Origin of the sequence: Collinsella sp. AF37-9 (genome assembly GCF_003475115.1) — a bacterium.
Lineage (GTDB): Bacteria > Actinomycetota > Coriobacteriia > Coriobacteriales > Coriobacteriaceae > Collinsella.
In genome coordinates this window covers 1-57,671 of record NZ_QROQ01000007.1, presented here as the reverse complement: position 1 = coordinate 57,671, position 57,671 = coordinate 1, and the positions used below count along the sequence as shown (strand labels likewise).

The following is a 57,671-nucleotide window of genomic DNA, read 5'->3' as shown; positions in this document are numbered from 1 at the left end:
GAGATGGTCTTCTTGAGCTCCTTTGCCTTGACCGAGAACGTGGAGTCGTAGTCGGACTTAGCGCCCGAGATGCCCGCCTTGGCATCGGCGATGGCCTGGTCGACCTCGGCACGCGTGCTGTTGACCTCTGCCATGCTGTCGGAAAGGGACTTTGCGGTTGCCCTCAGGTCGTTGGCATTGTTACGATACTCCGTCGCGATCCTGCCCAGCGATGTAGCCACAGACTTGAGGCTGTCCTGGAGCTTTTCGTCACTCACCTGATCGGCAAAGCTGCGGAGCTGGTCGGCCGTGTCGTCGATTTCCTTGGCGCGCGATTCGAGTTCCGACGCGGCTTCGTTGAGCTGGGTCACCGTAACGTTGACATGCTGGTTTGCGGCGTCGAAAGCCTTCGCGAGCTCGGCGGACACGTTGTCAAACGAGCCCGCACTTCCGTCAATCGCGGCGTTGATGGCGTCGTTGGCGGCCTTGAGTGCTTCCTTGGAATCACTAATGCCGCTCTCGGCGTGCTCCATCAACTGCTTGGTAGATTCATCGACCTTACCCGTCTGCTGGAGCATACCGCTCGCCGACGTCAACGAATCGGAGGTCGAGCTCAAAATGCCCGCCAGCGAAGTCGCGTTGGCTTGAACGTCCTGCAGGTCCTCGACCGAATCGCCCAGTGTCGAGGACAGGTTGGCGATAAAGCTGCTGACCTGATCGGTGCTCATGTAATCGAGCAGGCTGGACACGGTCTTAAGGCCGATGGTCGTGATGGTCTTGGTAAAGGTCTCATTCACCTGGCTCTGGACGGCGCTCGAACCCTTTTCGGTCACGATCTGGGCGATGGCGTTAGCCTTCTGGTTTTCGTAGAACTCGATGTCGGCGTGCTTCACGTTGGTCGAGAAAAGCGTCATCATGTCGGCGCTAAACGTCTTGGGGATAACGACGGCGGCATAGTATGTGCCCGACTTAACGCCCTCAATCGCCTTATCGCGGTCGTTGAGGACAACCCAGTCAAAGTTCTCGTTACCGCGCAGGGTCGCCGTCACGTTTTCGCCCACGTTGATCTCGACGGGAATCAGGTCGCTCTCGTAGCCCTCATCGGTGTTGACCACTGCAATCTTAAGGTTGCCGGTATTGCCGTACGGATCCCAGCTGCCGGCGATGTTAAACCACGCGTACAGGCACGGCACGATAATGAGGCCCATCACGACGACCATGCCGATCACGGAGCGAGACACGTTTTGGACATCACGCTTAAACAGGTGCAGGATGTTCTTCATTTATGCCTCACCTCCTTTAGAGTGCTTGCCAAGCAGGGTGGTATCTCCATCATTTGTAGCTGTGCTGTCGCTGCCCTGAGATTTACGATGCGCACCAATATGCGGCAGACGGCTCGTGGGCTGTTCGCTGTCCTTGGTGCCCCGCTCGCTGGCGTTGAGACCAAACATGCGACGGGCGGCAGGGATGGCAGCCGTGTGCTCGCGCATCTCGCGGCGCAAGTCCTCGTCCGAAAGCGCCGAGATGCGCATCTGGGTGTTGAGGCTTGCACGGATGTACTCGATGTTGATGAGCCAGCCGCAGATGGCAATGACCGAGATAATCCAGATAACGAGCAGGATGATCTTGCCGTTATTGTCGATATCGAGCACCGTCGAAAGCACAAAGAGCAGAACCTGCACGCCTACCACGGCGGCAAAACCGCCCTTGATGTAGTACGGGTAGCGATGCTCAAACGCCACGGCATGATCGAGCAGCTCGCGACGGTACGAATCCGAATCGAGCATGACGCGCATGGCCGTGCGCAGCGAATAGCGCTGGCGCGGTAGGTCGTTGGACTCGCAGATCATGAGGCCCGTCGTGGAAAGCTGCTTATCAAAGAGCAGATTGAGGTTGAGCAGCAACGGGCGCAGCTGCAGACCGATAAAGAGCGCGATGGCAAGGAACACGCCCAGGATGCACAGGTTGAACAGGTAGTTGAACGAATACATGCCACCGACGGTCTCGCGCAGCAGGTTGATGCCATAAGTGAAGGGCAGCAGCGGATGCAGCCATTGGAAGAAGCCGGGCATCATCTCGATGGGATACATGCCCGACGAGCCGGGGATCTGCACAATGACGAGGATGACGCCAATGGCTTTACCGATATGCTTAAACGTGGTGGACAGCGCATAGATGATGTTGACGTAGGTGAACGAAATAGCGATGCCGCCCAGTACAAAGAGCAGCGGATTGACGCACTGAACGCCAATGACCAGGTCGCCCACCGTAACGATAATGGCCTGGAACGCGCCCAGGATCACCAGCAGCAGCCAGCGGCCAAAGTAGCCCTGACGCGCCGTAAAGCTACCGATGCCCTCGCGGTCGACCTCGAGTTTATAGATAGCGATGAGCACATAGCCGCCTACCCACAGCGCCAGATTGGTGTAGAAGGGCGCGATGCCCGAGCCAAAGCTCTTGACCGGATAGATTGACTTGGACGTCAGCTCAACCGGAGATGCCATGAAATCTGCCACGTCATTGACGTCGACGTCCATGAGGTCGGCTAACTCGCCCATAGACTCAGAGGTCTGCAGCGCCGCAATGTCATTGGCGGCGGTCGCGAGCTTGTCCTGAACCTTGGCAAGGGAGGCGTCGGTTTGGGATAGCGTGGTCTTTGCCTGCTTGAGCGTGGCGTCGAGCTGCGCCAGCGTGCCGCGCGCGCTCGCTATCGTGGGGGTCATACCCGACACAATGCCGGTCAAATCGCCCGAAACGGCGGCAAAGGAATCAAGCGCGCTCGAAGCCTTCGGAAGTGCGTTCTGACCCAGATCGGTCTGAGCCTGACCGAGGTTAGCCGTACCGGTCTGAATTGCCGCGTTGAGTGCGTTGCTCGCGTTCGAGATTGCCGTAGCGTCGTTTGCCATGGCGCTCGACTGTGCAGAAAGGCCATCCTTGATGCTCTGCAGCTTCTGGTTTTGCTCGCGAAGCGAATCGATGGTCGATACAATGCGCGCGTCAATTTCCTCGGAACCTGTCGACGCGTCATTAACGAGAATCTCCAAGTGTCCGATAACGACCTTATTGTGATCGATCGTCGCCTGGAGAGACTCGAGCGAGTTGTCGATGCGGGTGGTCGTAGATGTGACCGTACCCGTTAGCTTGCCAATCGCAGCGTTCGCGGAGGCTGACGTCTTGGTGAGTGCAAGGCTACCTTCCGAGAGTGCCTTGGAGAGCGAGGTGATAGAGTTGCCCGCCGTGGCGCGAGCCTCGCCCAGCAGGTCGTTGCCCTGGGAGATCGCCTGCGTTAGAGAGGGCGCCTGCCCCTGCAGGCCCGCCAGCGCAGCATCGGCCGAAGCAATCGAGCTGCTCGTCTTGTCGATGGCGGTGTTCATGTCGCCGATGGAATCGCGTACTTCGCCCAGGGTATCAGACGCCTCGGACACCGAGCCCGCCAGCGAATCCCGGGTCTGGGTCGCCTTGTCTTTAAGGTCGATGCCAGCATCTTTAGCAATGCCCGCGACGGTCTCGCCCACCGTGGAGACAAACTCCGAGTTGATCTGCTCCTCGATGGTATTGGCGCCAGTGTCGGTGACCTTGGGCGCAATAGCGCTCTTCTTCTCGTTGACGTAGTACGTGAGCTTGGGCTGATGGTAATTGCCGTCGAGCATCGAGACCAGGTTATCTGAGAAGTTCTTGGGGATTACGATGGCCGCATAGTACTCACCACTCTCGACGCCCTCTTTGGCATCGGCGGCCGAATCGACGAAGGTCCAGCCCAGCTGATCGTTTTCCTTGAGCTGATCGACGACCTTGTCGCCCGCATTGAGCTCGCCCACCAGGTCGTTTTGGGTTCCCTGGTCGTTGTTGGCGATAGCAATCTTGATGCCCCGGGTGTTTCCGTACGGATCCCAGTTTGCCACGATGTTGTACCAGGCATACAGCGAGGGAATAACACACACGCCGAGGGTAACCACCAAGGCGACGGGGTTCACGAGCAATCGCTTGATGTCACGCTTAAAGATCGCAAAGGATACCTTTGCGTTGGATAGTTTGCTGCCGAGACTCACGCTTAGACCATCCATCCTGTCGTTGAATCAAATCGTACTATCAAAAACCATTGTACGTAGGCGCTTTAGCGTCTCGAAGCACAATGGTATTGAGTTTTGCGGGTAGCAATATACTACGAAGATTAGTTAACGTACAGTTGTACAGTATCTTTAATTTCAGCAGGTCACAAAACCACAACCCGCACAAATTAGCAATCCGAATAGTCATCGGGGGCGTTCTTAAACTACCAGTCAAACAAGAACGTCCCCAATGACTACCCTACTCATTTAAGTCTGTCCCCAATGAGTAGGTAGCAGCAATGGCAACGTCGATGTTTTGGTAGCGACAGCGAAAGCCCGCCAGAGCGAGCAAGGTGCCTTGAAACAAGGCGGCATTGACCTTCTGGTCATGCCGCCGAAGTTGAAAGGCAGATTGCCGCTCTGGCGGGCTTGCAGCGTCGGCCGGTCCGCCGTTCGCTAGAACGGCGGAACTAATAGGTTCGTAGAACCGCGTAACTACCAAACTACATAAGTTCGCAAACAGCCGCCGCGAAGGCAACGGGGTCCTCGGGGAGGATGCCCTCGACCAGCAGGGCCTGATCGTAGAGCAAGCCGGAGTACTGCTTGATCTTATCGGCGTCGCCTGCCTTCTGGGCAGCGACAAGCTTGTCAAAGACCGGGTGCTTGGCGTTGAGCTCGAGCACGCGCTGGCTCTTGGGCATGCCGTTGGGCGCGCCCTCGGGCCCCTTCTGGAGCACCTTCTCCATCTCGAGCGAAAGCGGACCCTCGGTGGTGATGCAAGCGGGGGCATCGGTCAGGCGCGCGGAGACGGCAACTTTCTCGACCTTGTCACCGAGCGCCTCCTTCATAGCGCTAAAGAGGTCCTCGTTTTCCTTGGTGGCGTCCTCGGCCTCCTTCTTCTCGTCCTCGGTCGCCAGATCAAGATCGCCAGTCGCGACGTTCTTGAGCTCCAGGTGACGATCCTCGACCTCGGGCTCGGCACCGTCGGCAACGGCCTTCTCGGCAGCCTCGCGGGCGGCGTCGTCTTCGTAGATCTTAGGCATATCGGCGGCAACGTACTCACGCATAGCCTGGAACGTAAACTCATCCACATCCTGCGTCAGCAACAGCACGTCATAGCCGCGCTCGAGCACGCCCTTTACCACGGGCATCTTGGCCAAGCGCTCACGCGAGTCGCCGGCGGCGTAGTAGATGGCCTTCTGATCCTCGGGCATGCCCTTGGCATACTCGGCCAGGGTAATCATCTTCTGCTCCTTGGCAGACCAGAACAGTAGCAGGTCGGCGAGCTCATCGGCCTTCATGCCATAGCTCGAGTAGATGCCGTACTTAAGGCCGCGGCCAAAGTTCTCAAAGAACTTCTCGTAGGCCTCGCGGTCGTTGTCGCGCATGTCCTCAAGATCGGCAGTGATCTTCTTCTCGACACGCTTGGCAATGGCCTTGAGCTGACGGTTCTGTTGCAGCGTCTCACGCGAAATATTGAGCGTCACGTCGGCAGAGTCCACGACACCGCGCACAAAGTTGTAGTAGTCGGGCAGCAAGTCGTCGCACTTCTCCATAATCAGCACGTTGGAACTGTAGAGCGCCAGGCCCTTCTCGTAGTCCTTGCTGTACAGATCGAACGGGGCGCGACCCGGCACAAACAGCAGCGCATCGTACTCAAGCGTACCCTCGGCATGGAAGCTGATAGTGCGCGCGGGATCGTCAAAGTCGTGGAACGTGGACTTGTAGAACTCGTTGTAATCCTTCTGCTCAACGTCGGAGCTGCGCTTTTTCCAAATCGGCGTCATGGAGTTGATGGTCTCGAGCTCCTGGTAGTCCTCGTACTCGGGCTTGTAGTCGTCGCCGGCGTCCTCGGGCTTGGGTTTCTGGCGGCTCTTGCTCACCATCATCTGAATCGGGTAGCGCACATAGTTGCTGTACTGCTGAATCAGGCTCTTGAGGCCCCACTCGGTCAGGAAGCGATCGTAGGTCTCGGCCTCGCCGTCGGCGTCGAGCTTCTCGTTCTCGCGCAGCGTCAGGATGACATCGGTGCCGTGCTCGGCGCGCTCGCCGTCTTCGATGGTGTAACCCTCAAGACCATCAGACTCCCACACGTGAGCGGTGTCCTCGCCATAGGCGCGGCTGACAACCTTTACGTGGCTGGCAACCATAAAGGCAGAGTAGAAGCCCACGCCAAACTGACCGATGATGTCGACATCGGAACCCTGCTGCTCGGCGTTCTCAGTCTTAAACTCCTCGGAGCCGGAATGGGCGATGGTGCCCAGATTGCGCTCGAGCTCCTCGGCGGTCATGCCGATACCGTTATCCGAAATGGTGATGGTACGGGCATCTTTATCAAAGGAAACACGGATGGCCAGGTCGCCCTGGTCGAGCTTGACACTCGGATCCTGCAGGCTCTTAAAGTTGAGCTTGTCGACGGCATCGCTCGCGTTGGAGATAAGCTCGCGCAGGAAGATTTCCTTATTGGTGTAGATGGAGTTGATCATGAGGTCGAGCAGTTTTTTGCTCTCGGTCTTAAATTGACGCATGTGCAGTCCTTTCGCGCTACCCCCGTCCGCAAAAACGGCCCGGTTGCCCGAGCCGCATTGCAGACCTGCTATGTTCAGACTTAGATTTTATAACCCATTAGCGCGCATATATACATACGGAATCGAAAAACTGTATGTCCAAACGCTCTGATGCGCCAATTGCCAAGGAGTGTCCCCGACTGCCGGCAGGAAAGGAACGTCCCTATCTGCCATCTACGCGCTTGGCCATCCAAGCATGGGGCTGGCCCTCGTCTTCGTAGTCCACCGGGGCAATCTGCGTGTAACCCGCCTTGGCATAGAGCGGCAGCACGTATTCCTGCGCATGCAGCTTAATGAGCTTGGCGCCGGCATCACGCGCGCACGTATCACTGGCCTCGACAATCTTGCTCGCCAAACCGCGACGGCGCATGCTCGGCAGCACGGCCACGCGCCCCATAATGTAGGTCTCCCCCGCCGCGACGCCTTCGTCCAAGTCGCACGCCGGCGACACCGGAGCCTCTGCGTCAGCTGCGCGCTCGAGTTCTTCGGGAAACACGCGCGAGCAACCGGCAAGCTCACCGTCTACATAGAGCGTCACATGAATGCAGTTCGGATCCTCGTCGATAGCGTCAAACTCATTCTCGTAGCCCTGCTCGTCCATAAAAACGACGCGGCGCACCAACGCCGCGTCATCAAAGCATCCCGTCTTAAGTTGGATATCCATGGCTGCCCTTTCATTCAATGCGAACGTTAGGGACAGATTTTAGCGAAAGTGAGCTCCGCGCACGCTAAACTTCGCGCGAGCCTTCGCCAGGCAGTCGTAATGACCCACGTTATGGGCATCGCTCGCGATGAAGCTGTACAGGTTCTGATCGAACAGGCGCTGTGCCGGCTTTTTCTCGCGACCAAAGCGACCGCCGGCAATAAAGTCCGCCGAAGCCTGCAGCTTGCAGCCCATATCGACCAGGCGCTCCGCCACGCTTACATCCTTTTGAACCGCACGATAGCGCTCAGGATGAGCGATGATCACCTGGTAGCCACGGCACTGCAAATCGTAAATCGTGTTCTCGTACTCTCTAAACGCATACGCATCGGCATGCGTCGAAAGCTCGAGCAGAAACTCGTTGGTCCCATCGAAATGCAAGTGATCCGCGGCATCGATACCAAGCTCAACGAGCTTTCGATGGTTGACCTCGAAGCCCATCTGGAGCGGAAAACCGTCAGCGTTATCGCGCAGCAGCTCAAAGGCATCCCACATCTTGTCGTAATCAAAATAGGGATCACGGCAGTGAGGAGTGCAAACGATTCTGGTTACACCGGCCCGCTTGGCAGCCTCGAGCATCGCCAAGCTCTCTTCGAGATCGGCGGCGCCGTCGTCTACACCCGGCAAGATATGGCAATGAATGTCACGCATAGGTCAGCCTTAATCAACTAAACGTTTGCTCGGTTGGTGAAGATGCCCTTTTTGGAAGTGCCCTGATCGTCGGAGCCCTTCTTAACCTTCTTACCGTCCTTGGTGTAGTAAGAATAGTAGTACTCGCTGGTCTCGGTCTCACAGTAATTCATGACGGTACCGATGAGCTTGACCTTCTCGGACTTCTTAAGCTGGGCGATAGCGTTGAGCGCCTCTTCGCGCTTGGTAAAGTCCTCGCGCACCACGAACAGCGCGCCGTCGGTCAAGCTGGCAATCTCGGCAGCATCGATAAAGGTGCCGACCGGAGGAGCATCGAAGATGACGTACTGGAACTTAGCAGACAGTGCCTTTACCAGCTTGGCAAAGCGGTGAGAGACGATGATATCGGCAGGATTGGGAATGTGCGGCTCGGCATCGAGGAAGTAGAAGTTCTTCTGACCCGTCTCGACAATTGCCTGGTCAATGGAGATCTGCTCGGAAAGGACCGCATAGAGTCCGCCGCGCGAACGAACGCCGAGCATATCGGAAAGGGACCTGCGGCGCATATCGGCCTCGACCAGGAGCACGGACTTGCCGCTCGTGGCGATTGCCTGAGCAAGGTTAATGGAAACCGTAGACTTGCCCTCGTTGGGAATCGAGGAGGTAACGGTGATGGTGCGAATGGGGTCGTCCACGCTCGCAAAGCGGATGTTGGCCAGAAGGGTCTTGGCGGCATTCTGTACAACGAGCTTATCGGTGTTCTTTGCCTTAGCCATGCCTATTTACCACCTTTCATAGCCGGAATTCGGCCAACAACGGGAATACCCAGGAGCTCTTCTGCCTCTTCGGCACCGCGGATGCGGGTATTGAGCATGTCTGCCAAAACGACATAGGCAACTGCGATAAAGATACCGGCGAGGAACGCGACGGCAATATACAGCGTGCGCTTGGGGCCGCTGGGGGCTTCGGGGGTCTTAGCCTCGTCGATAACGTTGATGCTCTGGGCAGCGCCGACGTTCTGAGCGACCGTACTCACCGAGCTGGCAATGGCCTTTGCGACCTCAGCCGTCTCCTTGGCATCGGTGCCGGTAACCGAAAGCGTAATGACACGCGTGGTGGTCTCGGAGGAAACAGACACCTTGTAGTCATCCAGATCGGTGAGGCCCAGTTCTTTGGCGGCGCCGCTCTTAACGCTATCACTATCCAGCAGCGTGGCGATATCGTTGGAAAGCATCTGGCTCGCCGAGAGATCGTTGTAGCTCATCTGACCGCTATCGTCGGTCTTGGCGAGAATGTACATGCTCGTCGTCGCGGTATAGGTGTTGTCCATCGCAACGAAGGACACGATGCCCATGGCGATCGCGCAGACCACCGGAAGGGTGATGACCAGCTTGAGGTGCTTCTTCAGCAGCTGGAACAGTTCGAGAAGGGTCATGCAGCTTGCCTTTCATTTCCCCAGTTCGGATTGACAAAACTGTCCGTATGTTATCGCATCTTTTTACCGAGACCAAACTCTATACATAAGAAACAGGCTCTCCTGTAAAAATGTCGGAAGCAATCGTAAAATTGCGCAACAACGCCGCACCCGAAAGTCAAATGCGGCGTCTACATCAATATCTATGTTGTATCGCTATGCGAATGGCTCGTCCTGCTGTATGGGAAACGTCACCGTAATGGTGGTTCCCACGCCCAACTCACTCGACAGATCGAGCGTGGCGTGATGATACAGGGCCGCATGCTTGACAATGGCAAGCCCCAGGCCGGTTCCGCCGCGTGCCTTGGACCTACTCTTGTCCACGCGATAGAACCGCTCAAATACCTTGCCCTGTTCTTCAGGCGCGATACCGATTCCCGTGTCGGCGACAGCGAGGAACGGATGGTCTTCGTCGTTGGTGCCGCACTGCAACGTAACCGTACCGCCGGGTCGATTGTAGCGGATGGCGTTGCTTGCCAGATTATAGATGAGCTCGTCGATCAAGCGCGACACGCCTTCGATGACCACAGGCTTGGTCTCATGACTTATCGTCACATTCGCTTGACGGGCGACCTGTTCAAGACGCTGCTCAACCGCGTAGATCGCACGCGAGAGCTCAATAGGCTCCGTGGAACCAATGGGCACTGTCTCGCCTTCAGTCGCACGTTCGGCCTCGTCCAAGTTAGACAGCGTAAGGATGTCGTTGACAAGCGCTGCCAAGCGGCCCGCCTCACGATAGATGCGACCGCCAAAGTTGCGCAGGTCGTCCTCGCCCTCGACCATGCCATTTGCGATGAGCTCGGCATAGCCCGAAATCGCCGTAAGCGGCGTCTTGAGCTCATGGGTGATATTCGCCGTGAACTCGCGGCGCATACGGTCGTTGTCCGCTAGCACCGCCATTTGGCGCTTGAGTTCCTGGCGCTGCGACTCGATGCGCTCAAGCATGGGAACCATCTCGGCATAGGCGTGCTCATAGCTACGGCGTGGGTGATCCAAATCCACCTCTTGTAACGGCGCGATGATGGCACGGGACTCACGGCGCGCCATAAAAAACGAGAGTACTGCACCCGCTGCTGCGATAAGCAGCATCGGCGCCAGCATCGACAGCAAAATCGCCGCAACGCCAGGCTGGGCCTGCGCCAAGCGAACGACCTGGCCGTTATCAAGGGTGACGGCGCGATACAGCATAATCTCGTCGAGTGTAGAGCTTGCGCGCTCCGCGGAACCCGAACCACTCTCAAAGGCCTCGATGACCTCGGGGCGATCGCCATGGTTGGGCAGTGTGGAAGGCGACGCCTCGTTGTCGTAGGCAACCGATCCATCCTTGTTAATCAGCGTGATGCGTAAGTCCTCGCGATCGAGGCTACGCAAGAACGGGATGGGCTCCTGCTGCTCGTCGAGGGCGGCAGCAATGAGCTCGGTTTCCTGCGCCAGATTGGCACTCGTGGCATCCGCCAAGGTGTTTTGCACAAAGAACGCACCCAGCACCGTAAACGCCACGATAACCGCCATGGCGCAAACAAAGATCGTCACAAAAACGCGGTGCGACAGCGTTTGTTTTCCCTGGGGGGCGAAGACCACGGGTTACTCCTCCGATGCGGTGGACGCGGTGTCGTCACCTTCGGCACCATCACCGGCAGAAGGCTCAGCCAAGCGGTAGCCCACGCCGCGCACGGTCTCGATGGCGCTGGCATGCTCGCCCAGTTTTTGGCGAAGCGTCTGCACGTGCACGTCAACGGTGCGCGAACCGCCGTCGAAGTCCCAGCCCCACACGCTCTGCAGCAACGACTCGCGGGTAAAGACCACGCCGGGCTTGCGCATGAGATACTCAAGCAGGTCGAACTCGCGCAGGGTGAGCTTAAGCGGCTCGCCGGCAACGGTCACCTCGCGATGGCTGGGCGAGAGCACGATGTCGCCCACACTGAGCACATCGCTCGCCTGCTTGACCATGCCGCCGCGACGCAGCAGTGCGCGGCAACGGCTCGCAAGCTCCATGAGCGAAAACGGCTTAGTCAGGTAATCGTCGGCACCGCCATCGAGCGCCATCACCTTGTCGAGCTCGGTGTCCTTGGCAGTAAGCATCATGATGGGCACCGTCGCCGTCAGGCGGTCGGCACGCAGGCGACGCATAATTGCCAGGCCATCGGTATCGGGCAACATGATGTCGAGCAGGACAGCATCGGGCACCCGTCGCGCCACAGCAGCCTTAAACTCACCATCGCACGAAAAGCCCTCGGCCTCGATCCCCTGCTTGCGCAGCGCATAGACCGTCAAATCCCTGATGTTGTCATCGTCCTCGACGTAATAGATCATGTTGAACCCCTTTGCGGCCGGCATGACCGCATCTTAACCCTAAAGGTACCTTTACGAGATGGTATCAGCCAAAACGTCCCGTCAAATAATCCGCTGTGCGCGAATCGGTCGGTTTTTTGAAGAGCTGAGCGGTGGGCGCGTGCTCCACCAGCTCGCCCAGCAAGAAAAACGCGACCGAGTCGGAGATGCGCGCCGCCTGCTGCATATTGTGCGTAACGACCACCAACGTGCAGGTCTCCTTGAGCTCGCAGGCAAGCTGCTCCACCACCAGCGTCGACACGGGGTCGAGGGCGCTCGTGGGCTCATCCATCAGCAGGATGTCGGGTTGCACGGCAAGCGCGCGGGCGATGCACAGGCGCTGCTGCTGCCCGCCCGAAAGGCCCAGGCCCGACTCCTTGAGCTTGTCCTTGACCTCATCCCACAGAGCGGCTCGACGAAGGGAATCCTCGACCAGCTCATCCAGCACGGCGCGATCGCGCACGCCCATGCCACGGGGGCCGTACGCGACGTTGTCATAAATGCTCATGGGAAACGGGTTAGGACGCTGGAACACCATGCCCACGCGCTGGCGCAGACGGCAGACGTCGTAGTCGCCCAGGATATCCTGGCCATCGAGCGCGATCTTGCCCTTGATGCGGCAATCCTTGATGTCGTCGTTCATGCGGTTAAAGCAGCGCAGCAACGTGGACTTTCCGCAGCCCGAAGGACCGATAAACGAGGTGATCTGCTTGTCGCGGATCTTGATGGACACGTCCTTGAGTGCACGGTGGTCGCCATAGAACAAATCGAGGCCCTCGACGTCGATGCGCGTCGGCGAGGCGGCAAGGTCCTGCGCCGTGGGGCGCGTCGCGTCTCCGACTTCGCGCTCGTGCGCAGCCTTGGCTCGCGCCTCCATTAGCTCCTCGAGCTCCGTGGGCTCCATAGCCACACCAGCCGTCATACCGCATACCTCCACGTCGATATCAATTCAGCAGTATCGATAGTAGAAACCGCGGCTCATACGCACGTGAGCGCATTGTCAGGTGTTTGTAAGGGCGCCTACGCTACGCGGCGGGCAGCTCGATGGTAAAAACGGTATGCTCGGGCGTCGATTCGCACGCGATGGTGCCGCCATGCGCGCATACAATCTCCTTGGCGATGGCGAGACCCAGCCCAGCGCCGCCGCGATTGGTCGCACGCGCCGCATCCAGGCGATAGAACTTCTCAAAGATCACCTTGAGCTTTGGCTCAGGGATCGGATCGCCCTGGTTTATAAATCGTACGCGCACGCCGCCGTTACCCAAACGTCTGGCCTCAATCGTGATCATCGAGCCTTCATAGCTATAGGCAACGGCGTTTTTCATGATGTTGTTGAATACGCGAGCCATCTTGTCGCCGTCCACGAGCACCGTCAGATCCTCGCAGATATCAACCTGGGCTTCTTTATGCTGTTCGTTGAGAATGGGATAGAACTCGTCGGCCACCTGTGCCAGTAAGAGCCCCAAATCGACGTAGCTGCGGGTGAGCACGATATCGTGGAAATCAAAGCGCGTGATGTCGAAGAACTCCTCGATGAGCGCATCGAGCCGGTGGGCCTTGTCGAGTGCCACGCCCGTAAAACGTGTGCGCTGCTCAAGCGGCAAATCGGGGGCCTCCTGCAAGAGCGAAAGGTAGCCCACCACGCTGGCGAGCGGCGTGCGCAGGTCGTGCGCCAGGTACGTCACCAGGTCATCTTTGCGGTGGGATTCGTCACGCAGGGCTTGTTGAACCCTACGCTCGCAATCGCGCGCCCGGTTGAGCGCGCCCTCGACCTCGAGGAAGTCGCCGTCAATGTTGTCCCATGTGTCGGGGTTATCGATCAGACGGTCCTGAATGCGGGCGGCGATCACGCGGTCGGCATGCTGCTCGCCCTGCTCATAACCCTGGTAGTACAGGGCACGCCCGCAAAAGAACAGGACGCACACGGCAAGTGCCAGCACAAAGCCAAGCATGTTGAACACAAAGCCGGCATCAAAGAACACGGGCTCGCGAATACCGCCAAGCGCCAGGGCCCCGATCGCCAGCGTAAGGGTCCACGCGGCACCGCCGATTACCACGCAGCGGCGAACGATTTCGAATCGATCGATCAGCAAAAAGCCAATGAGCAGCACCGCCAGGATGCCAACGATATTGTCGATGCCGATGAGCAGCAGACTCAGCATAAAGAGCAGTACCGTCGCCAACGCACGGTTGTCAACGACCGCCCTTACGTATTCAAAGAGTCGATCGGGCACCTCGAATACCCGCCTATCGTCTTTTGTCATATCCACTTCCCCACCATCAAAGGCGTTATTCGATTATGTAGCCGACGCCCCAGACGTTTTTGATAAAGCGCGGCTTTTGAGCGTCGTCGCCGATCTTTTCGCGCAGGTGGCGAATGTGCACCATCACCGTATTGTTGGAGCCGGGCATAAAATCCTCGTTCCACACCGCGCGGAACAGGTCCTCCACGGCCACCACGCTGCCGCGATGCTCGACCAGATACAGCAAGATGGAATACTCGATGGGCGTGAGGCGAACCGGTGAACCGTCCACTGTCACGGAACGAGCATCGCGGTTGATCTCAAGGCCGTCGAGCTGGATGGTCGGCGACTCGGCCGCCTGCGCGCGGCTACCGTAGCTGGTGTAGCGACGAAGCTGAGCGTGCACGCGTGCGATGAGCTCAAGCGGACGGAACGGCTTGACCACATAATCGTCCGCGCCAAGCGAAAGGCCCTCGATCTTGTCTTGCTGGGCATCGCGCGCCGTCAGCATGATCACGGGATGGGTATGGCTGGAACGGATCGTACGTAGCAGCTCAAAGCCATCGATATCGGGCAGCATGACATCCAGCAGCGCCAGATCGAACTCCTGCTCCAAGATTGCCTTGGCAGCATCGGCCCCGCTATAGGCGACCTGTACGTCAAAGCCTTCTTTTGTAAGGTAGATACCAACCAAGTCGGCGATGGCCTTTTCGTCATCAACTACCAAAATGCGCTCGTTCATGCGTGCTCCTCTCGCGCTCCATTATGCCCGAGGGGGCGCATGCCACACACAACAAGCGTGGGTGATTAAGTCGGCCTTAAGCACCCTTGTGCCCGTTCGGGCGCGGATGTGGGCCACGCACGCACGCGATGATCGCCGACACCGGCAAACGATATACTCTAGTTCCAGAAGAGACCATCCCGTCGAAAGCGAAATCTGTGAAGTCCCTCATCTCTTTTGCAAAGCGCTCAGCCCAGCTTGCCGCCGGCTTTGTCTGCGCTATCGCCCTTGCCGCTGGCGTGCCCACCGTCGCCGGCGCCCAAGTGCTCACGACCGACAATGTTTGCGGCAAAACCGCCGATGCGCGCGGCATCACGGCCGAAAACCTGCCCGATATCGATGCGACCAATGCCCTCGTCATGGGCAAAGACGGCACCGTCTACTATGGGCGCGGCGCCGATGAGCAGGTCAAAATCGCCTCGATCACCAAGGTCATGACCGCAATCCTAACCGTCGAGAATTGCAAGATGGACGAGAAGGTCACGGTAAGCAACACCGCGGCCACCGTGGGCAATTCGACCGCCGGCTTGCTCGAAGGCGACGAGCTTACCGTGGAACAGGCACTGCGCGGCCTGATGATTCCCTCGGGCAACGACGCCGCCATCGTGCTCGCCGAATATGTGGGCAAGAAGATCGAGCCTAAGACCAAAGACGCCGAGGCCACCTTTGTGAAGGCCATGAACGAGCGCGCTAAGAAGCTCGGCTGCACCGGTACGCTTTTTGAAAACCCGCATGGTCTGGACTTTGATGAGTGGGCTGGCGATATGCACTCAACCGCACACGACGTAGCGCTGATGATGCAGGAGGCCATGAAAAACGACACGATCCGCGAGGTCGTAGCGAGCGAGGATTCCTGGATCGAGGTCACGGGCGCCGACGGCGCCGACCATTCGCATTCCATGGACACGCATAACTATTTGCTGGGCCAAGATGGCAACATCGGTGGCAAGACCGGCACCACCGACGACGCGGGCTATTGCTTTACGAGCGCCTACAACCGCGACGGCGACGAGATCTACACCGTCGTTTTGAACTCCACCACCACCGACCAGCGCTTTACCGATACCGCAACCCTTGCCAATTGGTACTACGGTCACAAGGTGACGGTCGCAATCGCCAACACGCAGGAAAAGACCGCCAACGGCAACCCGCTTATGGCGCGTATTGGCCAAACCGACTGGACGGATAAGACGATCGACGCCACACTCGCCGATCCTACGGCGCAAGCGACCGTGTTTTCCCTTGCCGGCGAGGTGACCGAAAAGGTTAGCTACGACGATCTTTCGGGCACGGTGCATGTGGGCGATAAGGTGGGTAGCGTTACGCTCAAGCAGGACGGCACCAAGATCGCCGTCATGGACCTGGTTGCCGACGAAGAAGGCGCTGGGCCGAATCCCATTGAATGGCTCCTTGTGAAGCTCGACCGTCTGGGCCGTCGCATCGACAACCGCCCGCTCACGGCAGAAAGCGAGACCGTCGCCAAGGCGCCCGAGGTGTAGTGCGCAAGAATAATAAGCCCACTGAAAGGAGGCGTCCGAAAGGATGCCTCTTTTTTTGAGGGTTCGAATCCCCAGATGCCATTCTTGATAATAAAAAGGGCCCCAAATGGGACCCTTCTTCAAATTCGTACTGGCGGAGAGCTGGGGATTCGAACCCCAGATGCCCTTTTGGGGCATACTCGCTTAGCAGGCGAGCACCTTCGGCCTCTCGGTCAGCTCTCCGTAACAGCCGTTCTATAGTAACCAAACAGTCGAAGTTGGGCAAGAGGGAATTTTCTAATTGCCCAGCGGCCTTTCCTCCTTGCAGTTTTCGCCCCTACCCCAGCGAGCGGTTGAGGGAGCCGAGCTCGTCGTTGCCCATGGTACGCCACATTTGGAAGATGCAACCGCGCGCCAGGAAAAAGAAGCCGTTATCGACCAGCTGCACGGCGGCATCCGCAAGCTGGTTGGCCACCGCGGGCACGGGCGGCAATTCGAGTCCAGCCCTGCGGATGGTCTCGACCGCTTCCTCGAACGTCGGAGGCTCGCTGACACCCATCTCGTTCATAAGGCCCTGCATTTCTTCCAGCGCGCTGCTGCCCGACTCCTCGCCGCGCGGCACCAGACGGTAACAAGCCAGCGCCAGGTCGAGCTGATCGCAATTCCAATAGGCAAACGCCAAGCGATAGAACAGGTAGCCGATTGCAGAACGATCGCTGGCAATACGTAGGCCGTGGCGCGCCACCTCGATAATCTCGTCAAAGCGCTCCAGACGCGCGAGCACGTTGATGAGCGCAAAGTGCGACTGCATGGACGAGCGCGCCAGATCGTAAAGATGGCGCACCTCGGGCAGTGCTCGTTCAAAGTCCTCTTGCTCGGCGTAAAAACTGCAGATCTCGTGCTGGGCAAAGTACAGCGCATCGGGCGCACGAAGGATTCGCACAGAGCGGTCTTCTTCCAACACCGGTAGCACCATGCGCACCAGCTGGTTATCGCAAAACTGCGTTTGAACCGGACCTGTCGCCAAAAGCTCGGCGACGGCGCACTTAGCCTCCAACTCCTCGACAAGACGGGAAAAGCCTTCAAAAGCACCTGTACGGTCGACTTTTGCCTGCTCGCGCAATTCAACAACACGGGCCACGTATGGGTCGTCGTCCTCTTCCATGACCTCCAACTCGTCAGCCGTATCGGCAAGCAGCAGATCGCGCAGCGCCGGCGGCAGCGTGCGATGGTCATCACGCGGACGAGCATGAACCTCCGCAGGCTCAATCGTCTCCGGAGCGGTTGACTCATACGCCTCAAGTACACGCTTGCACGGCATATCGTCCATGTCCATGCTCTCAAGATCCTTGACGACAGGCACGCAATCGGCCAGATAGGCCGCGCGCCCAAAGAAATACGTTGCGACAACGCGCTCGCCCTGCTCACTGCCGGGAGCAGCAATCTGCACATAGCAGCGCGTGATGCAGGTGCCCGCGGCAAAACACGCTGCTGCAAGCGTGAGTGCCACGCGCGCATCGTGCTCCGCGGCCCAGATCGCACGCGCGTCCTCGTCCAACTCGCGCCAGGCGTCATCTTGAGCGTCGTATTCACGTTGCGGCATGGCATCAACGACAGACTGCCCAAACCGAACGAGCATGATCCCCTCGGCAACGTTTGCCCGATAGGTATAGTCGAGCCGCGTGACCACGTTAAGTGCCTCGACAATACGCGCGAAGCGGGTACGCACATCCCACTCACCGCCCGGCTGGCAAGCCACCGTACCCGGTTTGCCCCACGGGTTATCGCTCGAGGCCGTATCGAGCAGTCGGGGAACATCGTTGGTCGTCTTGGCGATATGCCACGCATCAAAGAGCGCGCAGCCCTCAAGGCTCGGCGAGGATGCCGCAGGGACCAATCCGGCCCCGATGTGCTCAAGGATGCCGGAGAGACGGTTAAGACGGCACTCGATGGCAAGCAGCATGTCAATCTCGTCCTGGTCCAGCAGGCTGCGATCAAAATTGAGATAGAAAAGCTTTGAGCGATCGATGCGAGCCAGGCTCATCTCGGACTTAGCGGCGATGGTGCGCAAGCGGGGCAAGTCAATTTCACTCATAAGGGCGGCGGCATAGCGCTCGATACCGCTCGGATTCTCGGCATGGTCAACGCGGTAGAGCAGCGTCTCGATAGCGTCAGGGAGCGGTGCCGTGTTAAAGCCCAAAAACACCTCGACCGGCTCGGGCAACTTTACGAGCTTGATCTTGTCGACAACGTTTTGCATACCCTCGTCGAGTCCGTCGGCGTCCGCCGTGCTCGCAATGGTATTTTCGGAGTCAGCGAATATCACGTAGCGCAGGAACATCGATGCCATGAACTCACCGTAAGGAAGGGAGCGGGTCGAATTCCATGTCTCGTGATCGGACTGTTCGCGCATGGGGCCTTCGGGAGAGCCGACGGTTCGCGCGCACGCGCGCATCGTGCCGTTTGCTCCCCTCACCATAATCTCACCAATACCGGAGTCCGACTCGTCAAGGACCAGTTCCATGTCGGGATCGTTGGGCAGCGGAGCCTCGCTAACGGGGCGGTCCACCTTGTACACCTCACCCGAAACGCTTACGTAGCCCAAAAGCGACACATGGCTTTTGCCAACGAATTCGACGACATAACAAGATTCATGCTGATCCTCGCCAAAGAGTTTCCAGACCACGCCATATGAGCGTCCCGCAGGCTGCTCGGACATCGCCGGAAAGCGCTTCTTGGGATCGAGAAACCTGAGCTTGTATGTCGGACGCTCTGCCACGAAATATCACCCTGATCGGTCGCTTGAGAAGGAGTGGTCGCGAATAAGTCGCGACATCTACTCGGAATCTTACACGAGTCGACAGGAAATCGTCCCTTTGGACGAAAGCACTCAAGCTGGCGTAAAAGAAAAGCCCCCGTTGCCGGGAGCTTTAATCTCAAATGGTGCGGCGTATAGGATTCCGCGCATCCGCTGCGCGGATCCGCACCGGCTTCGCCCGCCTGCCGGCGTGCTCGCCCGCGGGCTAAAAACGCTCCGCGTTTTCTTTACGCCCGCGCCTCGACCGAGGTTCGAATCCATGCGGTGTTTACGTAAAAGAAAAGCCCCCGTTGCCGGGAGCTTTAATCTCAAATGGTGCGGCGTATAGGATTCGAACCTATGACGTTCTGATTCGTAGTCAGACCCTCTATCCAGCTGAGGTAACGCCGCGACTTGTTGATTATTATGCACAGAGACTGAATAATGGTCAAGCATTTTTTCAAAAAAAGTTATCGAATTTGATTTTTAATCATTTGGAGGGCTTGGCGCGATCTTCGACGCATCGCGATATAAGAAAAGCCCCCGTCGCCGGGAGCTTTAAAGTCAATTGGTGCGGCGTATAGGATTCGAACCTATGACGTTCTGATTCGTAGTCAGACCCTCTATCCAGCTGAGGTAACGCCGCAACGCACGGATTATTATGCACGCGAGCCCCCGATGGGTCAAGCGACAATTAGAAAAAAATTTTACGGAGTGATAATTAAGTTGTTCGTGCCTCGACCGAGGTTCGAATCCATGCGGTGCTGCCATAAAAGAAAAGCCCCCGTTGCCGGAGGCTTTCAATTTCAATTGGTGCGGCGTATAGGATTCGAACCTATGACGTTCTGATTCGTAGTCAGACCCTCTATCCAGCTGAGGTAACGCCGCAGCGCAAGACATATAAAACCACTTTAGCTTATTGGAGTCAAGCACAATTTCAAACTTTTTTGTGGAACGCAGTCTTGTCATGCTGCTCCGCATATACCGTCGTTCCCCGTACGATCGATTGGCTTTTCGATCACGTCAAACTTAGCATCAAGTTCCCTCAGGAGCGATCTCACCCGCTGGGCACAATCATAATCGGCAAACGAGATACTCAACATGCGAGCAACCTGGTTAGATGTCCGGACCCCATAGAAATGCTCCAGGGCCACAAGCCCCTCGTGCGCCACAAACGTCTCAACCACATGAGGCGACTCCTCAAAGCACCATTGGGTCAACGGACCCCCGCTCGTCTGTCGAACCACCAGGCCACCCATGCCAGACGGCTCACACGTTACAAGCAGGTACTCCCCGCCCTCGTCGCTCTCAAACAAAACCACCCGATCATCAAACAGCTCCATCGCGTCCCCTTTCTCTCGCTCTTATTTAGCAAAAGCATAGCAGGTAGATTGCTGTATACAGAACAGTTGTTCGTGTGTTTTCTATTGAGCTGTCCGCACGGCATGGTATGGACCTGCGCACGAAATAGGGCGCCCCCGAAGGAGCGCCCTTGCATATCGCCTATGCAGCCAAGTTACGCGACCGGCTCGATCTTCTCGAGGCCGCCCATGTAGGGACGCAGGACCTCGGGGATCGTGATGGTGCCGTCGGCGTTCTGGTAGTTCTCCAGAATGGCAGCCATGGTACGGCCAGCCGGCAGGCCGGAACCGTTGAGGGTGTGCAGATAGCGCGAACCCTTGAAGTTCTCGGGGTCGCGATACTTGATGTTGGCGCGGCGAGCCTGGAAGTCACCGCAGTTGGAGCAGGAGCTGATCTCCTTGTAGGCGTTGTAGCTCGGCAGCCAGACCTCGATGTCGTAGGTCTGACGGGCAGAGAAGCCCAAGTCGCCGGTGCACAGGCTAATCACGCGATACGGAAGGCCCAGCTGCTGCAGCAGGTACTCGGCCTCGGCGGTCATGCTCTCGAGCTCCTCGTCGGACTCCTCCGGCTTAGCGAACTTGACCATCTCGACCTTGTCGAACTCGTGCTGACGGATGATGCCACGGGTATCGCGACCGGCGGAACCGGCCTCCTCGCGGAAGCAGGGGGTGAAGGCGGTGTAGCGGCGCGGCAGGGTGTCGGCGTCGAGGAGCTCACCGGCGTGCAGGTTGGTGAGCACGACCTCGGCGGTGGGGATCAGGAAGTTGTCGCCCGAGACGTGATAGGCGTCGTCCTCGAACTTGGGCAGCTGGCCCGTGCCGAACATGGTCTGACGCTTGACGACGATGGGCGGCCACCACTCCTTAAAACCACGGCTGGTGTGCGTATCGAGGAAGAAGTTGATGAGGGCGCGCTCAAGACGGGCGCCGGCGCCACCGAGAACGGTGAAGCGGCTGCCGGAGAGCTTGTTGCCGCGCTCGAAGTCAAGGATGTCGAGGTCGGTGCCCAGATCCCAGTGCGGCTTAAAGTCGAAGTCGAACTCGCGCGGGGTGCCCCAACGACGGCGCTCGATGTTCTCGTCCTCGTCCTTGCCGTACGGCGTGGCCTCGCAGGGAATGTTGGGCAGGTGAGCCATGAAGTCGTACTGCTCCTGCTCGAGGGCGGTGCGGCGCTCGGCCAGACCGTCAATCTTCTCGTTGACGGCGCGCACGGCCTCCTTGGCGGCCTCGGCCTCGTCCTTCTTGCCCTCCTTCATCAGGGCGCCGATCTTCTTGGACTCGGCATTGCGCGTGGCTTGAAGTTCCTCAACCTCGGTGATGACGGCACGACGCTCGTCGTCGAGCTCAAAGAACTTCTCGCGATCCCAAGACGTCTGGCGGTTAGCCATGGCGACATCGATGGCATCGGGGTTCTCGCGAACAAACTTGATATCAAGCATTAGATCCTCCGGCGATATACATTCCATTTAGGTTGCAACCTTGTACATGTATGGGCAAGTATATACTTATGAGCGTTTACGACCCAACTCAACTACGCAAGAAGGCACCCAATGGACGCAGTTTTTTCCTTTTTGTTTGGCACCCGCACCGGTTTTGCCATCCTTTTCGCCGGCGGCATCCTGCTGTTTGCGATTATTGCCTTTGTAATGGAGAAGCGCACCCATAAGATGTATGTCGACCGCGGCCCCAAGTCCGAGGACGAAGAAGACAGCTTCTGGGACTAACCTGCCAAAAAGGGACAGGTTTATTTTGGTCGGTTTTATCTGGGCAAACGCAAGTGCCCCGCAACTGGAATTGAGCCAGTTGCGGGGCACTTTTCGCTAAAAGGACAAAACCGCAGGAAAAACCTGCCAAAATAAACTGTCCCTTTTTTGGTCGGTTTTACTGGAGGGTTGCGTCGATTGCCTTGACCAGGGCGCTGCGCATGCCGGCGTCCTCGAGTGCAACGACGCCCTTGATGGTGGCACCGCCGGGCGAGCATACGGCATCCTTCATCGCCGCAGGATGCTGGCCAGTTGCAAGCTGCAGCTTTGCCGTACCCAGCACCATCTGGCTCACAATGCGATAAGCATCCGCACGCGGGATACCGTGCTTGACCGCCGCATCGCCCAGGGCCTCGATTGCCATGGCGACAAACGCCGGAGCGCAACCACCCACCGTGCCGCCCACAAACAGCAGGCTTGTGTCGAGCTCGACGACAGCGCCAAGCTTACCGAGCAGGTCGAGCACCACAGCACGCTGCTCGTCGTTAAGCGTCGAAGCCTTCTCGCAGGCGATGACGCCCTCGCCCACCGAAACCGGCGTGTTGGGCACCGTCGAGATATGCGCGACGCCCGGCAGGACCTGCTCCCACTTGGCACTGTCCCAGGTCCAGGCAACCGACAGAACGACCTTTTTGGCAAGAGCATCCTTGAGCGGGGCGAATACCTTCTCGATCATGTACGGTTTGACCGCAGCGACCACGATATCGGATGCGGCGACAACCTCGGCGGCATCGTGGCAGGCGACCATGCCGCGCACCTCGCAACGCTCGACCAAAGCATCGTAGCGGCCTGCGCAGGCGCACATGTCGCCCGCGGCCACGCCGGCGGCAATCCAGCCATCGGCCATAGCACTCGCCATATTGCCAAAACCGACAAATCCAATCTTCATATCACACAGTCCTCTCAGATGCGTTCCTCAAAAACGAAAGTCATTGTCCCACGCTATTGTTTCGTATTGCCGACCTACTTGTGATACGGCTCGCCACGGCTAATCTTGCAGGCGCGGTAGATCTGCTCCAGCAGCACCACGCGCGCCAGGTTGTGCGGCAAGGTAATGCGCCCAAAGCTGAGCATCTCGTCGGCGCGGGCGCGCACCTCATCACTCACGCCGTCCGAACCGCCGATTACAAAGGCAATGTCGCTACTACCTCGCAGCATAAGATCGTCGAGCCTCGCCGAGAGCTCCTCACTCGAACGCTCCTTGCCCTCAATGGCCAGCAAGATCACATGCGCTCGAGACGGCAAGGCAGCAAGAATCGCCGCCCCCTCCTTGTCACGCGCAGCATCCACACCGCCCGCCTTAGCCGGGTCGATATCGGCCACCTCGCGGATATCCACCTTGGCATAGGCACCCAGACGCTTGGTGTACTCAGCGCACGCGTCCTTCCAAAAGCGCTCCTTGAGCTTACCAACACAAACGACGGTGTATTTCACGCGCGCCTACTCCTTCGAATCGTTTTGAACTTTGCCGGCAGCCAGCATCTGCTCGAACATAGAGGCCGACTGCGAGAAGTCGCTCGGCAACACGACCGTCGAGTTTTTGCCCGTACGTGCGAACTCCGTCATCATCTCGGTCCACTGCGTAAACATGAACAGCTGGTTGGCCTCATCGTTGCCAACGCCTGTCTCCTGGATAATCTCGAGCGAATCCTTGATGCCCAACGCGATAGCTTTGCGCTGGTTGGCGATGCCTTCGCCTGCCTTTTCCATCGCCTCAGCCTCGGCGGTCGCCTCGGTGACGCGCTTGATGCGGTCTGCCTCGGCGAGCTCCTGTGCCGCAGCGCGCTTGCGCTGGGCGGCGTTGATGTCGTTCATGGAGTTCTCAACCTCGGTCGGCAGTGCGATTTTGGTGATGAGCGTCGACACGAGGGTGAAGCCGTAGGCGGCCATCTGCTCGGAAACGGTAGCGTTGACATCCTTGGCGATGTCATCCTTCTTGGCAAAGACCTCATCGAGTGTGTAGACAGGAATCGAAGAGCGCAGGGCGTCGGTGATGAAGTCGCGCATCTGGTCGACGGGCTCCTGCAGCATATAGTAGCTCTTGTAGATGCCCGAATCTGCCGGGCCGGCGCCCATGTCATAGCTCACGTGGTACTGAGCGGAGACCTCAAGGCCGATGGTCACGTTGTCCTGGGTCTTAACGTCGATGCCAAAACCGTTTTTCATGGTGCGCAGGCTCACCGTGGCGGCCTTGCGGTCGATCACGGGCACCTTCACGTGGAAGCCCGCGTTGACGATACGATTGAACTTACCCAAGCGCTCGATGATCACAGCGTGCTGCTGCTCAACGACGTAGCAGGCGTTGGGAAGCAACAGCAGCAGGATGATGATGGGAATCAAAAGGCTCGTAAGGGCAGCGATGATACCGGAAAACAGCATGGTCTCTCCTCTGATAGGCGCACGTTGCCATTAGGATACCCGTCCAAGGAGATCGTGTATAACAAAAAAGCCCCCATTGCTGGGAGCTCTTTCAATCAATGGTGCGGGCGAAAGGACGTCCGCGTATCCGCTTCGCGGATCCGCACCGGCATCGGCCGCCTGCCGGCGTCCTCGCCAGCTCGCTAAAAACGCTCCGCGTTTTCTTTACGCTCGCTCCTTCACAGGTTCAAGTCCCTGCGACGGGCCCATAACAAAAAAGCTCCCATTGCTGGGAGCTCTTTCAATCAATGGTGCGGGCGAAAGGACTTGAACCTTCATGGGGTTGCCCCCATACGGACCTGAACCGTACGCGTCTGCCAATTCCGCCACGCCCGCGTGCAGGAATTAGAATAACGGAGCTCCACCGCGAACGCAAGAACTATTTTTGAAAAAGTTTGCAGGCATTTTCCCAAGCGGCATGCGCGATTGTTTCGGCGTCCTCACCAGTGCGATCGACACGGTCGTTAACCAGCGCGTTTGCCGTAATGGAGATCATTGCTGGCTCGCATTCAAGACCGCGAATGGGCTCCGGCGCCATATACGGGCAATCCGTCTCGAACAAAATGCGGTCGAGCGGGGTCGCCGCAAATGCCTCGCGCACGTCGTCGTTGCGCTTAAAGGTGGCCGCACCACCATAGGCGATATAGCAGCCCAGCTCCACAAAGCGCTCCATCGTGGCGCGGTCCTCGCCAAAGCAGTGCAGCACGCAACCGGCCTGAGGCACACCCACCTCGCGCAGCACGTTGTACGCATCCATATGCGAGGTGCGCTCCCCATCCGAGTCCTCGTGCCGCAGGTGCAGCTCCACCGGCACATTGCGGCGCACGGCAACTTCGAGCTGACGCGCCATGCAATCAATCTGCACACTGTGGGGCGCCGGCGCGATGTCGTCGTCGTAATCCATGTGGTAGTCCAGACCGATCTCGCCGATACCGGCGCACAAAGGGTCATCGAGCGCAGCAACAACCTGCGCGTGAATGTCATCGGTATAATCCGGCGCGCCATAGGGGTGAACGCCAGCGAGATACTTGATCTGCGGAATATCCCGCATCGGCAGAATTTCGCGCACGAGCCAGTCGCTATAGTCCGTCACGCTGCGCTTGTCGGCGATGGGGTCGAGCATCGTCACCAACAGGTCGACGCCCGCGGCTTTGGCGCGCACGAGCGTCTCGGGCACTTCTTTCCCCCAAAACGAAAGCAGATGCGCATGCGTGTCAGCAAGCGGTGCCAAGGGCACAGGACAAGCAACCGTCTTCTTTTTCTTGGTAAACGTCACGCGTTCGGCATTAGGCATCATGGATGAGCTCCTGAGCCAGGCGGATAAAGTCGGCAACATCAAGCGTTTCTGCGCGCGAGGTGGGTGCGATACCGCAAGCCTCAAAGGCGGCGTCGAGCACGTCCTTGGCAAAGCCGTTGGCGCTCATGGAATTGCGGATGGTCTTGCGGCGCTGAGCAAATGCAGCATCAATCACGCGGGCCACAAACTCGCGATCGAGTCCTTCGGGCGCCACGCCGTCAACACGGTCGATACGCACGACGGCCGAGTCCACGTGCGGTGCCGGCATAAAGCAACGTGGCGGCACCTCAAAGCGACCCGTAACCTGCGCATACAGGCCGAGCTTTGCCGTGTAGCCGCCATAGGTCTTGTTACCCGGCACCGCGGCAATGCGATCGGCAACCTCCTTTTGAACCATGACCACGGCACGCTTGAGCGCGGGCATCGTCTGGAAGAACTGCAGGATGATCGTCGCCGCCACGTTATAGGGCAGGTTCGCGACAAATACCGTCGGCTCACCGCCTGCAGCCTGCTCAATCTGCCCCGTCGTCACCTTGAGCGCGTCGCCCATGATAAAGCGGAAGTTGGCATAGTCGGCGGCATGGGCATCGAGCACCGGTTCGAGTTCGGGATCGGCCTCGATCGACGTGACGCACGCCGCCTCCTGCAGCAGCGCGAGCGTGAGCGTACCAACGCCCGGGCCAACCTCGAGCACGCGCTCATCGCCCGTGAGCTCGGAAAGCTCGCAAATGCGCTCAATTACATGGTTGTCGATCAGGAAGTTCTGGCCCAGGCGATGCTTGGTCGCAAGGCCAAACTCCTCCAGCAGCTCCCTTGTTGCCGTGGGGTTTGCCAAAGGCGAAGTTGTCATAGTTGCCTCCTTAGCATGATGGCGGCGTCTTGAAACAAAAGGGCATGGACCGTTGCGGCCATGCCCTTACATCTAAACAGCAAATTGCCGATATGGCGCGCGGCGTCTTAGCCCAGACGCGGGAACAGCGGCTCACCCTTCTCGACGGGCTGACCACCGGCAAGCAGGCCCCAAGCGCAAATGCCCTTGAGGTCGTCGCTCGCGGCCTCGTCCTCGCAGGACAGGCGGCGCAGGGCTTCGGCAGAGGTCTGAGGCATGAGCGGCATCAGCAGGTGAGCGGCAATGCGGATGGCCTCGAGCAGGTTGTAGATCACAAATGCCAGCTCGTCAGCCTTAGCCTCATCCTTGGCAAGCGCCCAAGGCTCGGAGTCCTCGATGTAGTGGTTGGCGGCGTGGATGAGCTCCATAACCTCGTCCTTGGCTCCGCCGTAATCGAGCACGTCCATCTTGGCCATGTAGCGGTCGACCAGGCCATCGGCGATCTTTGCCAGCGGGTTGTCGAACGCATCGAACGATGCGGGCTTGGCGGGCGCGCAACCGTCAAAGTACTTGCCGCTCATGTTGAGCGAACGCGAGATAAGGTTGCCCCAGCTGTTGGCCAGGTCGGCGTTGTAGACCTGCTCCATGCGATCGAAGCTGATAGCGCCGTCGGTACCGGGAACGACGTCGGTCATAAAGTAGTAGCGATAGCCCTCGACGCCCAGCATGTCGATAACGTCCTGCGGAGCGATGGCGTTACCGCGGCTCTTGGACATCTTCTCGGCCTTGCCGGTCTCGGCATTGCGCACGGTCAGGAAGCCGTGGGCAAAGACGTGCTCGGGCAGGGCCTCGCCGATGGCCATGAGCATGGCGGGCCAAATGACGCAGTGGAAGCGGATGATGTCCTTACCCACGATGTGGAACTGCGCGGGCCAGCGATAGGCCAGCTCGGCACGCGCCTCGTCGGTGTCGACACCGTAGCCGACGGCCGTCATATAGTTGAGCAGCGCGTCAAACCATACATAGGTCACATGGCCCTCGTCAAACGGAACCTGGATGCCCCAGTCAAAGCTCGTGCGACTCACGGAAAGGTCGTTGAGGCCGCCCTCGACAAAGCTGCGAACCTCGTTCATGCGGAACGCAGGCTCGACAAAGTCGGGGTGCTCGTCATAGAGCTTGAGAAGCTTGTCCTGGAAGGCGGAAAGCTTAAAGAAGTAGGACTCCTCCTGGACGCGCTCAAGCGGACGGTGGCAGTCGGGGCATAGATGCTGGCCGACGCTGCCGTACTCCTCGTCGCCCTTCTGGACCTGCGTATCAGTGAAGTAGGTCTCGTCAGGCACGCAATACCAACCGTCGTAGCTGCCCTTATACAGGTAACCGGACTCCTTCATGCGCTCCCACAGGTACTGCACGGCATGATGCTGGCGCGGCTCGGTGGTGCGGATGAAGTCGTCGTTGGAAATCTCGAGCTTGCTCCAAAGCTCCTTGAAGTGCGGGGCCTGGCTATCGGTCCACTCCTGCGGCGTCATGCCATGCTTGGCTGCGGCCTCGGCGACCTTCTCGCCGTGCTCGTCCATGCCGGTCAGGAACTTGACGTTATAGCCGGCGGAACGGCGATAGCGAGCCTGAACGTCGGCGATGATGGTGGAATAAGCCGTGCCCAGGTGCGGATCGGCGTTGACGTAGTAGATGGGCGTCGTGATAAAGAACGAAGGCTTGCTTTGATCCATGGGGTTTGTCCTCCAGAAAAACGTTGCATACAGAGGATGATTCTAGCGCAAGGGCTGGATATCCTCCATCTATTGCATATCGAGCACCATGGCATAGACATCGCGCTTGCGGCGCGAATACTTCTGAGACAGGCGCTTGGCCACCGCAGACGCGGGCTCCCCCTCCTCGAGCGCGGCGCGGATATCCTCGCGCAGGGCCTCGTCGGGATCCGCTACCGCAGCGCCAACCGGCGCGATGCCGGCCTCCTCGTCCTCGCTCGGCGGCGCGATGACCAGCGCAATCTCGCCCTTTACCTCGCCGCGAGCACGCAGCTCCTCGGCAAGCTGGTCAGCGGGCCCGCGCAAGACCTCCTCGTGCAGCTTGGTGAGTTCGCGGCAGACGGCGACCTCACGCTGGGGAAAGACCTCCGCCACGGCCTCGAGCGTCGCCACGATACGATGTGGAGACTCGTAGAAGATGAGTGCGCCAGGCACCACGGCAAGGCGCTGCAAACGGCGCACACGGTCGCCGTGCTTTCGGCCCAAAAAGCCCTCGAAGAAAAAATGCTCGCAGGGAATGCCGGACGAAACAAGCGCCGTGACGCAAGCAGAGGGCCCGGGAATAACTTCGACGGGCACATCGGCCTCACGCGCCGCCTCGACCAGCGCCTGGCCGGGATCGGACACGCTCGGCATGCCGGCGTCCGAGGCAAAGGCGAGGGTCTCCCCCGCCAGCAGACGGTCGACCAGGCCGGCAGCGCGGCTAGCGATCACATTCTCGTCGCAACGGACAAGCGGCTTGGAAATGCCCAGGTGCATCAGCAGCTTTGACGTCACACGCGTGTCTTCGCAGCAAATGGCATCGGCGGCGGCAAAAGCCTCGCCAACGCGCGGGGACAGGTCGCCTAGGTTGCCGATGGGCGTGCCGACCACATAGAGTTTGCCCGTATGGGCGCTGTTTTGCGTCATATCAACCTATTCAATCATGCCGCGCTCGAGCGTACCAAGCGCCGCGCGGGCGTCCCATGCTGCAATGCGCTTCTCGGTCTTCCACGTTTGGAAGAACCAACCGGCAGCCGGCGCAAACGAAGCCAGCTGGTTGGCGATAAACACGCGCTCGTAGGCATTGCGGCCCTCGGGCGTAACCGACGAGTTGGCAAAGATCGCCGCACCCGACCATTCGCCCACCAGCACGGGGAACCCAGTCGAAATCGCTTCTTTAAGCTCGCGCTTGTTACGCGAAATCGCCGTCGTCAGCCCGCGGGGGCTCGTAATGTCGAGCGCGTACTCGTCGCGGTAATGGTACAGGTGAAGGTCCATGTAGACGTTCTTGTACTTGGCGCCGCGCATAAAATGCTTCCACTCGCTGGGATGCCCCGACGACGAGAAGACGACGATCTTATCCTCGGGCATATACGAACGAACGAGCTCGTAGGCATCGCGATAGAAATTGCGCAGGTAGTGGGCCGGAATGCCATCCGTCATGGTGAAGAGGCTCTTGCGAACGCTCATCTGCGGCGTGTCCAGCAGTTCAATGCCCAGCAGGCTCTCGGCCTCGCCATAGCGATCGGCCAAGCGCTCGAGCACGTCGAGTGCGACATGACGGCCGTTGGTGGACGAATGCCACTCGGCGACAGCCTCCGGCGTGGTGGGCGAATCGTTGGAATCGCCCTGGCCACCGGGCACGGTTGCCAGATCGAGCAGCACGCGGATGTCGTACTTGGCAGCCCACTCAATTGCACGGTCAATGTAGTCGACAACCGAGATGTAGGACGCATCGGACCCCTGTGAGCCAAAGGCATACCAGGGCACCGGCAGACGCACGGCATTGAGGCCAATCTGCGCCATGCGGCGAAAATCGTCCTCGCTCACAAACGTCTCGTAATGGCGGCGCATGCGCTCGTTATAGGCGGCGGTACCCATGGCCTCCTGTAGCTCGGCCGCGTTGGATGCACCGGTCGCCGCGTACAGCGACGGGGTCACCCAAGGCTCGGGAATAAACCAGCCAGAGAGATTAACGCCGAGTATCCTCTCCATCACTGCCCCCTTCGGATCATGCAGGTCGAACCCGCATCGTATTGCATAGGATAAGTATCGTTTTGAGTATACCCGCGTGTGCGGACAGGCGACCGAACGGTCTGTAAAGTGACGCGAAAGTGGGAGGAATGTCTGGGGCGAGCGGGCTCGGAATGGTGCGACGAGGTGTGTACGCGCGCCGGAGGCAGGCACCGGAAAGTGTGTCCCGTTCTGAGCCCTTATTCTGGGACGCAGTTTCCGCAGAACCCTACATAAAAGAAAAGGACCCCTTTGCAGAGGTCCTAGTCAATTCAAGGTGGCGGGGAAGGGAATCGCGTCCGCGCGCTGCGCGGACGGACCGCTGCGGCGCTTACGCGCCTTGCGAGCTGCGCTGGCAAACGCTTACGCGTTTACTCAGCTCCGCGCCCTCACGGGGTTCGATTCCATGTGGGGGCTGCATAAAAGAAAAGGACCCCTTTGCAGAGGTCCTAGTCAATTCAAGGTGGCGGGGAAGGGAATCGAACCCCTGACACGAGGATTTTCAGTCCTCTGCTCTACCAACTGAGCTACCCAGCCATTTGAGGTGTGCCTTGTTTCAAGGCTTGATTAGTATAACCAAGGACGCGTTCCGGTCAACCGAGAATTTTAAAAAAGTTTTTGAGCACAGCCTCGGTTCTTTAAATCGGCACGTCAGAGGCATCAGCCGGCAGCAAGAAGTTTTTCGCTCAGAGCCGCACGGGCAAACTCACTTGGAGTCATCCCCTCGGCAGCCGCCCGTCGACGAATGGCCTCCTTCATTCCCAGAGGAATCTTGACCGACAGCGTTGCCGTCCCCTCACCTGAGAGTGGGGGCCGTCCATGCACGATCCCACCAACGGTGTGTTCGCCATCCGGAAACTCTCCGCGCTCGTACGACTCGCACCACGCGTCAATCATTTCATCCGTTACAACCTGACCATTAGCGGCCGTATACGTCTTGCCCATCATCGACCCCTTTGCCGAGCCCATTCAATCTCCTGCCAAAATTTCTTCTGGACTGGAGACAAGGCATGAATGATAAGCCACCCACGAACAAGCTCGACCGCGACAAGCTCCACGCTTCGTCCGTCTGGGAGCCATCCAATCGCAAGCCATCTCGGCGGCTCGTCCTTCGACTCGCGACGAATTCGCTCAGTAACCGCAAGCCAAGCGCTAAGCACCTGCTTTTCCGTCAGGTGCTTTTTAGCGTTGGGATGGATCTCAACATCCATGCATCTTCTCCTCCATCTTACCCAATTTCGTATGACGAAAGTCCGCTGTCGCCAATTCTTAAGCCGGCACGCGTTGGAGAGCAGGGATCGAAACAATGATTGAAGAGCGTTCTAGTGCGGCCCAGGCGCCGGGGCAGGAGCACGTGCGCCAAGGACGAACGCTTTCGTAGCGCGCGAGGATATTGCCGTCGCGATCGATGAAGGCGATGTCGATGGGATAGGCCATAAAACACGTATGGACCGAAGAGCAGCGTGGAAACGCCATGACGAGCGGCAGACCGTTGGCGGCAACCGGACACCGTCCCAGCATGCCGCGCAGGCGCACGGCAAACGACTCCGCCACCGCAAACTCGGCCGGCGTCCAACCCAGCCTGTTGAGCGCCCGCGCGTACGCGATGTAGGACGAGACCGCGGTCACATGACCACCCCCGGACGCCATGGATCGACCGTCACCGCGCGCTCGTGCGACAACGTTGTCGGCGCCCCCAGCGTAACGCCAGCGATGCTGAGAGAAGTCGGCCACGGCTCATAGTGCATGGTGCAGGTGTAGGTCCTAAACGTACCGGATAGGGAGAGCAGGCCACCATCCGATGCCTCCGCGCCTTGCTCGCTCGACACTTCGATCTGCAAGCCATAGCCTTCCATGGCATTCAGAATTTGAGTCTGAACCGTCGCCGAGGCATCGGCAGAGCTTTCGTCGCCCTCCCCCTCCGACGCCACGGCGTGCGCCAACACGATGTCGGGCACCACGCGGTCGAAGCGCGCGACAGCGCTGGCAAAGATCATGACGTTGTACACGATGAGTGCCAGCACCAGCAAAACGGGCGTAACCACTGCCATCTCCACCGTCGCTTGGGCGCGCTCCTCGCGCAGACGCATGCGGATACTCATTACGACCCACCGCCCAGAGCGCCAACCAGCGTGGCGACATCGACGGTGAGCGGGATGGAGCCGCCGCCGGGCAGAGGAATCTCCGCAAGCGTGAACACCGTGCCGCTAATGGTGCGTTCGACTTGATATTCCAACGCCTCGCAAAGCGCCTTGGGATCGGTCACGCCCAACGGAATACTTCGCAGCTTGTCTTGCGCTTGAGAGAAACCAGCAATGTCAGACCCCGGACTCTTAATGACGTTGGCGGAATCGGTCAGCACCGGCTTTCGCAGGCGCAAGTCGCACGGCTCCAGACCCAACGCCGCCACGGACGCCGAAACGGTATCGCCGAGCCACGATGCGATGGAGCCCAACGCGCCGCTGCCCCCTCCTAGGCCTTTAATCATCTCGTCCATAAGTTCGTCGGCCGAACCTTGGATGTCTCCGTATCCCACAAGCAGCCGTCCCCAGACATCCATGACGCCATCGAGTACGCCGGCAACGCCACCCGAGCGTTCCTTCAATGTCGAGAAAAATCGCGAAAGCACGTTGTTTTGCGCCGTCGCCCCATCGGGCGCCAGCACCGCGGCAGAGATGGCACCGCGATCGCCAAGCCTGACTGCCGTGTTAAACGAAGAGTTGAGCTCATCGGGGCTCGAGATGGCACCCGAAACCGCAAAGGCAACCACGCCGTTGCGACCGGGCGGAGCGATACGCGGACGCTCACCGGAAAGTTCTTTGATGGCGGTATCGAACGCATTGCCCGCACGGTCGGCTTCGTCCTCGGTCTGACGCTCGAGCTCGAGCTCCTTGTTGCGACAGTCGACGTAGTCCTCCAGGGCGTCTTTAAACTTGTCAAAGTGATACTCGAAGCCGTTTTCGATAGAGGTTGAAGGCGCCGCAACAGCACCAAGCGACAAAACGCCAAAATGGCATTTGCTGCATTTATCCTGTCCATCGTAATCGGCAACCGAAGCAAATCCGCTCGGCGTCCCTTTCTTATAGTTGGGGCAGGTCGTCCCGTAATGCAGATACGCCTTGTCATCGTTTACGCTAGTCGGCCACACCGCATCGGTATAGAGTTCCGTCGCCCGAACCTCATCAGAGTTGCGCGGCAGCAGCGGAATATAGGAGGAAACCCTGTCTCCGTTCTCGGTTATATATGCCCGATCGACCTCCGCGTTCGCATAGGTATAAAACGCCTTACGCGCCGCAGACTCTGCCTTCATCTCGACACTCGAGCCCTGGGGCTTCTCATTTGTCAGACGCCAATGGTAGTAGTCCTTCGCGCGATCAAGGGCAACTTGAGGCTCCCACGTAACGCTCGATGAGTAATGCGGATTTTGAACACCGGAAAGATCCGTTAGGCTTTTTGCGCGCTCCCACATACAAGAACAGCTGCCGACCGAGCCCTTGTCAGACCCACCACAATCCGCCAGCCAAGCGCGCTCCTTTGCCTTCGCCGTCTCCTCCGAGGCCTTCCGCAGCTCCTCGGCCGCACGCTCTAAATCATCTGATGTGTCTTTAATGGTATCGGTCGAGATCTCTGACCCTTTGAGCGCAGCAAAGTCCGACTCGGATGTCCTGGGCACGGCAAGCGCCGTACCGGTATAGGTCACACTATCGGTATCCTGCGCCGACACCGCCTGCGTGGCACGCGCGGCGATCAGATACGGCAGAGCCGTCTCGATTTTCTGTAAGCCTTCCGATGCGCTTTTGGCAAACTTGTTGCGCGTTTTAATGATCTCGATCCCGGTGTCGACCATATTGCCGGCAACCGGCTCGGCACCCGGGATGAGGATGGCGACCAGGCCCGTCCCGATCGTGGCAAACCCCGCCAGCCCCAGACTCAAGATACTCGCATCAACCACCGTGGCAGCCGTGTGATAGGACGACACTACGTTGGCACCCGCCAGCGCGCCGCTATCGGCCGCCACCTGGGTGTCCCCGGCACGCGACATGCTCCATATCGCCGCGGTCGACGAAAACAACAATGTGAGCACCACTAGGATGACCACGGCAGAAGAAAGCGTGGTATAGGCGCCGTCTTCGATAAACAGATCGACACCGGCTCGACCCATAAAGCCGCCTCGCTTGCAATGGCAGCTCGGACGGCGCGTCAAAACGCGTCTAGACCAGAAACGCTTAATCCCATGTAGCAATCCACGAATCATAATCTCCCTCCAGCCATTCGGGACGCGATTGATACGAGACATCGACCTTGAGCTCAACGTAGCCGCCCTCGGCGGCACCACCCATAGCCTGCGCAAACGCACCGATCACGGGCAACGGCTTGACCTCGCCGGAAACGGACACGGACGAGACGCCACCCGCACCGGCCCGGCCAAGCTCGATATCCCACGACAGCGGCCCGCCGGCATGAAAGATCGAAACGTTGGGCACTGCGGCAAGCCGGCGGCGGGTGAACTCCTTAAGATCGTCGTCCTCCGCCGTCGTCGTGGTCATGAGCCGCGCGGTCTCGGCGGCGGCAGACTCCATGACCGCGCGCGTATAAAGCAGGCACACCGGTTGCAGTGCGAGAAGGATGAGCGTCAAAAACGTCGGCAGCAAAAAAGCGGCCTCGACCGTAGACTGCGCCCGGTCCTCGCGCGCGATATCAATACAACGCGATGTCCTTAGCGCCCGCAGCGACGTCGATAACCGACGTCGAGGCAACGCCATGGGATGCCGCCCGCTCAACCAGCGCCGCCAAGCGACCATCGGTGCCAGCACGCCAAAGCCCCGCGATCGCCAGCACGATCGATAACAGCGCCACCGTGACGATGGCGTATTCCACAGTCGCTTGGGCAACCTCTTCACGCAGAACGCCATGCATTTCACGATCCCTCCTTTGAGCTTATTGTTTGCGGGACCAGACGCACGGCGCGCAGACGACACGAAGCATCGCCAGCATCCGCGGCAACCGTCACCATATCGACCCAACCGCGCCCATCGCGCACGATGGCGCCCCATACGTTGCCCTTAATATCGAGATAGCCGCTCAGGGCGAGCTGGGCCGTTGGCACCTCGCGGTAGGCGCGTAACATATCCGCCGCTGCCTCGGTCATCGGTCGGTCCTCGGACCATGCAAGCCGGACCGCAATCGCATTGTCCTCAGGCGAATCCGTCGCAGTGCCAGACCGCTTGTCGAGCGTCCGCAGAAAGGTTTGCGCCGTGACAGCGACATCCGAATCGTCCGCATCTCGCATCTCATCTTTTTGAGACGCCACCGCCGAATCTGAGCCCGAATCGAAGGCGGCCCCAGGACGCTGCTGCCGCGCGGCATTAAGCCCCCAAAGCACCGCCACTATCGCCACGGTCAGGCAAGCAAACACCAGCAGCACCCCGATGGGGCGCTCGCCCTCTACAGGCTGTTGATGCCCTCGCTGATAGCGTTCCATAGATCTTGGACCTTGCCTTTAAATGCAACGATGGCAATAATCGCGATCACCACAAGCACGCCCACCAAAATGGCGTACTCGGTGGTACCCTGCGCGCTCTCCTCCCGCAACAGCTCCTTGGCATGCTGGCGAGCGCGGATCGCCCGGCAAAAAGCCCAGTTCCAAGCCTTGTCAGCAACTTCGACCATCGTGTTCATGTATTCCTCCCTACATCATCCCGCCTGCTCCCAGCAGCGGGCCCAATATGGACAGAAGCAACGCCGGCAAGATGAGCGTGCCGGTGGGAATCAGCAGCTTGACGGGCGCACGTTCGATCTCGCGCTCGACCGCAGCGCGATGAGCCGCACGGATCTCGCGACTTTGAGCGGCCAGCGTCTCGGCAAGTGGGGCACCCAGGGCGAGCGCCTGCCCCACCGTGATGGCAAAGGTCTCGAGCGCTCGCACGTCCAGGTCGCGCGCGGCGGCCAACAACTCGTCCTCACGCGTGCCCACGCCCACCTGCCACGCCATGCAGGCGCGCTCAAGGCGAAGAGCCAGCACTGACCGGCGGTTGGCGCAGAAAATCTCAAGCGCCGCATCAAACGAAAGACCGGCCGAAAGACCCAAGCGCACAACATCGATCATCTCGGACACTTCGCCGAGCGACACTCGCGCCGGGCCGCCCGCTCCAACCGCGCCCTTCACTCGCGCGGTCAGAGCATCGACCACCGAGCAACCCGCAGCAGCGACCAGCACCGCCTCGCGCTTGCAGGCCCCTGCGATCTTGCGCGCATCCACCCGATCCAAACCCGTCGCGACAAATACACTCAGGGCGCACAGGCAAGCCGCAACTGCAACCAGGGCGCTCATAGCTCCACCCTCATAATGCGCCGGATAACCACCAGGGCAACGGCGTTGAGGGCAAGACCCAGCACCACAGCGCCCGCGCCGGCAGGCGTCGCAAGACCGCGACGAAAATCTGCCGAAAGCAGCGCCAACACCGCGCACATGCCCGCCGGCATCGCCGCGACCATATGCGCAGACATGCGAGCCTGCGACGTCTTAACATCCAGGCGGCGCTTGAGCTCAATGCGCTCCCCCACCATGCTCGATGCCTCGGACAGTAAGTCGGCAAGCGGAGCGCCGGTGCGCTGAGACACCTTAAGCGCCAAGGTCACAAGCGAAAGACCGGGGGCGTCGATACGCACGAGCAAGTCATCGAGCGCGTCGGTCGCCGAGATGCCGCAATCGATCGCCGCCGCCACCCGCAAAAACTCGTTATGCACTGGCTCTTGCGCATGAGCGCCCACAAAGCGCATGCCCTGGGCCAGCGAATGTCCCGAGGCAAGCGACATGGAAAGTGCGGTAAACGCCTCGGGCATTGCCTCTTCTGCATCGTGTTGCTCGCGCCGGCTCTCAAAGCCATCCCGAGCGGCACCAACGGCAAACGGAGCAACAAGTCCCAAGGCAAATCCGAGGGGCGATAACGACACCATCGTTAGTAAAACGCAGCAGACACCGCTCGATAGCAGCAGAAACGCCAAACGTCCCGAAGCATCTTCGATCACGAGGCCAAGGCGATGCGCCGGAGCCAGCGATGCCCACGAACGGGCGATCTTTTTCAGCAGATCGTTTTCCACCAGCTCACGCGGCAGCTTCTCTGCCACCGTCTCGAGCGCCTGACGTGCCAGCTCCGCCGGCGGTACCTGCGGCACACGAGGTTCCGCCCCGCACGCCGTCGCGACAGAAAGCCCTGCCAAGCCCCCTACGACGAGGGGCACAGTGATCTCCATTCGTCCACCTCCTCTTGTGTGAGCGTCCCCGACCGCAGGCCTTCTGCAATAAACGGCGGCTCGCGATCAAGCGTCCAGGTGCACTCGGCGGCATCGAACGTCACATAGCGCTCGAGCTCTACGCCGCCCGATGCGGCGCGTCGCACCCCCGAATACGAGGAGACGAAGCGCCTGCCATCGGCGTGGCGCTCGGACATCACGATGCCGTCGAGTGCCATGGCAATCTGCTCCTCGATGAGCTCGCTCGGCAGATCGATGCCATAACGTGCAAGCAACGTCAGACGCACCACGGTCTCCTGTTCTGAACCCGCATGAAGTGTGGTGAGCGACCCGTCGTGGCCCGTGTTCATGGCCTGCAACATGTCGCAGCACTCGGCACCGCGCACCTCGCCCACCACGATGCGGTCGGGGCGCATGCGCAGGGCATTAGTTACCAGGTCGCGGATCGTCACCGCGCCCTCACCCTCAATTGAAGCCTCGCGCGCCTCTAGGCGCACCACGTGCGGATGATGCGCAAACTTGAGCTCGGCAGAGTCCTCGATCGTCACGATGCGCTCGCCGGTGGAAATCTCGCATGACAACGCGTTGAGCAGGGTGGTCTTACCAGATCCCGTGCCTCCCGCAACCGCCAGGTCCTGTCGCAGCGACACCGCGCATGACAACAGCTGCGCATACCAAAGCGGCAGCGACCCCAGCCCCACAAGCTCGTCCAGCGAGCAGATGCGGTCCGAGAACTTTCGGATGGTGAGAATCGGTCCGTCAATCGCCACGGGCGGAATCACCGCGTTGACGCGATAGCCCGTTTTGAGGCGGGCGTTGACGATGGGGCTGCGCTCGTCGATACGGCGGCCAAGTGGCGAGATGATGCGATCGATAAGCACACGGATCTGCTCATCATCCTCAAACGCATGCTCGATGGGGTACAAGACGCCGCCGCGTTCAAAGAAAGCCGAGCGGCAGCCGTTGATCATGATCTCGGTAACGGTATCGTCCTCGATGAGCGGCTGCAACGGCCCCAAGCCCACCACGTCATCCAAAATCTCGTCGATGATGGTCTCGCGCTCGGGCGTCGCGAGATCGGTCGGCTCCTCAACATTGAGCGCCGCCTCCACCGCGGGACGCAATTCCGAGCGGGCAAGTGCCGGGTCGATATAGGCGCTGATACGCGCCACTTCGTCGTAACCCATGCGGTCCATCACGGCGCGCTTGGTGCGTCGTTTCACGGCGCGGCGACGCCCCGCATCTACAGGCGCTGCCGCCGCTGCAGCGCCGGCAGCCTTAATCCTTGTTTGCAGGCTCATCGCTGATCACCCTCGCGCGACCAGGGAAGGCGAATACGCGGGCGTTCAGTGCGCGTTGCACGGTCGGCGACCATATCGCTCCAGGGGCCGACGGCGCACCCCAGTTCCACGAGCATCTCGCGCGTGGCCTCGCGCACGCTGGTCGCAAAAGCGCTCGTCTGACCCACTGCCTCGTCAGCGCGTCCAAACGCCATGAGCGCGGCGAGATCCTGCCCGCCATCGGCGATACGAATCTTGGAGCTCAACGCACAGGCAATCTCAAAGCGCATGGCGACGTCCTCGTCTGCCCCGCGCGCACCGAACCGGTTGAACACGGCGCTCATGCGCGTGCGCGGCACACCTACTCGACTTGCCAGTTCAATGACGCGCGACGCCGATGTCGCGGACGACACCGCCGCATCGCCAACGACCAGGCAACGGTCGCTCGCTGCCACCGCAGCCGCCACGGCGTCGCCCCAAAAGACCGAGGTATCGATAAAGACCACGTCGGATTCGCGACGCAGAACATCAAGCAGTAGCTCCACCGGACGTGCCATGAGCTCGGCTTGCTCGGGAGCCGCAACGGGACCCCAGAGCGTAACGCCCGGCGCCACGCGCATCGAAGTGGCTACGATATCCGGCTCGGTGAGCGCGCCCGCCGCCGACGGCTCGATAAGTGCCGCCATATCGCGCGGAGCATCGACGCCTAACAAGTCGTAAAGGTTTCCAAACATCAGGTCCAGGTCGAGCACGGCGGCACGCAAGCCCAACAGCGACGATGTGTGTGCCATGGTGGCAACGATCGTCGACTTGCCGCAACCGCCCGAACCCGAAATGGCGCAGATGACCGGAGCTCGATGCGGCGGAGCGGCAGCGTCTGCCGGCGGCATCGGAGGCGGCGGGGCGGGCGTCGGTGACAGCGTCCCCGTCTCCCCCGCCGCAACCACACGCTGCGTCCAAGCCGGCATGGCGGCTTGCTCGGTCTGCGAGGCAGGCTCGTTCTGTGCAATCTGCTCATGCTGCATCAGCGACAACTCGCCGCACCCGGCAAAGCCCTCAACTTCGTCGAGTTCATCCGCCAGATTCACGCCGTGCACGTATCCCATATCTACAGCCGGGTAGTCGCCAGCATGCTGCGCCGGCCCTCCAGCGTCATCATATACAAGGGGGTTCCGGGGGCGCCGACCATGCTCGGCTTCCGCTTTTCCATAATCATCAACACGCGGGCCTCTTGTAGCGCGAGGCGCCCCGGGTTCCCTATCAACAAAAGCATCGGGCTCAATCGTCATGCGCCGATCGGAATCAACCGCTCCCTCGCCCGCGCGCCCGTTGCCGCATATACTGTGCGCAGCGATGACCTCGGTCGCCCCCGCGCGAAACAACCCCTCGATATCCGACGGATCGAGCGCTTCTATCAACACGACCACGCGACTCACGCGGCCTTCGGCCGTCAGGCGCGCAACAGTCTTGCGCACATCTTCGGCATCAAACAGAGACGCCGCGATGATGGCAGCCCCGCGGCGCGACGGAAACGCCCGCGCCATGGAAACCAGCCCGTCCAGATCACCCACGCGAAGCACCTGTGCGCCCGCATCACGACCCTCGACTTCCCGCTGCAACAGCCCGTAATCGCCGCACGCGCAGCACGCAAGCCAGATCGCCTTCATCACTCGTCGCCTCCGCTCTTTTTACCGCGCGCCGTGGCGGGAATCGTCAAGCTGACCGTTCCCTTGCCCGAGGCACCCAACAGTTCCTTGACGTCTTCGGGGTCAGCCGCCAGCGTCACCCATTCGATCTTGCCCTCGCGCGTGGCACCGGAATCCTCACTGGTATCGATCACGTGCGCGCCGCACAGCCGATCGGTTACGCCGTCTTTTTGCACATACACATCCACGTAGCTGCCCACGCCCGTAGCACCGCCGACCGAGTGCTCGGCATCGACCGCCACCGAAACGGCAACCTTGCCCTTAGGCACCTCGAGCTTGTGATTCTCGGCCTTGGTGTAGACATTGCAGATCACGGCGTTTTTGGGAATACGCGAAGTCGTCACGTCGCCGCGCACCTGGCGCAGCTCGGTCGCCGCGTCACGCGGCAGCAGACTCGTCAGCCATTCCTGGGTTATGACATTGGTCTCATCGAGGGTCTCGCCCACATCGATATCGCGCGCCGCGACGCATACCTCGACGCGATCGCCACCGTACTTGGCCAAGGTCTCAGCCTGGACCTGTTCGGCTTGCGAGCGGATCGACGAGCCGTAAACCATGCAAAGCAGAGCAGCGAGCACGCCCGCGACCAGACTGATGGCGATGCGCTTGCTCTTGTTCACGGCCGCTCCTCTCATGGCAGTGCCGGGCGAATGCCCGTACCACCATTGTCTGGGCGGTCAGAGCGCAAAGCGGCGCAATCGCGATCTTGGTTTTCGATGTCAAACCAATCGCTGACCAAAAACTGACCAGCCCGTCAAGCTCGTGGCAAGGTTTTGGTCAGCACGTCAGCAAACTGCATGTTTCGAGGCTTTTCCACAGCAAAAAAGCCGTCTCCCGAACAGTTGGGAGACGGCAGTCATAGGAAAAATCAATTACAGATGGACATCGGGATCGAGCATTTGAGCACTCACGCGCATGGATGACGCCAGGTTTTGGAACGTTTCCAAACGCAGACTGTCGATCTGCCCGGCGTCCTCGGCCTCGCGAACGGCGCAACCCGGCTCATGGGTATGCGTGCAATCGCCAAACCGGCACGCGCGCGATGCCTCGACAATCTCGGGGAAGGCGCGCGCCAGACCCCGCTCGTGACCCACGAGCGGTAAGCTGCGCAGGCCCGGGGCATCGGCGATCACGCCGGCGTCGCCCGGCAGCGCTACCATCACGCGCGCGACGGTAGTGTGACGGCCCTGGTCGTCGCGTTCGCGCACACCGCCGGTCGCCAACGTATCGTGGCCCAGCAGCGCATTGAGCAGCGTCGACTTGCCGGCACCCGACTCGCCCAGAATCATGGCGCAGCTCCCGGCAGGCACGCAGGCACGGACCTCGTCCAGGCCGCGGCCCTCGGCAGAGGACGTCACGATCACGCGCACGTCCGGACCCACCAGGCGGCGCACGCGGTCTAGATCGCGCTCGAGCTCCCCGGCATCGCAGCGGTCAGCTTTGGTGAGTACCACCACCGGTTCGGCATCGCAGTCGAGCGCCAACACCAGCGAGCGCGCCACGCGGTCGAGCAGCACCTCGCCGGCACCGAGCGCCTGCACGATTAGCACGCTATCCACGTTGGAGCAGAGCACCTGGCGCTCTCCGCGGGCACGGCCGCGCCAACGCTCAAAGCTCGTACGGCGCGGCAGCACGCACTCAATCACGCCCATATCGTGCCCGGGAGCGCGGCGCACCGCCACACGATCTCCCACGGCAGGCAGCAGGACCTCGTCCTCGCCGCGTGACTTGGCAAACCCCACAGCATGCTCGGCACGAAACGTGTCATCGGCAGTCGCCACCAGTGGAAACCCGCGATCCAAGCGCACCACGGTGCCAAGCTGCATCTGCTCGGGTTCCTCAGCATGTGCGCAGAAATCATCAAAGGCAGCCTGCTGAGCTTCATCGACCGGCAGGTCATCGAACGCCGGAACGTCCTGCAGCGCGTCGAGTCCCGGCACGCTTGCCAGCAGCTCCTCAGCAGGTGCGGGAGCCTCGGTCGCGAGCTTCCGACGACGATCGCGCTTAGCCCGCGCCCCCGTCGTCTTTTTCTTCGCCTTAGCCCTAGCCTTGCCCACAAGCGCCTCCCAGCACCATAAATCACAACTGAGCAGGTATTTTCCCACAAAAAAGAGTCGGTCGAGCAAACGCTCGACCGGCTCACACACTTTCCCTCAGCTCATGGTCCCGAGAGGTTATCCGAAGGCCCGACGCCGGGAGGGGTTTCTTCTGAGCGATCCCGCAGCGCGAAGCGCGAGGACCAGCGAAGAAGAAAACACGCAGGGGCGGGCCCGGACAGGTTAACTTACTCCTTCTCGACCGCGCGCATGATCGCCTTGTAGATCTCCATCAGCGGGATGATCAGGAAGGCAAGGCCCAGCGCGGCAAGAACGCCCTTGAGCTCAAGCGTCACGGGGCCAAAGAACATCTCGGCAAGCGTCGGCTGCACGGTCACGATCACCGTCAGCACCAGTGCCAGCGCGGCGGAAGCCCACAGCCACTTGTTCTGCTTCTTCATGGTGAACAGCGACGCACGACGGCTGCGCATATTGAAGCAGTGGAAAATCTCGACCATGTTGAGCGTGATGAACGCCATCATCACGCCTTCCTCGTCGGCATTGCCGGCGATCATATCGGCGATGTGGATGTAGCCCATGTCAAAGTACACGCCCACAAAGAAGCTCGCCAGCACCAGCACGGTGATGATTAAGCCCTGGACCACGCAGTCCAGACCCATGTTGCCAGCAAAGACGCCGTCCTTGGCGTTGCGCGGCTTGCGCTTCATGATGTCGCCCTCGGCATCCTCCATGCCCAACGCGAGCGCAGGGAAGCAGTCGGTAACCAGGTTCACCCACAGCAGCTGCACCGGCTGGAAGATGGTAAAGCCGATGAGCGTGGCGATAAACACCGAGAAGACCTCGGCAAGGTTGGCCGAAAGCAGGAACTGGATGACCTTGCGGATGTTGTCGTAGATGCGACGGCCCTCTTCGCAGGCACCGATGATGGTGGCGAAATTGTCGTCGGCAAGCACCATGTCGGCGACGTTCTTGGTGACATCGGTACCGGTGATGCCCATGCCAACGCCGATGTCGGCGCGCTTGATGGACGGGGCGTCGTTGACGCCATCGCCTGTCATGGCCACGATCTGGTCGCGCGACTTCCAAGCCTCGACGATACGGGTCTTGTGCTCGGGCTGGACACGGGCGTACACGCCGTAGTCTTCGATGTGCGCGTCGAGCTCCTCGTCGCTCATGCGATCGAGGTCGGCACCGGTGATGGCATGGCTGCGATCGGTGACGATTCCCAGCTGCTTGGCAATGGCCACGGCGGTGTCGATATGGTCACCCGTGATCATGACGGTGCGGATACCGGCGTCGTGCGCCTCGCGGATAGCGTCGGCCACCTCGGGACGGACCGGGTCAATCATGCCGGACAGGCCGCAGAAGACCAGATCGTGCTCGAGCGCAGCGGGGCTGCAGTCGCTCGGGACCTCGGTGTAGGTGCGGCTTGCCAGCGCCAGCACGCGCAGGGCCTCGTCGGCCATGGCCTTGTTGGCCGCCACGAGCTCGGCGCGGCGCTCCTCAGTCAGCGGAACGACCTTATCGCCCTCGTAGATATGGGTGCACAGGCCGATCACCACGTCGGGCGCGCCCTTGGTGTACTGCTCGTACTCGCCGTCCAGGGTCTCGACGATCACGGACATCATCTTGCGGCCCGAGTCGAACGGGGCCTCGCCCACGCGCGGGTGCTCGGCAGTCAGGCCAGTGAGGCCCGCCTTGCCGGCATCGTTGACGAGTGCACACTCGGTCGGCTCGCCCACGGCCTCGCCCAGCTCCTCGTCCCACTGAGCATCGGAGCACAGTGCCATGCCGGCCAGGAACTTCTCCTTGGGCGCAGCGAGCTCGTGCTTGACGACGGTCATCTTGTTCTGGGTAAGCGTGCCGGTCTTGTCCGAGCAGATGGTCTGCGTGCAGCCAAGGGTCTCGACGGCGGAAAGCTTACGGATAATCGCCTGGCGCTTGGCCATCTTGGTCACGCCGAGCGACAGCACGATGGTCACGACGGCGACCAGACCCTCGGGAATGGCAGCGACGGCGAGCGAGACGGCAACCATAAAGGTGTCGAGCAAGGCAGTCGGGTCGGTGAGGACGTTGCCCACGCCGTGGCGGAGGATGTCGACGCCAAAGATCACGACGCAGATGACAATAACCATAATGGTAAGGATGCGGCTGAGCTCGGCGAGCTTCACCTGCAGCGGCGTGAGCTCTTCCTTGGCCTCGGCAAGAGCGCCGGCAATCTTGCCCATCTCGGTGTTCATGCCGGTGCCGACCACGACGGCACGGCCGCGGCCGTATACCACGGTGGAACCCATGTAGCACATGTTCTTGCGGTCGCCGAGCGGCACGTCGTCGGTGCCGGCGGCGAGCTCGATCACGTTGGCATGCTTCTCGACGGGCACGGACTCGCCGGTAAGGGCGGCCTCCTCGATCTTCATCGTGGCGCTCTCGAGCACGCGGCAATCGGCCGGGACGGAGTCGCCCGCCTCGAGCATGATCACGTCGCCAGGCACGAGCTCGGCGCTCGGCAGATGCACGAGCTTGCCGTCGCGCAGCACCTTGGACTGCGCCGCGCTCATCTCCTGCAGGGCCTCGAGGGCCTCCTCGCTCTTGGCTTCCTGGACCACGCCCAGCACCGAGTTGACGATAACGACGAACATGATGATGGCGACATCGGCAAAGTCCGCCTCGCCCTTGACCACGCCCGTAAGCGCGCTGATGACGGCGGCAACGATCAGCATGATGACCATGGGGTCGGCCATCTGCTCAAAGAAACGCTTCCACAGCGGCGTCTTCTCGGCTTCCTCGAGCTTGTTAGGGCCTGTCTTGGCGAGGCGCGACGACGCCTCGCCGTTGCTCAGGCCGAGGTTCTCATCGACACCTTGGTCGCTGAGCACCTCCGCCGCGGCGGACAGGTATTCCTTTTGCATATAGAGTCCCCTCCTGGGATTCGGGCCACTCAGCAGATTGATGCCCGATCATAATTCCCAGGAGAAGGGCAAGGGCTCATCAAGGCTGCCGTGCTGAGCGGCAGTTGATAGTGGAGCTATGGTACCCCAAAGCGACGCGTCTAGCCAAAACAATCGGTTTGGAAATATGGTCCGCACGCAACGGTGCAGACCGTGTGATGCTCAACATTGGTAAAACGTTTTTTCTTCGGCACATCGTCAAACTGAAATATCGCCCAGATAGCAGCGGTTAGAGCGGTTGGTAAAGATTTTCATATACCGTTTTTCTCGCAAAAAATGAACTTCCATTTCGGCATACGGTCGATTTTTTGGGGTATTCGGTCGGCATTTCGTTATAATCATTTCGGTTTTATTTCTTATGGTTTATCTATCAGCGCAAGACGATGTCAGATGGAGGTCTGAATGTACAAGCGCACCAAGATTGTATGCACCATGGGTCCCGCCTGCGATAGCGACGAGACCATCCGCGAGATGATCAAGGCGGGCATGAACGTCGCCCGTTTTAACTTCTCGCACGGATCCTACGACGAGCACCACGGTCGCATCGAGCGCGTCCGTCGTATTTCCAAGGAGCTCGGTCTGCCCGTCGGCATCCTGCTCGACACCAAGGGCCCCGAGGTCCGCACCGGCCTTCTGGTCGATGGCAAGAAGGTTGCCGTCAAGACCGGCGACAAGATTGTCGTCACCGCTCAGCCCACGTCCGAGGATTTCCACGGCACCGCTGAGCACATCTCCCTCGACTACCTGGCTCTGCCCTCCGAGGTCGAGAAGGGCTCCCTCATCCTGATCGATGACGGCCTGGTTGCCCTCGAGGTCGAGTCCGTCAGCGGCCAGGACATGACCTGCGTCGTTAAGAACGACGGCCTGATTGGCGAGCGCAAGGGCGTCAACATGCCCAACGTCAACATTTCGCTGCCCGCCATCACCGAGCGCGATCGTCAGGACATCCTCTTTGGCCTGACCGAGAACATCGACTACATCGCCGCTTCCTTCATCCGTGACGGCGAGTCCGTCCGCGGCATCCGCAAGCTTTGCCGCGAGAACGGTGGCGAGCACGTGACGATCTTCCCGAAGATCGAGTGCGCCCTGGGCGTCGAGAACTTCGACGAGATCCTCGAGGCTTCCGACGGCATCATGGTCGCCCGTGGCGACCTGGGTATCGAGATCAAGCCCGAGCTCGTTCCGCACATCCAGAAGGAGATCATCGCCAAGTGCAACGCGGCCTACAAGCCCGTTATCACCGCTACGCAGATGCTCGACTCCATGCAGCAGAACCCGCGCCCGACGCGCGCCGAGGTTGCCGACGTTGCTAACGCCATCTACGACGGCACCGACGCCGTTATGCTGTCCGGCGAGTCCGCTGCCGGTAAGTACCCGGTCGAGGCCGTTAAGATGCAGGCCAGCATTGCTCTCGAGACCGAGAAGTACCTCCCGGCCCACGCTCCGCTCGAGGTTCCGGCCGACGCTCACGGCACCCGCGTCGTCAACAACGTTGTGGGTATGTCCGCTGTGAACATGGCCACCACCGTTGGCGCCAAGTGCATCACCGTGCCGACGACCACCGGTCGTACCGCTCGCCTGATCTCGCACTTCCGCCCCAACATGCCGATCTGCGCGTTCTCCCGCCACGAGTGGGCCGTCCAGCAGATGATCATGTACTGGGGCGTTATCCCGCACCAGGCCGAGATTACCCAGGGCACCGTCAACGGCACGATCGTCAAGGCGATCGAGACCGCTAAGGAGCTCGGCTACGTCGAGGCTGGCGATTTGACCGTCGCTACCGCCGGCGATCCCCGCATGAGCGTCCAGCTCGAGGACAAGGTCTCCTCGACCAACGTCGCTTACGTCGCTCAGGTGCGTTAAGTCGTACTTGCAAGCATGTTTGCATTGCAAAGGGCCCGGAAGGCATTGCCTTCCGGGCCCTTTTTTAAGACCTTCTTCATATGCAGCTTCATCGATTTGCGTTCAGTCGCAAGCCTCTCCGATGCCGAGCGCACCACCGAAGATGCCCTGCGGCGGGAGCTATTGGTCGATTGGGATGAGCTGTTCGCCGTTAAGCCGGCCAGCTAGCAGCTAGCGATCAGGGGGACTGCGGGAACGTCAGAAGCAGCAACGCGAGCCGCAAATCCCGCCTCGGTTAGCTCGATGACCTCGGTAAACGTTGCATCGAAAAACTCCTCGGTCAGCAGTCGATACGGCGGATGATCGGGCTCGCCGGGGTTTTCGCGTACAATCTCGTGCATGACGCCGATAGTCTTGAGCACATATTCTTTATGGATGGGATACTGCCCAAAACGCGTCGCAGCGGTATAGAGGCGATCGGTCGCACGCGGAATGGAAACGATGCCCAGCGTCTTGCCAAACCAGTCAAAATCACCCTGCTTTTTAATGCGGAATTCCTCGCACGGCTTGCCGCCGTGTACTTCCAGATACTGGTTCACACGCGTGTTCCATACCGTGTCGGCCACCAGATGCGACCAGACGCCCAGCGTTAAATCGAGCAGCGACTGCGCCACATCTTCGGACGCAAGCGAGAACTCACAGGCGCCGGGACCGACAACCGGCTCGGCATCCCTGTAGCGCTGAGGATAGTGCACGCGGTTCAGTCGCCCGCGCTCCTCGACAATCGAGGTAGCCTCAGCAGGTTCGCCCGCGGATGCGCCTTTAAGCAGCGGCGCCACATAGGTATCCCAGAACTCGTGCTCGCGCGGCTTAGGGATAGGCTCGGGCTTTGCAAAGTGCGTAATGCGGTACGGGATGGGATCGGCGATGCCAGGAACCATATAGCCCACGAAGATATCCGGAACCACGCAGCCAAACAAAAAGGCATTGCGGTCGCGCACGCTATCGGCAAGCACGCTAGCACGTGCCAGCAAGCGCTCCGTTTGAGCGATATGAATGTTCCAACTTGGCATAGCCACCCCCATAAAACCTGGTTAACTATACCATCACGGCAGAGTCGCACAGGCGGCCATACATACCCTACGCAGCAACTATTCCGCAGCACCGCTTTCGGTTCCATACGACGGCACGGGCGCCTCGACCACATGGTGATATCGATCGATATAGATGGCACGGGCCCCCAGGCGGCGCACCAAATCTTGATGGTGCGTACTCATCAAAACCGTCTTACCGGCAGCAACGTAGGCCAGCAAAAAGTTGACTACGATGTGGCACGAGTCCTCATCGAGCCCGTTGGTGGGCTCATCGAGCACTAGGATATCGGGGTTCATCGACACCACCGCAGCCAGCGCAACGCGCTTCTTTTGCCCGCCCGAAAGCTGATAGGGCGAGGCATCGACCAGATCGGCAACCTGGAACAGCTCCATGGCATCGCGCACGCGGCGCTCGAGCTCGTCTGCCGGCAGCCCCATCTGCGCGGGACCAAACGCGACCTCCTCGCCCACCGTAGCGCAAAAGAGCTGCGCATCGGCATTCTGGAACACAAAGCCCACGCGCTGATGAAAACGCTGAGCGGCTGCGGAATCCTTGAGATATGCCGCATCGATCACGTGCCCGTCAAACAGGTACGCACCCGCGTCCGCTAGTTCAAGACCGTTGATAAGGCGCATAATCGTCGTCTTACCGCAGCCGTTGGGACCGAGTAGGGCAACGAGTTCACCACGATCGACCTGCAGCGACACACCATCGACAACCGTATGCCCCGCATAGGAGAACACCACGTCGCGGAACTCGATGAGCGGCACGCTCTTGGCGCCAGTAGCACCGCTCGCGCCCATCACGCCATTCGTATCGTTTGCCAAAACGTCGCCCTTCCCTATCCACATCGACGGCTCGGCCGCCCGCGCTACAGCACCGCGCACAACACGGCGAGCAGCACCACGACGGCCGCATAGACCGCATCACGCCAGCCAAACCCGGCGCGCGCGGGTGCCGGATACGCACCGGCAAAGCCGCGGCAAAGCATAGCCTCGTCCATCGCGCGGCTGCATTCCATCGCCTTGATAAACGTCATGCCCATGATACCCGCCAGCGAGTCGGTGCGCGAAAAACCCGCAGGCGCGGAACCGACGCTGCGCAGCATGACCGATTCGCACAGATCGTGCGCCGTGCGTCCCAGCACCTCGATGTGTTTGAGCGCCATATCAAACGTAAAGATAACTTCGTCGGGTAGATGCAGCATCTTGAGCGCCGCCGACATGCGGCTCCAGGTAAGCGTCCATGAAACGCCCAGCACAAGCGACACATTAATGAACGTCTTGAGCGCGATCTTGAGCATGGCGCCCGTGGCAGACGCGCCTAGCAGCAGGGCAGGCAGTGCCAGAACCACCGCAAGCCCCGTGGCGCCGAGCGCCGGAACAAAGGTCGCACGCAGCCCGCGTACGGGGCGCACGGCAACGAGCACCAGCGCGATGGCCGCCATCAACATGAGGTACAGCGGGCTTTGCGTCAGACACACGCACAGAACGCAGACGAACATCCCCACCAGGCGCACCGGAGCCGAAACGCAAGAAAGGGCGCGGTCGACCATCGACCCGCCCTCGTTCGCGCCTCCACCCAGGCGAACCCGCTCAAGCAGGCTCGCCAGGTGCAGGACATTCTTTTGCATTACACGATGCCGAGCCCCCGCGGGCTCGTAACACTGCTCGACCGCAAGCCAGCTAGGCAGCTCGGCTATTGCCATGAGCACCGCTTTCCTTGACCGTCAGCGAGACCAGGCGGAATGCGATGGTGAGCACCGCCACGCCAATCACGCCCGAAAGAATATACATCGCGGCCTGGCCGGCAAAGCCAAGGCCCTGCTCCTCGGAATAGGCCTGCAGATAATCGCCCGTGGGCAGGGCGTCGGCAAAGGTCGGGGTATCGAGGCCGACCGAAGCCTGCAGGCTGTCGTCGCCAGCCTCCTGAACGGCGGTCGCGGCGCCCTCGGCGTCCCACTCACCCCAGGCGTCACCGGTGGCGAGCAAGCCGATCGGCGTAGCCACGACAAGCACGGCGACCAGAATGAGCGTGGGAATCAGGGAAGTCTTCTTGGCGGTACCATCGGCGGCAAGCTGGCCATCGGCGGCTTCGGGGCCGACGATAATGCTCGGCGCCGTCTTCTTAATGAAGCCGTAGATGGCGGCCGTCGCCACGCCCTCGATCACGCCGGCAACCAGCATATGCGGGATCAACATGGCCGGAATAGCCACGGACAGCGGGAAGGGGCAGTACAGAGGGGCGCCCGAAGCGTTGGTGAAGAGCATCGGCTGAATACCAAACTCGATTGCCGCGCACAGGGCCGCCAGGCACAGGCCGACCCAACCGCTCACGATGGCAGAAACCGAGGTGCCCCAGCTCTTGTCGTGCAGACGGCTGTTGAGCGCACGGAACACGATAGCAGCGACAAACGGCAGCACAAAGGCCATGTTAAAGCAGTTGGCGCCAAACGACAGAACGCCGCCGTCGCCAAACAGCAGCGCCTGCAGCGCCAGCGCGACCGAGACAGCGATAGCCGCGGCCTCGGGGCCCAGCAGCAGCGCGATGAGTGCGCCGCCGACGGCGTGACCAGTGGTGCCGCCGGGCAGCGGCACGTTGAACATCATGAGCAAAAAGGAGAACGCAGCGCAAATACCCAGAAAGGCCATATGCTCGCGATCGAGCGTGGCGCGTACCTTTTTGATGCAATGGACCCAAACGGGCACCATCGCCACCGCCATAACGGCATCGGTCTGCGGGGACAGATAATTATCGGGAATATGCATGAGCCCTCTCAATCAGAACGTTGCGTGTTACGTTTCCAACAATCCGTAACACCGACTCTGCATACTAACAAAAAGGCGCACCGCCCACAACGCAGCACGCCCTTGCAATACGTACGTTATTAACCCAGGTCCACGCACCGTCCAATAAAGGCCCATGCACTCCCAACTTTCCGGTCACCCGGAAGAAGGTGCGGTCCGCTCGCAACAAGGTTAACGCAGGAATCCGCCCCCGAGAGGGGTTTTCTAAGGCAACATCCCGCAGCCGCGAAGCGGCGAGGACGTTGCCGTGAAAACCCCGCAGGGGGCGGGTTCCGAACGGCAAAGATTACGAGCGAACCTCGCCGTTTACGCCCTTGCATACCTTGGTGACAATCTTCTGGTACGCCTTCTCGACCTCTTCGCTGGTAAGCGTATGATCGTCGGAGCGATATGTAAGCGCAAAGGCCATGGACTTCTTGCCCTTGCCAATGCGAACCGGATCGCGGTAGACATCGAACAGGCGCACGCCCTCGAGCAGCTTGCCGCCGGCGCTGGTAATACGGCGCTCAAGATCCTCGCAGGTCACAGTGTTGTCGACCACGATAGCGAGGTCGTGCTCAACGGCCGGGTACTGCGAGAACTCACGGTAGTTCTCCTGGTTGCGGGCGCCCTTGATCAGCTTATCCAGGTCGAGCTCAAAGGCAACGACGACCTCGTCAATGCCCATAGCCTCGCGCGCCTCGGGGTGAATCTCGCCGACCCAGCCCAGCACGGTACCGCCCGAGAGCACCTCGGCAGCACGACCCGGCTGCAGGAAGGCATAGCTCTCGCCCTCGACGGGACGGAAGCGAACCTTCTCGATGCGCAGCTGGGCGAGCAGCTCCTCGACAATGCCCTTGCCAAAGAAGAAGCGCAGCTTGCGGTACTTCATGTTCCAGGACTGCTCGCTCCACTGGCCCGAGAGCACACCCGCCACGGACTTGGTCTCCTTGGGCAGGCTGGCGTTCTCGCGACCGTGGAACAGGTTGCCGACCTCGTACAGGTGCACGTTGGCCGTGCCGTGGGCCTCGTTGTAGGCAACGGACTGCAGCAGGCCCGGCAGCAGCGAACGACGCATCTCGGTCTGCTCAGCTACCAGCGGATTCATGAGCACCACGGGGCAGCCGCGGCCCTCGGTGGCCATGCCGATCTTCTCCAGGTCGCCCGGGGCGGCAAAGCCAAAGGTCGTGGTCTCGTTGAGGCCGCAGGCGCGCAGGATCTCGCCGACCTTGCGGGTGAGCTTCTGCTCGCGGGTCAGACCGCCGATGTGGTTCTTGGCAGCCGGGATGGTCGCCGTCACACGGCCCATGCCCCACAGGCGCAGGACCTCCTCGATCAGGTCAATCTCGCGCGGCAGGTCGGGACGGAAGCTCGGCGGGGTGACCATAAAGTCCTCGCCCTCGCGCTCGACGGTGCAGCCCAGACGGGTGAGCGAACGCTCGATAAAGTCGGGCTCGATGTCGGCACCGCAGATGGCGTGCACGCGGGCTAGGCGCAGCTTAATGCTGTCGATGGTCTTGGGCGCGGGGAACACGTCCACATAGCCGGGAGCGACCTCGCCGCCGGCAATCTCTTCGATGAGCGCGCAGGCCACGTTGGCCACATCCACGCAGCCGGTCTCGTCGACCTGACGCTCAAAGCGGATGGAGGCGTCGGAGATCAGCGACAGGTCGCGGCTGGTGTGCGAGGTGCGACCGGCATTGAAGCAGGCACTCTCGACCATCACGTCGACGGTGTCGTCCTCAATCTCGGAATCCATGCCGCCCATAACGCCGGCCAGCGCCACGGGACGCTCGCCGTCGGTGATGAGACCCATGCCGGCGTCGAGCGTGCGCTCCTCGCCGTCGAGGGCCGTGAACTTCTCGTCCTGCTGGGCGGCGCGAACCACCACGCGGCGATGGCCCTCGCGCTCGGCAAAGGTTGACAGGTCAAAGGCGTGCAGCGGCTGACCGGTGAGCATCATCACGTAGTTGGTGATGTCGACGATGTTGTTGTGCGGACGCACGCCCAGGGCGTTGAGGCGCTTGACCATCCAGTCGGGCGACGGGCCAACCTTCACGTTGCGCACGATGCGGGCAACGTAGCGGTCGCACAGGCCCTCGTCGGCGATCTCGACGGAAAGCTCGTCGTCGGTCGCGCGGCCAGTCTCCGCCTTGATGGCGGGCAGATCAACGTGGAAATCGCGGTCGAAGATGGCGCCGGTCTCGCGGGCCATGCCGATCATGGACAGGCAGTCGGGGCGGTTGGGCGTGATCTCGCAGTCGAGCACGGTGTCGCTCGAGCCCACGTACTCGGCAAACGGCATGCCGCAGGGCGTGTCCTCGGGCAGAATCATGATGCCGGAGTGGTCGCCGCCCAGGCCGAGCTCGCGCGCGGAGCAGTTCATGCCCATGGACACGACGCCGCGGAGCTTGCTCTTCTTGATCTTGATGTCGCCGGGCAGCTCGGCGCCGATCATGGCCGTGACGATGTGGTCGCCGGCCTCGAAGTTCTGCGCACCGCAGACGATCTGCAGCGGGGCGGGGTTGCCGTCGGCGTCGAGGTTCTTGTCACCCACGTCGACCGAGCATACATACATATGGTCGCTATCGGGGTGCGGGGTCTTGGTGAGCACCTTGGCGGTCACCACGTGGTCGAAGGACTCGCCCACGGTGTCGATCGCCTCGACCTCGGTGCCGGTACGGATATATTCGTCCGAGAGGGTCTTAGGATCCTCCGGAATATCGATCATGGTCTTGAGCCAGTCGTAAGAAACGCGCATCTAACTGGTCTCCTTTCATCTGTAACGCCTGCAATAAACAGTCGGAAAACTCCAGCTACGGAGACGGGTTTCCGAGGTGCCGCAGATTGCCTTGAAAGAGGAGGGCCGCGTACTTAGGTACGCAACCGACGATTGAAAGGCAAGGTGCGGTGGCTCGGGAAGCCGCCGGGACAGGTCGACTTAAAATTGGTTCAGGAAGCGCATATCGCCTGTCATGAGCGTTCTGAGGTCCGGCAGGTCGTAGCGCAGGGCCGCGACGCGCTCGGCGCCAATACCAAAGGCGAAGCCGGTGTACTTCTCGGGGTCGATGCCGCAGTTGATCAGGACGTTGGGGTCGACCATGCCGCAGCCCAAGATCTCGATCCAGCCGCTGTGCTTGCAGAAGTTGCAGCCCTTGCCGCCGCACACGTGGCAGCTCACGTCCACCTCGCAGCTGGGCTCGGTGAAGGGGAAGAAGTGCGGGCGGTAACGCGTCTTGCGATCCTCGCCAAACATGCACTTAACAAAGTAGTCGAGCGTGCCCTTCAGGTCGCCAAAGGTGATGCCCTCGTCGACGACCAGGCCCTCGATCTGGTTGAACTGCGGCAGGTGGCAGGCATCGGCCGTGTCGGGACGGTAGACGGTGCCCGGGCAGATCATGTAGATGGGCGGCTTTTGCGACTCCATGGTGTGGATCTGCACGCCCGAAGTCTGGGTGCGCAGCAGCACGTCGGACTCGCCGTGGGCGTGAGCCTCGGGGTGCGCGACGCTGCCGGGGTTGTTGTCGACCACGTAGAAGGTATCGCGAGCCGAGCGGCTCGGGTGATCCATGGGAGCGTTGAGCGCGGTGAAGTTGTAGTAAGAGGTGTCGACCATGGGGCCGGACTCGACGGTGTAGCCGATGCCGCAGAAGATGTCCTCGGCCTCCTCGATGATTTGCTTGATCAGGTGCTGGTGGCCGATCTGCGGACGGATGCCCGGCAGCGTGATGTCGACGGCGTCGTGCTCGAGTGCGCGCTTGAGGGCGGCGGCCTTCATCTCGGTGTTTCGCTCGTCGAGCATGCCCTCGATCAGCTGGCGCATCTCGTTGGCGCGCTTGCCCATCACGGGACGATCCTCGGGGGCGAGCTTGCCCATCATGCGCATCAAGCCGGTGATACGACCCTTGCGACCGAGCAGCTCAACACGCGCAGCCTCGAGCTTGGCGGCGTCATCGGCGCCTGCGACGAGCTCCTTGGCCTCTTCCTCGAGTTTGACCAGATCATCAATCAGACTCATGTCTTCCCTTTCGTCTCTCGCGCATCCACTTGCCGCGGCGGCTGGAGCCACCCGGAGCTGCGGATGTGCGGCCCGGTTCGGTAACAAAAAAACCGCCCTCGGGCATGTGCATTGCCCAAGGACGGTTGAATTCCGCGGTACCACCTTGTTTGACCCGGCGGATGTCTGGCCCGCCGCGCCCACTCTGTGCCCCTTGTCGCGAGGCTCACGGCTTCCCTACTGGGGCTTCGCCGCCGCTGGCCGCGTGCCCGTTGAGGTCGCTGCTCGGGAGTGAACGCTTGGCCCTTGTCACCGCAGGAAGGCTCGCAGCCCATGACCTTCCCTCTCTTGCCGGCGACGCGGCGGGCAAAACCCTCTCCGTCAACGCATTGGGCTATAGGATAACACATTCTGCGTGTGCATCGCCGCGTTCCGTTTTGTTCGCACTGGGTACAAGGCAGGTAGCTGTGCAAACTGGCCGCGCGCCCACCCGAAGCGCTCGGCTCACGAGATCAAGGATATGGTATGGGAAAGAAACTCGATAAGAAGGCCGAGCCTGCAGCGGGCAAGACATCCAAAGGCATGAAGGTCGATAAGGCCGTCAAAAAATTCCGCAAGCTCGAAGGCAAGCTGTGGACTCGCGAGTACCTGCTCAAGATTGCCGAGTTTGACGGCGCGACCATTGCTCCCGCCAACGGCGCCGCGGCCCGCGCCGATGCTATGGGCACCCTTGCTGGCGAGCATCACAAGCTGCTGACCAGCAAAAAGTCTGTCGAACTTGTGCGCTCGCTGGCACGAGAGACCGTCGCGGGCGGCAAGATCGACGACCCGCAGCTGCTCAACGAGATTCGCGTACTCGGCCGCGACCAGCGCGAGGCAAGCGTCATCCCCACCGAGGAAGCCGAGGCCTGGACCAGGCTCACCTGCGAGGCCGACGCCGTGTGGCACAAGGCCAAGACGGCCAATGACTGGGCGAGCTTTGAGCCCTATGTGGATAGAATCGTCGCCCAACTTAAGCATCAGGCCGAGCTCATGGACCCCAAGCGCGACCCATACGATGTTTGGCTCGACCAGTACGAGCGCGGCCTTTCCGCCAAGAGCTTCGACGCGTTTTGCGATGAGGTCAAGGCGACGGTCGTGCCGCTCGTGCACGCCATCGGCGAGCGCGGCCAGCAGCCGGCTGCCGACTTTTTGCACGCCCACGTGCCAGAGGCCGCCCAGCGTGCCATGAGCTTCGACCTTATGAAGCTTGTCGGCCTGGACCTGGACGACACCACGCTTGCCTTTACCGAGCACCCGTTTAGCGAGGGCTTTTCCGTGGGTGACGCGCGCATCGCGACGCACATCTACGAGGACGACTGCATCTCCAACGTCTACAGCATCATCCACGAGGCCGGTCACACCATGTACGAGCTGGGCGTGAACCCCGCCTACGCGCGCACCTGCCTGGAGGGCGGCACCTCCATGGGCATCCACGAGAGCCAGAGCCGCTTCTTTGAGAACACCGTGGGCCGCAGCCGCGCCTTTATGGGACCGCTGCTCGAAGTGCTGCGCCGCCACGTGCCCGAGGTCTACGGTAGCGTGGACGAGGATACGCTCTACCGCGCCGTGAACATCGCGCAGCCGTCGCTGATCCGCACCGAGGCGGACGAGCTCACCTACCCACTGCATATTATGGTGCGCTACCAGATCGAGCGCATGCTGTTTGCCGGCGAGGCCACGGCCAAGGACATCCCCGCGCTTTGGAATCGTTTTATGGACGAGTATCTGGGCATTCCCGTTCCCGACGACACGCGCGGCTGTCTGCAGGATACGCACTGGAGCGGCGGCTCGTTTGGCTACTTCCCCACGTATGCACTGGGTAGCGCCTACGACGCCATGTTTGTGCCGGCCATGTGCCGCGACGGTGTCGACCTCAACGGCGCCTGTGCGAGCGGCGACTTGGCACCCGTCCGCGCGTGGCTGGGCGAGCACATTTGGCAGTGGGGCCGCGCCAAGGACGCGCCGGAGCTCATCAAGGGCGCATGCGGCATGGCGTTCGATGCCCGCTACTACTGCAGCTACCTGCAGGACAAGTTCACCACGCTGTACGAGCTGTAAGGATTGACCAGCACGCCATCGCCAACGCCAACCATGTTGACGCCGATGTCTTGGCAACGTCAGCGAAAACGGCCCCAAGCGAGCAAGGTGACGTGAAATCAGAACCACCCTTAAAAAGGGTGGTTTGCTCTTAGGGTATAAC

At 60.4% G+C, this 57,671-nt stretch carries 49 protein-coding genes and 6 tRNA genes (1 of these 55 running past the window's edge); 4 read left to right on the top strand and 51 right to left on the bottom strand.

What is annotated here, in order from left to right:
• The 12 genes from DW024_RS03730 to DW024_RS03675 all read right to left on the bottom strand — a co-directional run.
• Positions 1 to 1,262 carry the 5' portion of a YhgE/Pip domain-containing protein gene (locus DW024_RS03730; RefSeq protein ID WP_118377003.1) on the bottom strand. The gene continues 928 nt to the left of window position 1, outside the view, so the window shows 1,262 of its 2,190 coding nt (coding positions 1-1,262); the start codon lies at positions 1,260 to 1,262; its stop codon lies off the left edge, out of view.
• A complete protein-coding gene (locus tag DW024_RS03725) occupies positions 1,263 to 4,028 on the bottom strand; it encodes a YhgE/Pip domain-containing protein (protein WP_233541326.1) in 2,766 nt (921 codons plus the stop codon).
• 503 nt (positions 4,029 to 4,531) lie between these two features.
• The gene (htpG, locus tag DW024_RS03720) at positions 4,532 to 6,556 is read right to left on the bottom strand and encodes a molecular chaperone HtpG (protein ID WP_118206053.1); all 2,025 of its coding nucleotides are present in this window, start codon (positions 6,554 to 6,556) and stop codon (positions 4,532 to 4,534) included.
• Positions 6,557 to 6,758: 202 nt separating this feature from the next.
• Positions 6,759 to 7,259 carry a GNAT family N-acetyltransferase gene (locus tag DW024_RS03715; RefSeq protein ID WP_117637372.1) on the bottom strand — a complete coding sequence of 167 codons (501 nt, stop codon included), beginning with the start codon at positions 7,257 to 7,259 and terminating at the stop codon, positions 6,759 to 6,761.
• A gap of 39 nt (positions 7,260 to 7,298) precedes the next feature.
• A complete protein-coding gene (locus DW024_RS03710) occupies positions 7,299 to 7,949 on the bottom strand; it encodes a tyrosine-protein phosphatase (RefSeq protein ID WP_055250497.1) in 651 nt (216 codons plus the stop codon).
• Positions 7,950 to 7,966: 17 nt separating this feature from the next.
• On the bottom strand, positions 7,967 to 8,704 hold the full coding sequence (locus DW024_RS03705; RefSeq protein WP_055250501.1) for a CpsD/CapB family tyrosine-protein kinase: 738 nt from the start codon (positions 8,702 to 8,704) through the stop codon (positions 7,967 to 7,969).
• A gap of 2 nt (positions 8,705 to 8,706) precedes the next feature.
• Positions 8,707 to 9,363 (bottom strand): YveK family protein, encoded by a 657-nt coding sequence (locus DW024_RS03700; RefSeq protein ID WP_055250503.1) that lies wholly within the window; start codon positions 9,361 to 9,363, stop codon positions 8,707 to 8,709.
• Between the two features lie 195 nt (positions 9,364 to 9,558).
• Entirely contained in the window at positions 9,559 to 10,983 is a 1,425-nt protein-coding gene (locus DW024_RS03695) for a cell wall metabolism sensor histidine kinase WalK (protein WP_117842794.1), read from the bottom strand.
• Between the two features lie 3 nt (positions 10,984 to 10,986).
• Positions 10,987 to 11,715, bottom strand: coding sequence for a response regulator transcription factor (locus tag DW024_RS03690; RefSeq protein WP_055250507.1), 729 nt, complete (start codon positions 11,713 to 11,715; stop codon positions 10,987 to 10,989).
• 64 nt (positions 11,716 to 11,779) lie between these two features.
• Positions 11,780 to 12,655 carry a phosphate ABC transporter ATP-binding protein PstB gene (gene pstB, locus DW024_RS03685; protein WP_118377001.1) on the bottom strand — a complete coding sequence of 292 codons (876 nt, stop codon included), beginning with the start codon at positions 12,653 to 12,655 and terminating at the stop codon, positions 11,780 to 11,782.
• 103 nt (positions 12,656 to 12,758) lie between these two features.
• Complete coding sequence (locus DW024_RS03680) at positions 12,759 to 13,997, bottom strand: sensor histidine kinase KdpD (RefSeq protein ID WP_118377000.1); 1,239 nt, start codon at positions 13,995 to 13,997, stop codon at positions 12,759 to 12,761.
• Positions 13,998 to 14,022: 25 nt separating this feature from the next.
• On the bottom strand, positions 14,023 to 14,718 hold the full coding sequence (locus DW024_RS03675; RefSeq protein ID WP_118376999.1) for a response regulator transcription factor: 696 nt from the start codon (positions 14,716 to 14,718) through the stop codon (positions 14,023 to 14,025).
• A 197-nt stretch (positions 14,719 to 14,915) separates the two neighbouring features.
• Here DW024_RS03675 and DW024_RS03670 point away from each other — a divergent pair, with 197 nt between their 5' ends.
• The gene (locus DW024_RS03670; RefSeq protein WP_158572158.1) at positions 14,916 to 16,256 is read left to right on the top strand and encodes a D-alanyl-D-alanine carboxypeptidase family protein; all 1,341 of its coding nucleotides are present in this window, start codon (positions 14,916 to 14,918) and stop codon (positions 16,254 to 16,256) included.
• 131 nt (positions 16,257 to 16,387) lie between these two features.
• On the opposite strand, the gene DW024_RS03665 is transcribed toward DW024_RS03670, so the two are convergent.
• The 7 genes from DW024_RS03665 to serS form a co-directional block, all read right to left on the bottom strand.
• Positions 16,388 to 16,478, bottom strand: a tRNA-Ser gene (locus DW024_RS03665).
• Between the two features lie 94 nt (positions 16,479 to 16,572).
• Positions 16,573 to 19,014: a lipopolysaccharide assembly protein LapB gene (locus tag DW024_RS03660; RefSeq protein WP_117640788.1), complete on the bottom strand. Its 2,442-nt coding sequence runs from the start codon at positions 19,012 to 19,014 to the stop codon at positions 16,573 to 16,575.
• A 352-nt stretch (positions 19,015 to 19,366) separates the two neighbouring features.
• Positions 19,367 to 19,443: transfer RNA gene (locus DW024_RS03655), tRNA-Arg, on the bottom strand.
• 158 nt (positions 19,444 to 19,601) lie between these two features.
• Positions 19,602 to 19,678: transfer RNA gene (locus DW024_RS03650), tRNA-Arg, on the bottom strand.
• A 165-nt stretch (positions 19,679 to 19,843) separates the two neighbouring features.
• Positions 19,844 to 19,920 (bottom strand) — tRNA-Arg (locus DW024_RS03645).
• Between the two features lie 77 nt (positions 19,921 to 19,997).
• Positions 19,998 to 20,375 (bottom strand): hypothetical protein, encoded by a 378-nt coding sequence (locus DW024_RS03640; RefSeq protein ID WP_117628981.1) that lies wholly within the window; start codon positions 20,373 to 20,375, stop codon positions 19,998 to 20,000.
• Positions 20,376 to 20,548: 173 nt separating this feature from the next.
• Positions 20,549 to 21,832: a serine--tRNA ligase gene (serS, locus tag DW024_RS03635; RefSeq protein ID WP_118376996.1), complete on the bottom strand. Its 1,284-nt coding sequence runs from the start codon at positions 21,830 to 21,832 to the stop codon at positions 20,549 to 20,551.
• Positions 21,833 to 21,943: 111 nt separating this feature from the next.
• On the opposite strand from serS, the gene DW024_RS10185 reads away from it, so the two are divergent.
• A complete protein-coding gene (locus tag DW024_RS10185) occupies positions 21,944 to 22,117 on the top strand; it encodes a DUF6724 family protein (protein ID WP_168170424.1) in 174 nt (57 codons plus the stop codon).
• A 157-nt stretch (positions 22,118 to 22,274) separates the two neighbouring features.
• Here the strand turns inward: DW024_RS10185 and proC are convergent, their stop codons facing one another.
• The 26 genes from proC to DW024_RS03510 form a co-directional block, all read right to left on the bottom strand.
• Positions 22,275 to 23,045, bottom strand: a complete 771-nt coding sequence (gene proC, locus DW024_RS03630) for a pyrroline-5-carboxylate reductase (RefSeq protein ID WP_117655499.1) — start codon at positions 23,043 to 23,045, stop codon at positions 22,275 to 22,277.
• 74 nt (positions 23,046 to 23,119) lie between these two features.
• Positions 23,120 to 23,590: a 23S rRNA (pseudouridine(1915)-N(3))-methyltransferase RlmH gene (rlmH, locus tag DW024_RS03625; protein ID WP_035136824.1), complete on the bottom strand. Its 471-nt coding sequence runs from the start codon at positions 23,588 to 23,590 to the stop codon at positions 23,120 to 23,122.
• 6 nt (positions 23,591 to 23,596) lie between these two features.
• Positions 23,597 to 24,535 (bottom strand): SPFH domain-containing protein, encoded by a 939-nt coding sequence (locus tag DW024_RS03620; protein ID WP_117757556.1) that lies wholly within the window; start codon positions 24,533 to 24,535, stop codon positions 23,597 to 23,599.
• Between the two features lie 288 nt (positions 24,536 to 24,823).
• Positions 24,824 to 24,910 (bottom strand) — tRNA-Leu (locus tag DW024_RS03615).
• A gap of 43 nt (positions 24,911 to 24,953) precedes the next feature.
• Positions 24,954 to 25,871 carry a TatD family hydrolase gene (locus DW024_RS03610; RefSeq protein WP_118328388.1) on the bottom strand — a complete coding sequence of 306 codons (918 nt, stop codon included), beginning with the start codon at positions 25,869 to 25,871 and terminating at the stop codon, positions 24,954 to 24,956.
• Complete coding sequence (gene rsmA / locus DW024_RS03605) at positions 25,861 to 26,721, bottom strand: 16S rRNA (adenine(1518)-N(6)/adenine(1519)-N(6))-dimethyltransferase RsmA (RefSeq protein WP_118376995.1); 861 nt, start codon at positions 26,719 to 26,721, stop codon at positions 25,861 to 25,863. Before rsmA ends, DW024_RS03610 begins: the two co-directional genes overlap by 11 nt.
• 107 nt (positions 26,722 to 26,828) lie before the next feature.
• Positions 26,829 to 28,430: a methionine--tRNA ligase gene (gene metG, locus DW024_RS03600; RefSeq protein WP_117583811.1), complete on the bottom strand. Its 1,602-nt coding sequence runs from the start codon at positions 28,428 to 28,430 to the stop codon at positions 26,829 to 26,831.
• 69 nt (positions 28,431 to 28,499) lie between these two features.
• On the bottom strand, positions 28,500 to 29,378 hold the full coding sequence (gene rsmI / locus DW024_RS03595) for a 16S rRNA (cytidine(1402)-2'-O)-methyltransferase (protein WP_118376994.1): 879 nt from the start codon (positions 29,376 to 29,378) through the stop codon (positions 28,500 to 28,502).
• Between the two features lie 6 nt (positions 29,379 to 29,384).
• Positions 29,385 to 30,446 (bottom strand): glycoside hydrolase family 5 protein, encoded by a 1,062-nt coding sequence (locus DW024_RS03590; protein WP_055250529.1) that lies wholly within the window; start codon positions 30,444 to 30,446, stop codon positions 29,385 to 29,387.
• Positions 30,447 to 30,928: 482 nt separating this feature from the next.
• Positions 30,929 to 31,001: transfer RNA gene (locus DW024_RS03585), tRNA-Phe, on the bottom strand.
• A 123-nt stretch (positions 31,002 to 31,124) separates the two neighbouring features.
• On the bottom strand, positions 31,125 to 31,409 hold the full coding sequence (locus DW024_RS03580; protein ID WP_035137167.1) for a ribbon-helix-helix domain-containing protein: 285 nt from the start codon (positions 31,407 to 31,409) through the stop codon (positions 31,125 to 31,127).
• The gene (locus DW024_RS03575) at positions 31,409 to 31,675 is read right to left on the bottom strand and encodes a hypothetical protein (protein WP_118093913.1); all 267 of its coding nucleotides are present in this window, start codon (positions 31,673 to 31,675) and stop codon (positions 31,409 to 31,411) included. The genes DW024_RS03580 and DW024_RS03575 overlap by 1 nt, the downstream gene beginning before the upstream one ends.
• Before the next feature lie 58 nt (positions 31,676 to 31,733).
• Positions 31,734 to 32,093: a DUF192 domain-containing protein gene (locus DW024_RS03570; RefSeq protein ID WP_233541325.1), complete on the bottom strand. Its 360-nt coding sequence runs from the start codon at positions 32,091 to 32,093 to the stop codon at positions 31,734 to 31,736.
• Complete coding sequence (locus DW024_RS03565; protein WP_117759589.1) at positions 32,090 to 32,566, bottom strand: TadE/TadG family type IV pilus assembly protein; 477 nt, start codon at positions 32,564 to 32,566, stop codon at positions 32,090 to 32,092. The genes DW024_RS03570 and DW024_RS03565 overlap by 4 nt, the downstream gene beginning before the upstream one ends.
• Positions 32,566 to 34,626: a hypothetical protein gene (locus DW024_RS03560; RefSeq protein WP_117803619.1), complete on the bottom strand. Its 2,061-nt coding sequence runs from the start codon at positions 34,624 to 34,626 to the stop codon at positions 32,566 to 32,568. The genes DW024_RS03565 and DW024_RS03560 overlap by 1 nt, the downstream gene beginning before the upstream one ends.
• Positions 34,627 to 34,690: 64 nt before the next feature.
• Positions 34,691 to 35,227, bottom strand: coding sequence for a TadE/TadG family type IV pilus assembly protein (locus DW024_RS03555; protein ID WP_118376992.1), 537 nt, complete (start codon positions 35,225 to 35,227; stop codon positions 34,691 to 34,693).
• Positions 35,163 to 35,381: a hypothetical protein gene (locus DW024_RS09985; RefSeq protein WP_147352044.1), complete on the bottom strand. Its 219-nt coding sequence runs from the start codon at positions 35,379 to 35,381 to the stop codon at positions 35,163 to 35,165. Before DW024_RS09985 ends, DW024_RS03555 begins: the two co-directional genes overlap by 65 nt.
• Before the next feature lies 1 nt (position 35,382).
• Positions 35,383 to 35,946: a hypothetical protein gene (locus tag DW024_RS03550; RefSeq protein ID WP_147352043.1), complete on the bottom strand. Its 564-nt coding sequence runs from the start codon at positions 35,944 to 35,946 to the stop codon at positions 35,383 to 35,385.
• Positions 35,910 to 36,143, bottom strand: coding sequence for a Flp family type IVb pilin (locus DW024_RS03545; protein ID WP_118288839.1), 234 nt, complete (start codon positions 36,141 to 36,143; stop codon positions 35,910 to 35,912). Before DW024_RS03545 ends, DW024_RS03550 begins: the two co-directional genes overlap by 37 nt.
• Before the next feature lie 10 nt (positions 36,144 to 36,153).
• Positions 36,154 to 36,795 carry a type II secretion system F family protein gene (locus DW024_RS03540; protein ID WP_118066130.1) on the bottom strand — a complete coding sequence of 214 codons (642 nt, stop codon included), beginning with the start codon at positions 36,793 to 36,795 and terminating at the stop codon, positions 36,154 to 36,156.
• A complete protein-coding gene (locus DW024_RS03535) occupies positions 36,792 to 37,718 on the bottom strand; it encodes a type II secretion system F family protein (RefSeq protein ID WP_118066132.1) in 927 nt (308 codons plus the stop codon). Before DW024_RS03535 ends, DW024_RS03540 begins: the two co-directional genes overlap by 4 nt.
• On the bottom strand, positions 37,691 to 39,019 hold the full coding sequence (locus DW024_RS03530) for a CpaF family protein (RefSeq protein ID WP_118373003.1): 1,329 nt from the start codon (positions 39,017 to 39,019) through the stop codon (positions 37,691 to 37,693). Before DW024_RS03530 ends, DW024_RS03535 begins: the two co-directional genes overlap by 28 nt.
• Positions 39,016 to 40,665: a P-loop NTPase gene (locus DW024_RS03525; protein WP_118376990.1), complete on the bottom strand. Its 1,650-nt coding sequence runs from the start codon at positions 40,663 to 40,665 to the stop codon at positions 39,016 to 39,018. The genes DW024_RS03530 and DW024_RS03525 overlap by 4 nt, the downstream gene beginning before the upstream one ends.
• Positions 40,665 to 41,324 carry a Flp pilus assembly protein CpaB gene (gene cpaB, locus DW024_RS03520; protein WP_233541324.1) on the bottom strand — a complete coding sequence of 220 codons (660 nt, stop codon included), beginning with the start codon at positions 41,322 to 41,324 and terminating at the stop codon, positions 40,665 to 40,667. The genes DW024_RS03525 and cpaB overlap by 1 nt, the downstream gene beginning before the upstream one ends.
• A gap of 252 nt (positions 41,325 to 41,576) precedes the next feature.
• A complete protein-coding gene (gene rsgA / locus DW024_RS03515) occupies positions 41,577 to 42,530 on the bottom strand; it encodes a ribosome small subunit-dependent GTPase A (protein ID WP_199576922.1) in 954 nt (317 codons plus the stop codon).
• Positions 42,531 to 42,988: 458 nt separating this feature from the next.
• Entirely contained in the window at positions 42,989 to 45,670 is a 2,682-nt protein-coding gene (locus DW024_RS03510; RefSeq protein ID WP_118376989.1) for a cation-translocating P-type ATPase, read from the bottom strand.
• Between the two features lie 441 nt (positions 45,671 to 46,111).
• Between DW024_RS03510 and pyk the strand changes: the two genes are divergently transcribed.
• Positions 46,112 to 47,572, top strand: coding sequence for a pyruvate kinase (pyk, locus tag DW024_RS03505; RefSeq protein WP_117637393.1), 1,461 nt, complete (start codon positions 46,112 to 46,114; stop codon positions 47,570 to 47,572).
• 203 nt (positions 47,573 to 47,775) lie between these two features.
• Here the strand turns inward: pyk and DW024_RS03500 are convergent, their stop codons facing one another.
• The 6 genes from DW024_RS03500 to pheS all read right to left on the bottom strand — a co-directional run bounded on the left by DW024_RS03500 (position 47,776) and on the right by pheS (position 55,450).
• Positions 47,776 to 48,624 carry a hypothetical protein gene (locus DW024_RS03500; protein WP_118376988.1) on the bottom strand — a complete coding sequence of 283 codons (849 nt, stop codon included), beginning with the start codon at positions 48,622 to 48,624 and terminating at the stop codon, positions 47,776 to 47,778.
• A gap of 78 nt (positions 48,625 to 48,702) precedes the next feature.
• Positions 48,703 to 49,473 (bottom strand): energy-coupling factor ABC transporter ATP-binding protein, encoded by a 771-nt coding sequence (locus tag DW024_RS03495; RefSeq protein WP_233504140.1) that lies wholly within the window; start codon positions 49,471 to 49,473, stop codon positions 48,703 to 48,705.
• Between the two features lie 44 nt (positions 49,474 to 49,517).
• Positions 49,518 to 50,354, bottom strand: coding sequence for an energy-coupling factor transporter transmembrane protein EcfT (locus tag DW024_RS03490; RefSeq protein ID WP_118377023.1), 837 nt, complete (start codon positions 50,352 to 50,354; stop codon positions 49,518 to 49,520).
• Complete coding sequence (gene cbiM / locus DW024_RS03485; RefSeq protein WP_118376987.1) at positions 50,332 to 51,414, bottom strand: cobalt transporter CbiM; 1,083 nt, start codon at positions 51,412 to 51,414, stop codon at positions 50,332 to 50,334. The genes DW024_RS03490 and cbiM overlap by 23 nt, the downstream gene beginning before the upstream one ends.
• A 325-nt stretch (positions 51,415 to 51,739) precedes the next feature.
• Positions 51,740 to 54,193 (bottom strand): phenylalanine--tRNA ligase subunit beta, encoded by a 2,454-nt coding sequence (gene pheT, locus DW024_RS03480; protein ID WP_118376986.1) that lies wholly within the window; start codon positions 54,191 to 54,193, stop codon positions 51,740 to 51,742.
• Between the two features lie 180 nt (positions 54,194 to 54,373).
• Complete coding sequence (gene pheS / locus DW024_RS03475; RefSeq protein WP_055250566.1) at positions 54,374 to 55,450, bottom strand: phenylalanine--tRNA ligase subunit alpha; 1,077 nt, start codon at positions 55,448 to 55,450, stop codon at positions 54,374 to 54,376.
• A gap of 504 nt (positions 55,451 to 55,954) precedes the next feature.
• On the opposite strand from pheS, the gene DW024_RS03470 reads away from it, so the two are divergent.
• A complete protein-coding gene (locus tag DW024_RS03470) occupies positions 55,955 to 57,529 on the top strand; it encodes a carboxypeptidase M32 (RefSeq protein WP_118376985.1) in 1,575 nt (524 codons plus the stop codon).
• Positions 57,530 to 57,671 lie beyond the last annotated feature (142 nt).

Bases quoted from the DNA above. Each gene is read 5' to 3' on its own strand.
- htpG (WP_118206053.1), bottom strand. From the start codon at position 6,556: ATGCGTCAATTTAAGACCGAGAGCAAAAAACTGCTCGACCTCATGATC.
- DW024_RS03715 (WP_117637372.1), bottom strand. From the start codon at position 7,259: ATGGATATCCAACTTAAGACGGGATGCTTTGATGACGCGGCGTTGGTG.
- DW024_RS03710 (WP_055250497.1), bottom strand. From the start codon at position 7,949: ATGCGTGACATTCATTGCCATATCTTGCCGGGTGTAGACGACGGCGCC.
- DW024_RS03705 (WP_055250501.1), bottom strand. From the start codon at position 8,704: ATGGCTAAGGCAAAGAACACCGATAAGCTCGTTGTACAGAATGCCGCC.
- DW024_RS03700 (WP_055250503.1), bottom strand. From the start codon at position 9,363: ATGACCCTTCTCGAACTGTTCCAGCTGCTGAAGAAGCACCTCAAGCTG.
- DW024_RS03690 (WP_055250507.1), bottom strand. From the start codon at position 11,715: ATGATCTATTACGTCGAGGACGATGACAACATCAGGGATTTGACGGTC.
- pstB (WP_118377001.1), bottom strand. From the start codon at position 12,655: ATGACGGCTGGTGTGGCTATGGAGCCCACGGAGCTCGAGGAGCTAATG.
- DW024_RS03680 (WP_118377000.1), bottom strand. From the start codon at position 13,997: ATGACAAAAGACGATAGGCGGGTATTCGAGGTGCCCGATCGACTCTTT.
- DW024_RS03675 (WP_118376999.1), bottom strand. From the start codon at position 14,718: ATGAACGAGCGCATTTTGGTAGTTGATGACGAAAAGGCCATCGCCGAC.
- DW024_RS03640 (WP_117628981.1), bottom strand. From the start codon at position 20,375: ATGGAGCTGTTTGATGATCGGGTGGTTTTGTTTGAGAGCGACGAGGGC.
- serS (WP_118376996.1), bottom strand. From the start codon at position 21,832: ATGCTTGATATCAAGTTTGTTCGCGAGAACCCCGATGCCATCGATGTC.
- DW024_RS10185 (WP_168170424.1), top strand. From the start codon at position 21,944: ATGGACGCAGTTTTTTCCTTTTTGTTTGGCACCCGCACCGGTTTTGCC.
- proC (WP_117655499.1), bottom strand. From the start codon at position 23,045: ATGAAGATTGGATTTGTCGGTTTTGGCAATATGGCGAGTGCTATGGCC.
- DW024_RS03620 (WP_117757556.1), bottom strand. From the start codon at position 24,535: ATGCTGTTTTCCGGTATCATCGCTGCCCTTACGAGCCTTTTGATTCCC.
- DW024_RS03610 (WP_118328388.1), bottom strand. From the start codon at position 25,871: ATGATGCCTAATGCCGAACGCGTGACGTTTACCAAGAAAAAGAAGACG.
- rsmA (WP_118376995.1), bottom strand. From the start codon at position 26,721: ATGACAACTTCGCCTTTGGCAAACCCCACGGCAACAAGGGAGCTGCTG.
- metG (WP_117583811.1), bottom strand. From the start codon at position 28,430: ATGGATCAAAGCAAGCCTTCGTTCTTTATCACGACGCCCATCTACTAC.
- rsmI (WP_118376994.1), bottom strand. From the start codon at position 29,378: ATGACGCAAAACAGCGCCCATACGGGCAAACTCTATGTGGTCGGCACG.
- DW024_RS03590 (WP_055250529.1), bottom strand. From the start codon at position 30,446: ATGGAGAGGATACTCGGCGTTAATCTCTCTGGCTGGTTTATTCCCGAG.
- DW024_RS03580 (WP_035137167.1), bottom strand. From the start codon at position 31,409: ATGGGCAAGACGTATACGGCCGCTAATGGTCAGGTTGTAACGGATGAA.
- DW024_RS03575 (WP_118093913.1), bottom strand. From the start codon at position 31,675: ATGGATGTTGAGATCCATCCCAACGCTAAAAAGCACCTGACGGAAAAG.
- DW024_RS03565 (WP_117759589.1), bottom strand. From the start codon at position 32,566: ATGAGTATCCGCATGCGTCTGCGCGAGGAGCGCGCCCAAGCGACGGTG.
- DW024_RS03560 (WP_117803619.1), bottom strand. From the start codon at position 34,626: ATGGGTCGAGCCGGTGTCGATCTGTTTATCGAAGACGGCGCCTATACC.
- DW024_RS03555 (WP_118376992.1), bottom strand. From the start codon at position 35,227: ATGGCGTTGCCTCGACGTCGGTTATCGACGTCGCTGCGGGCGCTAAGG.
- DW024_RS09985 (WP_147352044.1), bottom strand. From the start codon at position 35,381: ATGCATGGCGTTCTGCGTGAAGAGGTTGCCCAAGCGACTGTGGAATAC.
- DW024_RS03550 (WP_147352043.1), bottom strand. From the start codon at position 35,946: ATGGAACGCTATCAGCGAGGGCATCAACAGCCTGTAGAGGGCGAGCGC.
- DW024_RS03545 (WP_118288839.1), bottom strand. From the start codon at position 36,143: ATGAACACGATGGTCGAAGTTGCTGACAAGGCTTGGAACTGGGCTTTT.
- DW024_RS03540 (WP_118066130.1), bottom strand. From the start codon at position 36,795: ATGAGCGCCCTGGTTGCAGTTGCGGCTTGCCTGTGCGCCCTGAGTGTA.
- DW024_RS03535 (WP_118066132.1), bottom strand. From the start codon at position 37,718: ATGGAGATCACTGTGCCCCTCGTCGTAGGGGGCTTGGCAGGGCTTTCT.
- DW024_RS03530 (WP_118373003.1), bottom strand. From the start codon at position 39,019: ATGAGCCTGCAAACAAGGATTAAGGCTGCCGGCGCTGCAGCGGCGGCA.
- DW024_RS03525 (WP_118376990.1), bottom strand. From the start codon at position 40,665: ATGAAGGCGATCTGGCTTGCGTGCTGCGCGTGCGGCGATTACGGGCTG.
- rsgA (WP_199576922.1), bottom strand. From the start codon at position 42,530: ATGCAGCTTGGCACCGTGGTGCGCTTGGATCGCGGGTTTCCACTGGTG.
- DW024_RS03510 (WP_118376989.1), bottom strand. From the start codon at position 45,670: ATGCAAAAGGAATACCTGTCCGCCGCGGCGGAGGTGCTCAGCGACCAA.
- pyk (WP_117637393.1), top strand. From the start codon at position 46,112: ATGTACAAGCGCACCAAGATTGTATGCACCATGGGTCCCGCCTGCGAT.
- DW024_RS03500 (WP_118376988.1), bottom strand. From the start codon at position 48,624: ATGCCAAGTTGGAACATTCATATCGCTCAAACGGAGCGCTTGCTGGCA.
- DW024_RS03490 (WP_118377023.1), bottom strand. From the start codon at position 50,354: ATGGCAATAGCCGAGCTGCCTAGCTGGCTTGCGGTCGAGCAGTGTTAC.
- cbiM (WP_118376987.1), bottom strand. From the start codon at position 51,414: ATGCATATTCCCGATAATTATCTGTCCCCGCAGACCGATGCCGTTATG.
- pheT (WP_118376986.1), bottom strand. From the start codon at position 54,193: ATGCGCGTTTCTTACGACTGGCTCAAGACCATGATCGATATTCCGGAG.
- pheS (WP_055250566.1), bottom strand. From the start codon at position 55,450: ATGAGTCTGATTGATGATCTGGTCAAACTCGAGGAAGAGGCCAAGGAG.
- DW024_RS03470 (WP_118376985.1), top strand. From the start codon at position 55,955: ATGGGAAAGAAACTCGATAAGAAGGCCGAGCCTGCAGCGGGCAAGACA.